This is a genomic window from Mycobacterium sp., from assembly GCF_032159775.1.
Taxonomy (GTDB): domain Bacteria; phylum Actinomycetota; class Actinomycetes; order Mycobacteriales; family Mycobacteriaceae; genus Mycobacterium.
Window position 1 is genome coordinate 57177 of record NZ_JAVHWK010000128.1, and the last position, 56865, is coordinate 114041.

The 56865-nt window shown below is 65.6% G+C and carries 53 protein-coding genes and 1 pseudogene (2 of these 54 running past the window's edge); 32 read left to right on the plus strand and 22 right to left on the minus strand.

The window, feature by feature from the left end:
* On the minus strand, positions 1-83 hold the beginning of the coding sequence (locus QOJ24_RS16275) for an acyl-CoA carboxylase subunit beta (protein WP_526262971.1). The gene continues 1414 nt to the left of window position 1, outside the view; the window shows 83 of its 1497 coding nt (coding positions 1-83); the start codon lies at positions 81-83; its stop codon lies off the left edge, out of view.
* 86 nt (positions 84-169) lie between these two features.
* On the opposite strand from QOJ24_RS16275, the gene QOJ24_RS16280 reads away from it, so the two are divergent.
* Positions 170-1201, plus strand: a complete 1032-nt coding sequence (locus tag QOJ24_RS16280) for an LLM class F420-dependent oxidoreductase (RefSeq protein WP_526262973.1) — start codon at positions 170-172, stop codon at positions 1199-1201.
* 11 nt (positions 1202-1212) lie between these two features.
* Positions 1213-2433 carry a cytochrome P450 gene (locus QOJ24_RS16285; protein ID WP_526263075.1) on the plus strand — a complete coding sequence of 407 codons (1221 nt, stop codon included), beginning with the start codon at positions 1213-1215 and terminating at the stop codon, positions 2431-2433.
* Between the two features lie 57 nt (positions 2434-2490).
* Here the strand turns inward: QOJ24_RS16285 and QOJ24_RS16290 are convergent, their stop codons facing one another.
* The 6 genes from QOJ24_RS16290 to QOJ24_RS16315 all read right to left on the minus strand — a co-directional run bounded on the left by QOJ24_RS16290 (position 2491) and on the right by QOJ24_RS16315 (position 9448).
* On the minus strand, positions 2491-3129 hold the full coding sequence (locus QOJ24_RS16290; protein WP_526262975.1) for a chitin-binding protein: 639 nt from the start codon (positions 3127-3129) through the stop codon (positions 2491-2493).
* Between the two features lie 162 nt (positions 3130-3291).
* On the minus strand, positions 3292-3429 hold the full coding sequence (locus QOJ24_RS16295) for a CstA-like transporter-associated (seleno)protein (RefSeq protein WP_526262977.1): 138 nt from the start codon (positions 3427-3429) through the stop codon (positions 3292-3294).
* Positions 3429-5723, minus strand: coding sequence for a carbon starvation CstA family protein (locus QOJ24_RS16300; protein WP_526262979.1), 2295 nt, complete (start codon positions 5721-5723; stop codon positions 3429-3431). The genes QOJ24_RS16295 and QOJ24_RS16300 overlap by 1 nt, the downstream gene beginning before the upstream one ends.
* 101 nt (positions 5724-5824) lie before the next feature.
* Positions 5825-7396, minus strand: coding sequence for an ATP-dependent DNA ligase (locus QOJ24_RS16305; protein WP_526262981.1), 1572 nt, complete (start codon positions 7394-7396; stop codon positions 5825-5827).
* 21 nt (positions 7397-7417) lie between these two features.
* Complete coding sequence (locus QOJ24_RS16310) at positions 7418-7792, minus strand: glutamyl-tRNA amidotransferase (protein ID WP_526262983.1); 375 nt, start codon at positions 7790-7792, stop codon at positions 7418-7420.
* Positions 7793-7894: 102 nt separating this feature from the next.
* Positions 7895-9448 carry a molybdopterin-dependent oxidoreductase gene (locus QOJ24_RS16315; RefSeq protein WP_526262985.1) on the minus strand — a complete coding sequence of 518 codons (1554 nt, stop codon included), beginning with the start codon at positions 9446-9448 and terminating at the stop codon, positions 7895-7897.
* Between the two features lie 99 nt (positions 9449-9547).
* On the opposite strand from QOJ24_RS16315, the gene QOJ24_RS16320 reads away from it, so the two are divergent.
* The 4 genes from QOJ24_RS16320 to QOJ24_RS16335 are packed head-to-tail and all read left to right on the plus strand — an operon-like array spanning position 9548 to position 13721.
* A complete protein-coding gene (locus QOJ24_RS16320) occupies positions 9548-10315 on the plus strand; it encodes an SDR family NAD(P)-dependent oxidoreductase (RefSeq protein WP_526262987.1) in 768 nt (255 codons plus the stop codon).
* Between the two features lie 25 nt (positions 10316-10340).
* On the plus strand, positions 10341-12077 hold the full coding sequence (gene poxB / locus QOJ24_RS16325) for a ubiquinone-dependent pyruvate dehydrogenase (RefSeq protein WP_526262989.1): 1737 nt from the start codon (positions 10341-10343) through the stop codon (positions 12075-12077).
* Positions 12078-12135: 58 nt separating this feature from the next.
* On the plus strand, positions 12136-12687 hold the full coding sequence (locus QOJ24_RS16330) for a hypothetical protein (protein ID WP_526262991.1): 552 nt from the start codon (positions 12136-12138) through the stop codon (positions 12685-12687).
* Positions 12654-13721, plus strand: a complete 1068-nt coding sequence (locus QOJ24_RS16335; protein WP_526262993.1) for a phosphotransferase family protein — start codon at positions 12654-12656, stop codon at positions 13719-13721. Before QOJ24_RS16330 ends, QOJ24_RS16335 begins: the two co-directional genes overlap by 34 nt.
* Here QOJ24_RS16335 and QOJ24_RS16340 read toward each other — a convergent pair.
* The gene (locus QOJ24_RS16340) at positions 13718-14482 is read right to left on the minus strand and encodes a sulfite exporter TauE/SafE family protein (RefSeq protein ID WP_526262995.1); all 765 of its coding nucleotides are present in this window, start codon (positions 14480-14482) and stop codon (positions 13718-13720) included. The two genes, QOJ24_RS16335 and QOJ24_RS16340, sit on opposite strands and share 4 nt — an antisense overlap.
* Before the next feature lie 35 nt (positions 14483-14517).
* Here QOJ24_RS16340 and QOJ24_RS16345 point away from each other — a divergent pair, with 35 nt between their 5' ends.
* On the plus strand, positions 14518-15330 hold the full coding sequence (locus QOJ24_RS16345) for a Fic/DOC family protein (protein ID WP_526262996.1): 813 nt from the start codon (positions 14518-14520) through the stop codon (positions 15328-15330).
* Positions 15331-15506: 176 nt separating this feature from the next.
* Positions 15507-16004 carry a homocitrate synthase gene (locus QOJ24_RS16350; RefSeq protein WP_526262998.1) on the plus strand — a complete coding sequence of 166 codons (498 nt, stop codon included), beginning with the start codon at positions 15507-15509 and terminating at the stop codon, positions 16002-16004.
* Between the two features lie 72 nt (positions 16005-16076).
* On the opposite strand, the gene QOJ24_RS16355 is transcribed toward QOJ24_RS16350, so the two are convergent.
* Complete coding sequence (locus QOJ24_RS16355) at positions 16077-17561, minus strand: cytochrome P450 (RefSeq protein WP_526263000.1); 1485 nt, start codon at positions 17559-17561, stop codon at positions 16077-16079.
* A 119-nt stretch (positions 17562-17680) separates the two neighbouring features.
* On the opposite strand from QOJ24_RS16355, the gene QOJ24_RS16360 reads away from it, so the two are divergent.
* Together QOJ24_RS16360 and QOJ24_RS16365 are read left to right on the plus strand one after the other, a co-directional pair.
* On the plus strand, positions 17681-18316 hold the full coding sequence (locus QOJ24_RS16360; RefSeq protein ID WP_526263002.1) for a TetR/AcrR family transcriptional regulator: 636 nt from the start codon (positions 17681-17683) through the stop codon (positions 18314-18316).
* Between the two features lie 18 nt (positions 18317-18334).
* Positions 18335-19189, plus strand: a complete 855-nt coding sequence (locus tag QOJ24_RS16365; RefSeq protein ID WP_526263004.1) for an SDR family oxidoreductase — start codon at positions 18335-18337, stop codon at positions 19187-19189.
* Between the two features lie 12 nt (positions 19190-19201).
* Here the strand turns inward: QOJ24_RS16365 and QOJ24_RS16370 are convergent, their stop codons facing one another.
* From QOJ24_RS16370 to QOJ24_RS16380, 3 genes are read right to left on the minus strand one after another with little or no spacing between them, the layout of a single operon-like run.
* Positions 19202-20389, minus strand: coding sequence for an AAA family ATPase (locus QOJ24_RS16370; protein WP_526263006.1), 1188 nt, complete (start codon positions 20387-20389; stop codon positions 19202-19204).
* Between the two features lie 27 nt (positions 20390-20416).
* On the minus strand, positions 20417-21493 hold the full coding sequence (locus QOJ24_RS16375) for a DNA polymerase IV (protein ID WP_526263008.1): 1077 nt from the start codon (positions 21491-21493) through the stop codon (positions 20417-20419).
* Positions 21490-22089 (minus strand): TetR/AcrR family transcriptional regulator, encoded by a 600-nt coding sequence (locus QOJ24_RS16380; RefSeq protein ID WP_526263010.1) that lies wholly within the window; start codon positions 22087-22089, stop codon positions 21490-21492. Before QOJ24_RS16380 ends, QOJ24_RS16375 begins: the two co-directional genes overlap by 4 nt.
* A gap of 92 nt (positions 22090-22181) precedes the next feature.
* Here QOJ24_RS16380 and QOJ24_RS16385 point away from each other — a divergent pair, with 92 nt between their 5' ends.
* The 4 genes from QOJ24_RS16385 to nrdE all read left to right on the plus strand — a co-directional run bounded on the left by QOJ24_RS16385 (position 22182) and on the right by nrdE (position 26058).
* Positions 22182-22724: an NADPH-dependent FMN reductase gene (locus tag QOJ24_RS16385; RefSeq protein WP_526263012.1), complete on the plus strand. Its 543-nt coding sequence runs from the start codon at positions 22182-22184 to the stop codon at positions 22722-22724.
* A 457-nt stretch (positions 22725-23181) separates the two neighbouring features.
* A complete protein-coding gene (locus tag QOJ24_RS16390; RefSeq protein ID WP_526263014.1) occupies positions 23182-23424 on the plus strand; it encodes a redoxin NrdH in 243 nt (80 codons plus the stop codon).
* A gap of 37 nt (positions 23425-23461) precedes the next feature.
* Positions 23462-23911 (plus strand): class Ib ribonucleoside-diphosphate reductase assembly flavoprotein NrdI, encoded by a 450-nt coding sequence (gene nrdI / locus QOJ24_RS16395; RefSeq protein WP_526263016.1) that lies wholly within the window; start codon positions 23462-23464, stop codon positions 23909-23911.
* 65 nt (positions 23912-23976) lie between these two features.
* Positions 23977-26058 carry a class 1b ribonucleoside-diphosphate reductase subunit alpha gene (nrdE, locus tag QOJ24_RS16400; protein WP_526263018.1) on the plus strand — a complete coding sequence of 694 codons (2082 nt, stop codon included), beginning with the start codon at positions 23977-23979 and terminating at the stop codon, positions 26056-26058.
* A 3-nt stretch (positions 26059-26061) separates the two neighbouring features.
* Here the strand turns inward: nrdE and QOJ24_RS16405 are convergent, their stop codons facing one another.
* Both QOJ24_RS16405 and QOJ24_RS16410 read right to left on the minus strand, forming a co-directional pair.
* Positions 26062-26358, minus strand: coding sequence for a DUF1330 domain-containing protein (locus tag QOJ24_RS16405; RefSeq protein ID WP_526263020.1), 297 nt, complete (start codon positions 26356-26358; stop codon positions 26062-26064).
* Positions 26359-26393: 35 nt separating this feature from the next.
* Positions 26394-27578 (minus strand): NAD(P)/FAD-dependent oxidoreductase, encoded by a 1185-nt coding sequence (locus QOJ24_RS16410; protein WP_526263022.1) that lies wholly within the window; start codon positions 27576-27578, stop codon positions 26394-26396.
* Positions 27579-27731: 153 nt separating this feature from the next.
* On the opposite strand from QOJ24_RS16410, the gene QOJ24_RS16415 reads away from it, so the two are divergent.
* On the plus strand, positions 27732-28472 hold the full coding sequence (locus tag QOJ24_RS16415; protein WP_526263024.1) for a TetR/AcrR family transcriptional regulator: 741 nt from the start codon (positions 27732-27734) through the stop codon (positions 28470-28472).
* A 6-nt stretch (positions 28473-28478) separates the two neighbouring features.
* On the opposite strand, the gene QOJ24_RS16420 is transcribed toward QOJ24_RS16415, so the two are convergent.
* Positions 28479-29126: an adenylate/guanylate cyclase domain-containing protein gene (locus QOJ24_RS16420; protein WP_526263026.1), complete on the minus strand. Its 648-nt coding sequence runs from the start codon at positions 29124-29126 to the stop codon at positions 28479-28481.
* Positions 29127-29403: 277 nt separating this feature from the next.
* Here QOJ24_RS16420 and QOJ24_RS16425 point away from each other — a divergent pair, with 277 nt between their 5' ends.
* The 5 genes from QOJ24_RS16425 (at position 29404) to QOJ24_RS16445 (ending at position 36552) form a co-directional block, all read left to right on the plus strand.
* Complete coding sequence (locus QOJ24_RS16425; RefSeq protein ID WP_526263028.1) at positions 29404-30990, plus strand: HD domain-containing phosphohydrolase; 1587 nt, start codon at positions 29404-29406, stop codon at positions 30988-30990.
* Between the two features lie 130 nt (positions 30991-31120).
* Positions 31121-32857, plus strand: a complete 1737-nt coding sequence (locus QOJ24_RS16430) for an ATP-binding cassette domain-containing protein (RefSeq protein ID WP_526263030.1) — start codon at positions 31121-31123, stop codon at positions 32855-32857.
* A gap of 140 nt (positions 32858-32997) precedes the next feature.
* Positions 32998-34530, plus strand: a complete 1533-nt coding sequence (locus QOJ24_RS16435; RefSeq protein ID WP_526263032.1) for a flavin-containing monooxygenase — start codon at positions 32998-33000, stop codon at positions 34528-34530.
* A 121-nt stretch (positions 34531-34651) separates the two neighbouring features.
* Positions 34652-35623: a class 1b ribonucleoside-diphosphate reductase subunit beta gene (gene nrdF, locus QOJ24_RS16440; RefSeq protein WP_526263034.1), complete on the plus strand. Its 972-nt coding sequence runs from the start codon at positions 34652-34654 to the stop codon at positions 35621-35623.
* 32 nt (positions 35624-35655) lie between these two features.
* Positions 35656-36552, plus strand: coding sequence for an LLM class flavin-dependent oxidoreductase (locus QOJ24_RS16445; RefSeq protein ID WP_526263036.1), 897 nt, complete (start codon positions 35656-35658; stop codon positions 36550-36552).
* Positions 36553-36563: 11 nt separating this feature from the next.
* On the opposite strand, the gene QOJ24_RS16450 is transcribed toward QOJ24_RS16445, so the two are convergent.
* Both QOJ24_RS16450 and QOJ24_RS16455 read right to left on the minus strand, forming a co-directional pair.
* A complete protein-coding gene (locus QOJ24_RS16450; RefSeq protein WP_526263038.1) occupies positions 36564-38177 on the minus strand; it encodes an amino acid permease in 1614 nt (537 codons plus the stop codon).
* Positions 38178-38357: 180 nt separating this feature from the next.
* Positions 38358-40961 (minus strand): MMPL family transporter, encoded by a 2604-nt coding sequence (locus QOJ24_RS16455; protein WP_526263077.1) that lies wholly within the window; start codon positions 40959-40961, stop codon positions 38358-38360.
* 265 nt (positions 40962-41226) lie between these two features.
* Between QOJ24_RS16455 and QOJ24_RS16460 the strand changes: the two genes are divergently transcribed.
* A complete protein-coding gene (locus tag QOJ24_RS16460) occupies positions 41227-41547 on the plus strand; it encodes a DUF3349 domain-containing protein (protein WP_526263040.1) in 321 nt (106 codons plus the stop codon).
* Positions 41548-41553: 6 nt separating this feature from the next.
* Here the strand turns inward: QOJ24_RS16460 and QOJ24_RS16465 are convergent, their stop codons facing one another.
* The 3 genes from QOJ24_RS16465 to QOJ24_RS16475 all read right to left on the minus strand — a co-directional run bounded on the left by QOJ24_RS16465 (position 41554) and on the right by QOJ24_RS16475 (position 44096).
* Positions 41554-42603: an NAD(P)-dependent alcohol dehydrogenase gene (locus tag QOJ24_RS16465; RefSeq protein ID WP_526263042.1), complete on the minus strand. Its 1050-nt coding sequence runs from the start codon at positions 42601-42603 to the stop codon at positions 41554-41556.
* 130 nt (positions 42604-42733) lie between these two features.
* A complete protein-coding gene (locus QOJ24_RS16470; RefSeq protein ID WP_526263044.1) occupies positions 42734-43009 on the minus strand; it encodes a YciI family protein in 276 nt (91 codons plus the stop codon).
* A gap of 10 nt (positions 43010-43019) precedes the next feature.
* Entirely contained in the window at positions 43020-44096 is a 1077-nt protein-coding gene (locus tag QOJ24_RS16475) for an iron-siderophore ABC transporter substrate-binding protein (RefSeq protein WP_526263079.1), read from the minus strand.
* Positions 44097-44313: 217 nt separating this feature from the next.
* Between QOJ24_RS16475 and ctaD the strand changes: the two genes are divergently transcribed.
* Positions 44314-46059 carry an aa3-type cytochrome oxidase subunit I gene (ctaD, locus tag QOJ24_RS16480; protein ID WP_526263081.1) on the plus strand — a complete coding sequence of 582 codons (1746 nt, stop codon included), beginning with the start codon at positions 44314-44316 and terminating at the stop codon, positions 46057-46059.
* The gene (gene serB / locus QOJ24_RS16485) at positions 46059-47354 is read left to right on the plus strand and encodes a phosphoserine phosphatase SerB (RefSeq protein WP_526263045.1); all 1296 of its coding nucleotides are present in this window, start codon (positions 46059-46061) and stop codon (positions 47352-47354) included. Before ctaD ends, serB begins: the two co-directional genes overlap by 1 nt.
* Here the strand turns inward: serB and yczR are convergent.
* Entirely contained in the window at positions 47351-48799 is a 1449-nt protein-coding gene (gene yczR / locus QOJ24_RS16490) for a MocR-like transcription factor YczR (protein ID WP_526263047.1), read from the minus strand. The two genes, serB and yczR, sit on opposite strands and share 4 nt — an antisense overlap.
* A gap of 63 nt (positions 48800-48862) precedes the next feature.
* On the opposite strand from yczR, the gene QOJ24_RS16495 reads away from it, so the two are divergent.
* From QOJ24_RS16495 to QOJ24_RS16535, 9 genes and pseudogenes are all read left to right on the plus strand, one after another.
* Complete coding sequence (locus tag QOJ24_RS16495; protein ID WP_526263049.1) at positions 48863-49015, plus strand: hypothetical protein; 153 nt, start codon at positions 48863-48865, stop codon at positions 49013-49015.
* Positions 49008-49754 (plus strand): membrane protein YczE, encoded by a 747-nt coding sequence (gene yczE / locus QOJ24_RS16500; RefSeq protein WP_526263051.1) that lies wholly within the window; start codon positions 49008-49010, stop codon positions 49752-49754. The genes QOJ24_RS16495 and yczE overlap by 8 nt, the downstream gene beginning before the upstream one ends.
* Entirely contained in the window at positions 49720-50394 is a 675-nt protein-coding gene (locus QOJ24_RS16505; protein ID WP_526263053.1) for a nucleoside/nucleotide kinase family protein, read from the plus strand. The genes yczE and QOJ24_RS16505 overlap by 35 nt, the downstream gene beginning before the upstream one ends.
* A 75-nt stretch (positions 50395-50469) precedes the next feature.
* A complete protein-coding gene (locus tag QOJ24_RS16510; RefSeq protein ID WP_526263055.1) occupies positions 50470-51309 on the plus strand; it encodes an ABC transporter ATP-binding protein in 840 nt (279 codons plus the stop codon).
* On the plus strand, positions 51309-52103 hold the full coding sequence (locus QOJ24_RS16515; protein ID WP_526263057.1) for an NUDIX hydrolase: 795 nt from the start codon (positions 51309-51311) through the stop codon (positions 52101-52103). The genes QOJ24_RS16510 and QOJ24_RS16515 overlap by 1 nt, the downstream gene beginning before the upstream one ends.
* On the plus strand, positions 52100-52750 hold the full coding sequence (locus QOJ24_RS16520; RefSeq protein ID WP_526263059.1) for an enoyl-CoA hydratase: 651 nt from the start codon (positions 52100-52102) through the stop codon (positions 52748-52750). Before QOJ24_RS16515 ends, QOJ24_RS16520 begins: the two co-directional genes overlap by 4 nt.
* Before the next feature lie 10 nt (positions 52751-52760).
* Positions 52761-53759 carry a class I SAM-dependent methyltransferase gene (locus QOJ24_RS16525; RefSeq protein ID WP_526263061.1) on the plus strand — a complete coding sequence of 333 codons (999 nt, stop codon included), beginning with the start codon at positions 52761-52763 and terminating at the stop codon, positions 53757-53759.
* 2 nt (positions 53760-53761) lie between these two features.
* Positions 53762-54919, plus strand: a pseudogene (locus QOJ24_RS16530) (THUMP-like domain-containing protein); the annotation flags it as partial.
* A 74-nt stretch (positions 54920-54993) separates the two neighbouring features.
* Complete coding sequence (locus tag QOJ24_RS16535; protein WP_526263063.1) at positions 54994-55719, plus strand: esterase; 726 nt, start codon at positions 54994-54996, stop codon at positions 55717-55719.
* On the opposite strand, the gene QOJ24_RS16540 is transcribed toward QOJ24_RS16535, so the two are convergent.
* Positions 55716-56865, minus strand: the 3' portion of a protein-coding gene (locus QOJ24_RS16540; RefSeq protein ID WP_526263083.1) for a BamB-related PQQ repeat family beta-propellar protein. It continues 137 nt past the right edge of the window; the window shows 1150 of its 1287 coding nt (coding positions 138-1287); its start codon lies beyond the right edge, outside the window; its stop codon occupies positions 55716-55718. The genes QOJ24_RS16535 and QOJ24_RS16540 overlap by 4 nt on opposite strands.

A 56865-nucleotide genomic window follows, 5' to 3' on the forward strand; every position in this document is an offset into this window, starting at 1 on the left:
TCGTCGCCGCCCATCGACCGCGAGCGTTGACGCCGAAGACCGAGATCCTCGAGCGTTTCCTCCCAGCCCTGCCCGTTCGTCATGCGCAATTCCCGTCGTGAGAAGGCGATCGTCGCACCGGCGTGCTCACGTTGACCATACTGAATTGCTTACTGTAGCGTCCACGTGTATGCGTGACCACGGCGGTCTCAAGGTCGACGGGGCCGTCTCCAGCCAACTCGCGAACGTCGCCGACGCGGCGAAACGCCTGGAAAACCGGGGCTACGACTGCTGCTGGACCGCAGAGATCAACCACGACCCATTCCTGCCGCTGGTGCTGGCCGCCGAACACACCGCGACCATTGAGTTGGGCACCAGCATCGCGGTGGCATTCGCGCGCAATCCGATGACGGTCGCCAACGTCGGCTGGGATCTGCAGGCGTACTCCGATGGCCGTTTCATCCTCGGTCTCGGCTCGCAGATCAAGCCGCACATCGAGAACCGGTTCAGCATGCCGTGGAGCCGGCCGGTCCAACGGATGCGGGAGTTCGTTCTGGCGATGCGCGAAATCTGGTCGTGCTGGCAGTCGGGGTCGAGGCTTGCATTCGAAGGCGACTTCTACACCCACAAGCTGATGACGCCGATGTTCACACCAGAACCGCTCGCGCACGACTTCCCGAAGGTGTTCGTGGCCGCGGTCGGTGAGGCTATGACCGAGATGTGCGGGGAGGTCGCCGACGGCGTTCTCGCACACGCGTTCACGACGAAACGGTACTTCGAAGAGGTGACGACGCCTGCCCTGCTCCGTGGCATGGAGCGGTCCGGCCGCAAGCGCAGTGAATTCCAACTGTCCTGCCCGCTGTTCGTGGTGACGGGAAACGACGAAGCCGAATTGGCGACAAACGCAATCGGCACGCGCAAGCAGATCGCCTTCTACGCCTCCACGCCCGCCTACCGCAAGGTCCTCGAACTGCACGGCTGGGGCGACCTGCAAACCGACCTGCACCGGATGTCGAAGGAGGGGCACTGGGACGCGATGGGTTCGCTCATCGACGACGAGATCCTCAACGAATTCGCGGTGGTGGCGCCGTTGAGCGAGGTCGCCCGTGCGGTTCGTGACCGTTGCGACGGCGTCATCGACCGGGTCATGGTGGGCTTTCCAGCCTCGGTCGACGATGCCACCGTCACCGCCGTACTGGATGAGATGAGGAGTGGCGATTGAGTACGCCGATCATGGACGACGCAGCCAGGGTGTTCGCCACGCCGAAGGCGTACGCCGATGAGCCGAAACTGCATGCCGCGCTGACGCATCTGCGGGCCAACGCGCCGGTGTCATGGGTCGAAGTGCCTACCTACGAACCCTTTTGGGCGATCACCAAGCACGCCGACATCATGGACGTCGAACGGGCTAACGACGTGTTCACCAACTACCCTCGGCCGGTCCTCGTCACCGCCGAAAACGACGCGCGACAGGCCGCGGTGGGCGTCCGCACCCTGATCCACATGGACGACCCCCAGCATCGCGGCGTGCGGGCGATCGGCGCCGACTGGTTCCGTCCGAAGGCCATGCGGGCGTTGAGAAACCGTGCGGACGAACTTGCCAAGGTCTACGTGGACAAGATGGCGACGATCGGACCGGAATGCGACTTCGCCCAGCAGGTCGCCGTGAACTACCCGCTGTACATGATCATGTCGCTTCTTGGCGTGCCCGAGTCGGACTTCGGACTGATGCTCAAGCTCACCCAGGAGCTGTTCGGCAGCGACGACGACGAATTCAAGCGCGGCGCCGACGGGGCAGACCAGATGTCGGCGCTGCTGGAGATGTTCGAGTACTTCACCGCGTTGATTGCGTCGCGTCGGGAAAACCCAACGGAGGACCTGGCTTCCGCTATTGCCAATGCCACAATCGATGGCGAGCCGCTGTCCGATATCGACACCATCTCCTACTACGCGATCATCGCTGCGGCGGGCCACGACACCACCAGCGCGACCATCTCGGGCGGCATGCTCGCGCTCGTCGAGAATCCCGATCAGCATCGACGGCTGTCCGCCGATCTGGACCTGATGCCGCTTGCGACCGAGGAGATGATCCGCTGGGTCACCCCCGTCAAGGCGTTCATGCGGACCGCCACCCGGGACTCCATTGTTCGCGGTGTGCCGATCTGCGCAGGCGAATCGGTTCTGCTGTCCTATGTCTCCGGAAACCGCGACGAGGACGTCTTCGAGGACCCGTTCCGCTTCGACGTCACCCGAGATCCCAACAAGCACATCGCCTTCGGCTACGGTGTGCACTTCTGTCTCGGCGCGGCGCTGGCCCGCATGGAGGTGAACAGCTTCTTCTCCGAACTTCTACCGCGCCTCGAGTCCGTGGAACTTGCAGGCGACCCGCAGCATGTCGCGACCACGTTCGTCGGTGGCCTCAAGCACCTGCCGATCCGTTATTCGCTGCGCTGAAGCGCTGACGACCGCCCCGGAGATCTATCCGAGGCGGCCGTCTCGCCGGATGGTCTGTCAGACCGGTAGTGGAATCCAGATCCCGAAGAAATAGAAACCCCACTGGTTGTAGCCGGGGTCCCACACCGGTTGCTCGTTGAAGCCGAAGTAGTTGATTGGCGGCGGCGGCGGCCCCCATGCCTCCGACAACGGCCCATCCCAGATCGGCGGCGGCGGCGCGCCCCAGCCCCATGGCGGCAGCCCGTCGCCCCACGGCGCGCCGCGGAAACGTCCTCGCCAGTCGTTGTCCTGAGGACTGAACGGCGGTCGCCAATCGTGACCACCGGGGCGATTGAAGTCGCCGGGCGGTGGGCCGCCTGGACCACCGCCGGGTCCGTGGAAGTCACCGGGCGGACCGCCGGGAGGGCCACCCCGGAAGTCGCCGGGCGCACCGCCCCGGTCACCAGGAGGGCCGCCCCTGTCGCCGGGACGAGGTCCGTCAGGACCCCGATCCCCAGGCGTCCCGCCGCCGGGTCCACGTTCCCCAGGAGGCGGTCCGCCGCCGGGAGGACCGCCGGGTCCGCCACCCCCACCCGGGCACTGCACCCCCGGAGGGCATTGCGGCGCAGCGTTGGCGACGCCCGATCCCAAACTGATGCCTGCCGAGGCAAGCACGCAACCGATGGCCGCTCCCGCTAATAGCTGATTGAATTTCATTGCAAGGCCTTTCCGCGTCGATAGACGCCCCAACCCGATTGCGACGGTAGGAAGGCTTCGTAAGAGCGAGCTATGTCGCCGCTTTGAAAGCGTTAGCAGGCCGAAAAGGCCGATCGCCGTTGCCGGTTTGCGGCCAGGCGATCGGCAGGGTTCACGCAGGCGTCAACAGCAGCGGGGGTTGGGGCTGGTCTCCGTTGCGGCGTGGCGCATCCGCCAGTACTCGCGTTCGGAAACGACCGGTTCGTCGGGGTGCATGCGCCCGCGATGCTCGACGTAGCGCCGGTAGTGGTTGTCGCCCATCAATGTGCCCCAGTACCAACGGATTTGGTGTGCGAATTCGGTAACGCGTCCCATTGCTTCTGCACCTCCCGTTCCGCCTTGGTGGTGATGAGCCCGGACGGTGCGAATAGCCGCGACGGCACGGGCTCGTCCTCGGAGAGAGGCGACCCCGCACCGCGTATCGCTCTGAGCGCCACGATCACTCCAGCCGCGAAGACAATGATGGTCAGAACCGCGAAGACGATCGACAGCGTGCCCTGAATGAAGGTGTTGCGGATGACGGCATCGAGCTGACCGGCGTTCTTGGCGGCCTGAAACGCCGTCTTGCCGGCTTCCTTGGCGGCCACGTACTGCGAGTGCTGGCTCCAATAACCCACCTTGGGATCGCCCGAGAAGATCTTCTGCCACGACGCCGTCATCGTGACCGTGAGATCCCACAACAGCGGGGCAGCTGGAATCCAGGCCCATTTCACCAAGCCGCGTTTGATCACCACGACCGTCACGACTGTCAGCGCGATGGCGGCGAGCAGCTGGTTGGCGATTCCGAACAGTGGGAACAGCGTGTTGATGCCGCCGAGCGGGTCGGTGACACCCATCAGCAGAATGCCGCCCCAGGCGGCGACGACGATGACGCTGCAGATCCAGGCGCCGACACGCCAGCTCGGGTCCTTCAGCTTGCGCAGCGGACCGCCGAGGTTGCTCAGCCCATCCGACAGCATGAAGCGCGCTACCCGGGTCCCGGCATCGACCGTCGTCAGGATGAACAGTGCCTCGAACATGATCGCGAAGTGGTACCAGAAGGCTTTCAGGCTCTCGCCGCCGAATACCTGATGCAGCACCTCCGAGATACCGATCGCCAGGGTCGGTGCGCCGCCGGTGCGGGACACGATGGATTCCTCGCCGACGTCCTCTGCAGCCTTGGTGATCTGCTCCGGTGTGATCGGCGCGCCCGACAGCCCGAGCCCGTTGACGTACTCCGCCGCCGTCTGCGCCGTGCCCCCGGTCTGAGCGGTCGGCGCATTGAGGGTGAAGTACAGGTGTTGATTGAGGATCGCAGCGGTGATCAGCGCCATGATTCCCACGAATGACTCGGTCAGCATGCCGCCGTAACCGATCAGCCGCATCTGGCTTTCCTTCTCGAGCAGCTTGGGCGTGGTCCCCGATGAGATCAGCGCGTGAAAGCCCGACAGCGCGCCGCATGCGATCGTGATGAACAGGAACGGGAACAGCGAACCTGCGAAGACCGGACCTGTGCCGCTGCTGGCGAAGGACGAGATGGCAGGCGCCTCCATGATCGGCCGGGCCAGCATGATGCCGAGCGCCAGCAGGGCGATGGTGCCGACTTTCATGAAGGTCGACAGGTAGTCGCGAGGGGCGAGCAACAACCAGACGGGCAGCACCGACGCCGAGAAGCCGTAGACGATGATGCACCACGACAACGTCACTTTGGACAGAGTGAACCAGTCAGTGCCCCAGGCTGTTTCGGCGACCCAGCCGCCCGATATCACTGCGAGCAACAGCAAAGCGACGCCGATCAGCGACACTTCCGACACGCGCCCGGGTCGCAGGAAACGCAGATATAGACCCATGAAGATGGCGATCGGGATCGTCATCGCGATCGAGAAGACGCCCCACGGGCTTTCGGCGAGCGCGCCAACCACGACCAGCGCCAGCACCGCCAACAGGATGACCATGATGACGAGCACGCCGACGATCGCGGCAACGCCGCCGATCGCGCCGAGTTCGTCGCGGGCCATCTGCCCCAGTGAGCGCCCGCGTCGGCGAGTAGAGATCGACAGGACGAGATAGTCCTGCACACAGCCGGCGAACACCGCGCCGACGATAATCCAGATGGTTCCTGGCAGGTAACCCATCTGCATCGCCAACACCGGGCCGACCAGCGGCCCCGCGCCCGCGATCGCCGCGAAGTGGTGCCCGAACAACACTCGCCGGTCGGTCGGCATGTAGTCGGTTGCGTTCTCGAAAAGCTCGGCGGGCGTGGCGTTGTCGTCACGCGGGCGGACGATTTTCATCTCGATGAGTCGGGCGTAGAACCGGTACCCGATCACGTAGGTGCAGACAGCGGCGATGACGAACCAGACCGCGTTGATCGTCTCCCCGCGAAAGAACGCGATGATCGCCCATGCGACCGCGCCGAGCACCGCGATGATCCCGAAGATGATCTTGTGGCGGGTGGTGATCGGCGATCGATCGATGATCGCGACAGGCGGCAGATCCTTTTCGGTACGGATGTAGGTGATGTCGCCGTCGTGCTCTTCGAAGCGGTCCGTCGACTCTGCGGTGGGTGAAGCCACTGGTTCCTCCCTCGGTCACGTGGAGTTCTCGTGCCTGAGACGATCCTGTCAAAGGCGGTGCCGGGCCTGAAGAGGATTGCCGAAGATGGTCGAAATACTTGCTATTCGCGCTCGTAGAACGCCCGGACCGTATCGACGGTGTCGGCTTCGGCGGGGCTTTTGTCGTCCCGATACCGCAACACCCGAGCGAACCGCAGTGCCATCCCGCCTGGATAGCGCGACGACGTCTGCACCCCGTCGAACGCGATTTCCACCACCTGTTCGGGCCGGACCCTGACCACCCAGCCGTCGGTCGGCCCGTCGGCCAACTCGGTGAACCGGGCGGTCTGCCAGTCGAGCATCGCGTCGGTCATGCCCTTGAAGGTCTTGCCCAGCATGACGAAATTTCCCGACCCGGGGTCGCGGGCGCCGAGATGGATGTTGGACAGCTTGCCCGTGCGCCTGCCGGAGCCCCACTCGACGGCCAGCACGACCAGGTCGAGGGTGTGTACCGGCTTGACCTTGAGCCAGCCCGCGCCGCGGCGGCCCGCCTCATACGAGGCGGATGGCGATTTCGCCATCAGGCCTTCGTGCCCGGCGGTCAATGTGGTGTCCAGGAACTGTTGTGCCGCATGGATATCCGAGGTGACCAATCTGTCGACGCGCTGACCGGACGGCACGATCGCGTCGAGCGCCGCCAATCTGTCTCGCGTGGGTTCGTCGAGCAGGTCGACACCGTCCAGATGCAGGATGTCGAAGAAGAACACGGACAGCGGCTGGGCGGCGCGTGCGGCCGCGATGTCGACGCTGCGGTCCTTGACACCGCGGCCCCCACCGCGACCGAATCGCGACGCGGTGACCTGAAATCGGTGCGGCCGTCCGTCGGGACGCAGCGCGATGGCCTCGCCGTCGGCGATCAGATCCGTCACCGGTAGCGCAAGCGTCGCCTCGACGACCTCGGGCAGCCGGGCGGTGACGTCGTCGAGGCTGCGGGTGTAGATCGATACGTCGTTGCCTGCACGGTGGATCTGAACGCGGGCTCCGTCCAGCTTGGCTTCGAAAACCGCTTCGCCACCGAGTCGTTCGAGAGCCTCACCGACGCCGGTCGCGGTCTGGGCCAGCATCGGCCCGACGGGCTGACCGACGCGCAGTGTGAATCCCGACAACGCCGCCTCACCGCCGGTCAGCGCGGCGGCTGCGACCGCAGGCAGATCACCGCCCAGCATCGCCGCCCTGCGGACAGTCGGGCCGGGCACACCCGCGGCCTTCGCGACGGCGTCGGCCATCACCCCGGCAAGCGCCCCTTGGCGCAACTCGCCGCCGAGAAGCCGGCGAAGGAACGTCTGCTCGACGTCCGTTGCCGCGGAGAACAGATCGGCGACGAGTCCCGCTCTGATCGACTGTGATCCCTTGCCGGCAACGGCGCCGATCTCGGTGAACGCGGCATCGACCGTGTCGACCGCCAGCGTCGGCTCCTGCGCAGGCGGCGGGAGCGAGCGCAACGCGGCCCACCCGACGCCGATCTGGCGCTGCGGCAGGTCGCCCGACAACCACGACACGATGACGGCGACCTGCCGGGCGTCACCGTCCTCGCCGGCCCTGGTCAGCAGGTCGGCGATGCGGGCGATCTTGACCAGGCGCGCAGACGACGCGCCGACCTCGGCCGATGCGGTGGCGACGTCGATCAGCTGCACACCCCCACCCTGGCACGGGAGTCAGACATCTCCCAGTAGGTCGCTGAGGATAGCCACCTCAGCATGCATTGCCTCGGCCCGCGCGAAGTGGCCGCCCGCGATGAACTGGTCCGCGGCGCTGAGTCGCTCGTCGATCTCGGAACGCACCAGCGCGCGGATCTGCTCATCCGATAGGTCTCGCCGCGCCACCTCGGTGCTACCCACGCCCGCGACGGCGCCTGCGACGGCGCCGTTCGTCCGCCCCGTTACGACAACCGTGTCGGGGGTCTCGGCGTTGTCGATCGCGCTCAGAACCGAGCGCAGGGCGGTGACACGCGTCGGGTCGCGCTTCTTGCGGGCGGCAAGAAGCGATGCGCGCAGAACTGTGCGCCAAACCTCGGCGGGCTGGGTGACCATGGCTCGCCAAGGTACTCACGAGCGTGCGCTCTTGCATCTGATTTTGCGGCGTGTCGATGTGCAGACACGCCCGCTCGCGGAAGGTTGTCCAAGCTCGCGGGCTTAATGGACGGCGAAGTCGACCGAGTGCCAGCCCGACGCCCCGTCGGGCACCGGGTCGGCCCACTGCTCGGTCTGCGTTGCGCCGGTGTTGTCGGTGGCCCGCACCGAAATCGTATGCGAGCCAACGTCTTCTGCCCGCCAGGGGAAGCTCCACAGCCGCCATGCGTCGTTGGAGTAGCTCGCGCCCAGCTGCGCCTGCTGCCAGGTGCCCTGCTTATTCGGGCTGTCGATGCGCACCTCGACGGCCTTCACGCCACGGTTCTGTGCCCACGCGACCCCACCGAACGTCACCGGCCCGCGGGCGACCTCCTGGCCGCTGCGTGGCACATCGATGCGCGATTCGGTCTTGATGGGTCCGCGCGGCGACCAGCCCAGCCGCGTCCAGTACGCCTCCGCCTTGTCGAACTGCGTGATCTCCAGGTCCACAACCCATTTGGTGGCCGACACATAGCCATACAGGCCGGGCACGACGAGACGTGCGGGGTAGCCGTGCTTGGTGGGCAGCGGCTGGCCGTTCATCCCGACGGCCAGCAGCGCGTCCCGGCGATCGGTGAGCGCCTCGACGGGAGTTCCGGCCGTGAACCCGTCGCTCGACTTCGACAACACCATGTCGGCATCGGGGTGCACGCCCGCGTCGGCCAGCAGGTCCCGCACCAGGTAGCCCGTCCACCTCGCATTCGAGATGAGGTTCCCGCCAACGGGATTGGATACACAGGCCAGCGTCACGACCTTCTCGACGACCTCGAACCGGTCCAGATCTTCGAACCGGTAGGTGACCTCGTGGTCGACCATGCCGTGGATCTTCAGCCGCCACTCGGCGCGGCTCAGCTGTGGGACGGTCAACGCGGTGTCGATCCGGTAGAAGTCGTCGTTGCTGGTGACGAACGAAGGCAGCGCAACACCTTTGGGCTGCACCGTCGGCGGGATCGGCGGTGCGGCGACATCCACCGCGGGCAGTGCGAACGCATCGCGATCACCGGCCACCGATGTCCTCGCCCGCGACAGCACCACGCCCACCACACCGCTGGCCGCACCAGCGGTGAGCAGTCCCAGGGTTATCAGGGACAGCCGCCTACCGTGGTCGGGCTCCTCGGAAGTATCGTGCTCGGCCGGTTCGGCGGGCGTGTCGGTGAAACGTCCCGAGGTCAGCAACCGCAGCACGACGACTCCGCACACCGTGCCGACGACGGTCGGGACGACGTCCATCGGCAGTTCGCCCCCGCGGGACAGCACCGCCGCGCATCCGGCCACCCCGGCAGCGACGATCACCGCGCTGCCGATCGGGAACCGCGGTCGTTCCATCGAACCGGCGACCGCGGCGATGACGGCGATGACCGCCAGCACGAGAATCGACAGCGCGAGCTTGTCCGCGGTGCCGAACGTCGTGATCGCCCATTCCTTCACCGGGCCGGGCGTCAGGTCGATGACCGACGACCCGACGGCGGTGCGAGAATCCGATTGCGGGCCGACGAACGCGGCCACCAGCGAAGTGATGCCGAGCGACACCGCGGCAGCGGCGATGCCCGCCATCGCCCGTGACCCGCTCGACGCCATGCAGGCCAAGGTACCGATCTGCCCACCCGAAAGCCTTACCGATAAGTGACGTCAGTTAGGTTGCTTTACGAATCGAGCACTTTTTGGAAAGGGAGCCAGATGGAGATCGCTGGGAAAAAGGCCGTCGTCGTCGGCGGGGCGTCGGGGTTCGGCAAGGCGACGGCCGAGGCGCTGGCCAAGCGAGGCGCAAGCGTAGCGATCCTGGATCGGCCACAGTCGAAGGGCAAGGACGTGGCAGATGCCCTCGGCGGAACCTTTCACGAAGTGGACGTCACCGACTTCGAGGGCACAGAGAAAGTCCTGAATGAGGCCATCGAAGCACTCGGCGGCCTGCACATCGTCGTGACCACAGCGGGCGGCGGCATCGGCCAGCGCACTATCACCAAGGAGGGCCCGCACAGCCTCGACGACTTCCGTCGCTCCGTGGACCTCAACCTCATCGGCACCTTCAACATCAGCCGGTTGGCCGCATGGCAGATGAGCAAGAACGATCCGGTCGACGATGAGGCCGAGGAGCGCGGCGTCATCATCAACACCGCGTCGATCGCTGCGTTCGAGGGCCAGATCGGGCAGGTGGCTTACACGGCGTCCAAGGCCGCCATCGCGGGGATGTGCCTGACGATGGCCCGCGATTTGGGCAGCATGGGAATCCGGGTGCTCGCGATCGCGCCGAGCCTGTTCGCGACGGGGCTGACCGAAGGCATCCCCGACGAGTTCGCCAAGGTGCTCACCAAGGATGCCGCCTTCCCCAAGCGCCTTGGCCGTCCCGATGAGTACGCGAAGCTGGCGGTCGCGATCGTCGAGAACGCGATGCTCAACGGGCAGTGCCTGCGACTGGACGGCGGCCAGCGTTTCGCACCCAAGTAGGGGCCAAACGCCATAGGGTGACCGGGTGGCGACCGTTGCCGATCATGTCATCTCCGCCCTTGCGCGCAGCGGTGTCTCCCGCGTCTACGGGTTGCCCGGCGACAGCCTCAACGGTTTCACCGACGCGATCCGGCGTGCTCCCGAAATGTCTTGGGAGCACGTGCGTCACGAGGAGACCGCCGCCTTCGCAGCGGCCGCCGACGCTGCGCTGAGCGGGCAGCTCGCCGTCTGCGCGGGCAGCTGCGGGCCCGGCAACCTGCATCTGATCAACGGGCTTTTCGACGCGCAGCGCAGCCGCGTACCTGTGCTGGCGATCGCAGCGCACATCCCGCGGTCCGAGATCGGCTCCGACTACTTCCAGGAGACACATCCGCAGGACCTGTTCCGAGAGTGCAGCGTCTACTGCGAACTCGTCAGCACCCCGGAGATGACGCCGCGGATCCTGGAGATGGCGATGCGTGCAGCCGTCGAAGAGCGTGGCGTCGCCGTCGTGGTGATTCCCGGTGAGGTGTTCCTGCAGCGCGCCGACGACTCCGCCTGGACGAGCAGGCCGATCGTCGCTGCCCGTTCGGTGGTGCGTCCCGACGACGAGTCGCTGCAGCAAGCGGCGGCGATCCTCAACGACGCCTCGGCCGTCACCATTCTTGCGGGTGCCGGTGTCGAGGGCAGTCATGACGCGGTGATCGCCGCGGCGGCGACGTTGAACGCTCCTATCGTGCATGCGTTGCGCGGCAAGGAGTTCATCGAATACGACAACCCGCACGACGTCGGGATGACCGGGCTGCTCGGCTTCGCCTCCGGCTACAAGGCCATTAAGGAAGCCGATGCGCTGCTGATGCTGGGCACCGACTTTCCTTACCAGCAGTTCTATCCCGAGAACGCGAAGATCATCCAGGTCGACATCCGTGGCCGACACCTCGGCCGCCGCACGCCGATCGATCTGGGTCTGGTCGGAAGCGTGGGCGACACATTGGCCGCCTTGGCGCCTTCACTTCTCCAGAAGCAGCAGCGCGACCATCTCGACAGGTCGCTCAACCACTACCGCAAGACCCGTAAGCGGCTCAACGAGTTGGCGGTCAACGACCGCGACCGCACCCCCATTCGACCCGAATACGTTGCGGGGCTTGTGAACCGGCTGGCTGCCGAGGACGCGGTATTCACCGTGGACGTCGGATCACCTGTCGTATGGGCAGCCCGCTATGTGGGAATGAACGGTAGGCGCCGGCTGGTCGGATCGTTCAACCACGGCACCATGGCGTGTGCACTGCCGCATGCGATCGGCGCGCAGACCGCTCACCGCGACCGGCAGGTGGTCGCGCTGGCCGGCGACGGCGGGTTGACGATGCTCTTCGGCGAGTTGATCACGCTGACCCAGAATCGGTTGCCGGTCAAGGTGATTGTGTTCAACAACTCGTCGCTGAACTTCGTCGAGTTGGAGATGAAGGCGGCGGGCATCGTCAACTTCGGCACCGACCTGCACAACCCGAACTTCGCGGATATCGCCAAGGCGATGGGCATCTTCGGCCGCCGCGTCGAGGAGCCAGCCGAGTTGGAGCAGGGCATCGTCGAAGCGTTCGCCTACGACGGCCCGGCCGTCATCGACGTGGTGACGGCCCGCCAGGAGCTTTCCATTCCGCCCGCGATCACCGTCGAGCAGGCAAAAGGCTTTTCGCTGTACGCGATCCGGACGATCCTCGCCGGCCGCGGGGAGGAACTGCTCGACCTCGTCACTACGAACGTCGCCCGTCGACTGCTGGACTGACGGCAACTCGCTAGGCGCTTTCCGAGCCCTTTTTGATCTTGACCGCTAAAGTTTGCCCATGCGCATCCGAGTGTGGTCAGCGGTGGCTCTTGTTTTGCTCCTCGCGGCCTGCGGGGGCCCGAAGCCGGAGATTCCCGACGCGAAAACCGATAACAAGCCCGACACCAGCGACATCGAGATCAACGGGGACGCCTCGGATCCGGTGAACAAGCTGGCCATCGAGGCGATAGCGGACCTGCAGCACTGGTGGTCCGAGCAGTATCTGGCCACCCAGTACGGCCTCGCGGCGCTGACGCGCCTTGGTGACGGGTCCGACGAGAAGACGTCCACCCTGAGGGGCGACTGCCTCGCCGGTGGATATACCGCGAGCGTCATCATCTACAACCGCCCGGACACCAGCACCTATCACATCTCGCCGGGTGACCTCGACGAAGGCATCATGGCGCTGCTGGTGTTCCGCGGCGAGGGCGATACCGAGCGCCAAGGCAACGGCTTCGACCGCGTGCGCGCGTTCTGCGAAGGGTCATCGACGGCGCCCAGGCTTGCCTGGACTACAGCGCCTGACACGATGTCCGCATGTCCGATGACGCGTATCTGCTCCCGACTCTGAGCGAGGCCGACCAAGCCGCCCTGCAGGTGTGGGTACGGCAGCAGGGTCTCGGCTCGACCGTGACCGACGTGGCGCCGCTGTTCGGCGGCACCCAGAACATCGTGCTCCGGGTGCACGTCGACGGCCGTCCCATGGTGCTGCGACGCCCGCCCTTGCACCCACGACCGACCAGCGACAAAACGATGCTGCGCGAGATCGCGGCGCTGCGCACGCTCGCGGGCACGACCGTTCCGCACCCGGGCTTCATCGCCGGCTGCGAAGACCTCGACGTGCTCGGCGTGGTCTTCTACCTGATGGAGGAGATCGACGGCTTCAACCCGGGCAGCGACATGTCCGAGGCGTATGTCCGCGATGCGGGTATGCGCCACGACGTCGGGCTGTCCTACGCCGCGAGCCTCGCACAGCTGGGCAACGTCGAATGGGAGGGCAAGCCGCTCGCGGAGCTCAAACGACCGGGATCGTTTCTGGAGCGCCAGGTTCCGCAGTTCCTCCGGCTGCTCGAGAGCTATCGGCACGAGCACTACGATCCCGAGTCGCTTGCAGTCACCGACCTCGCCGAGTGGCTGCAGACCAACCGTCCGCCCGACGGTGAGCCGGGAATCCTGCACGGCGACCCCCATCTGAGCAATGTGCTGCTCCGCCGGGACAGGCCGGAGCTGGCGGCGTTCGTCGACTGGGAGATGTGCACGATCGGTGACCCGCTGCTCGATCTCGGGTGGATGCTGATTTGCTGGCCGCTGGACACCAACGCCATCACCGCGGGGGCGCTCCTTGGCGCGCTCGGCGGACTGGCGACGCGCCGTGAGCTTCTCGATGCGTACTGGGCGGCGGGCGGCCGCAAGACCTCGCGGCTGGACTGGTACATGGCGATGGCCTGCTTCAAGCTCGGCGTCGTCATCGAGGGCACCTGGTCGCGCTACTTGATGGGCATGGCGGGCAGGGACGCGGGCGAGGCACTGCATTTCAACGCCCAGAACCTGATCGACATGGGTACCCGGGTCGCTAAGGGCGACAACCCGTTTCAACTGGACTAGCTGTACGTGTCGATCCCGAGCTTGATCGCCAAGGCGATGCCTGCGGCGCTGATCAAGACCTTCAGCGGGCCTGCAGGCGCATGCCGTACCACGATGGGACCCAGCCTGGATCCGATGAGGCAGCCGAGTCCGAGCGCGAACACGGCGGGCCAGTGCACCGGGGCGGTGAACGAAAATATCAGGGCCGCAACGGTGTTCGATACGCCGGTGATCACGTTCTTGGAAGCGTTGGCGTGCGCCAGGGTGGCATGGCCGAGATGCAGCAGCAGCGCGATCAGCAACACGCCTGCCGCGGCGCCGAAATAACCGCCGTATATGCAGATCACGAAGATCGCCGCAGACTCGAACAGGATCGTGGCGGTGTGCCGTCGGTGGCTTGCCGCCCTCGCGTCCCTGTTGCCTCGACGGGGGATGGCGATGGCGAGCGAGGCGCCGCCGAGCAGGATCGGCACGATCTTCTCGAAGCCCTCCGCCGGTGTGGACAGCAGCAGCACCGCACCTATCGCGCCGGCGACCGCAGCGACCGGCAGAATCCGCTTCAGCCAGGGGCCTTGGCCCTTCAGCTCGGGCCGCGAGCCCCACACGGAGCCGATCGCGTTGAATACCATTGCCACCGTGTTCGTCACGTTCGCCGTCACTGGCGGTAAACCCACCACAAGCAGAGCGGGGTAGGTGGCAATCGACGCCAGGCCGGCGATGCTGCCGGTCAGCCCTCCTATGACACCGGCCGCGGCGAGGAAGGCGGCGTCCCACCAAGACATTGACCGCAATGGTGCCTGCTCGCACAATCAACGCCGTGCCCGCCCCCGATCGGCTGCCGCAGCCGCTGCGCCACTGCGTCGACCAGACGATCGCCGCTGAAGCACTGGAGGGCTGGCGGCCGACCGACGAGCAGGTTGACGCGTTGGTCGCACTGGTCAGCGGCGAGGCCGCCTTCGACGACTATCTGGCGTCGTATCGATCCCGCTATCCGGTGAAGGCGACGCGGGATGCGCATCGCCGGACCCGCCGCGGCAGTCCGCCCTACTTCGTGCCGGGAACAACGTTGCTGCGCAACAACTTCGGCGCCGACGACCAGACAGTGCTGACCGATCTCGAATACGTCGCGACCGCGGGCCGCATCGCGGGCTGGCATTGTCGGCTCGCAAACGGCGACGTCGGTGCCGATGATCTCGACATCCGGGCGATTCACCGGCATGTGTTCGCCGACGTCTACGGGTGGGCCGGCGACTTCCGGGTCACAGAACTGCGGCTCGGCGACGACGTTTTCGCCAGGCGAGCGTCGGTACAGCGGGAAGCGGCCCGCATCGTGGCGACCGCGCGCTCACTGACGGCCGACACAGCCTCAATTGACGACGACGCGCTGGCCTCTCAACTCGCCCGCCTCTACGCGGACTACAACTACCTTCACCCGTTCCGGGAAGGCAACGGGCGAACGGGCACGTTGCTGCTGCACACGGTGACCACGCTGCGCGGCCGCACGCTCGACCTCAGCGCGATCTCGCGCCGGCAGTGGTACGCGGCGTCGCATGACAGCATGCCGCTGCGCAGGGGCGAAAGCCCCGACCATGCGCCGTTCGTCGCGTTGTTGGTCCGTGCGCTCGACTAGGTGCCGGAAAAATCTTCGAAAGTGTTTGCACCCGCTCGTCGGGCAGGACTAGCATTCCTGACGTGCTGAGACGACTTGAAGTAGCAGTCCCCAGCGGGGTCTGATCCTGGCCGACCCCTCGCTGTGGGTCGTTGCTACGTCGTCGGTCAATCCTTCTAGCCAGAGAAGACCGGCACATGACTTCTCCACCACAATCCGCAACCAGCGCTGCACCGCGCATGGCGGCCGACACATTTACCGCATGGGTGCCCAGCGGCCTGCGCAAGGAGGCCGATCGAATGGACTGGAACCTCTTCCGCAGCACGTATGCACCAACCACCGGCCCGCTCCGGCTTGGGCAGTGGACCTGCACTGACGACGAGTGCCCGGCCACCAGGCTCGGCCCTCAGCCGCGCAACTACCAGGCCACCCTGGCGATCGGCGACAGGATCAGCGTCGCCTCGGCGGCCGCTTCCGGCCCGGTCGGGGCGCTGACGGAGATGCTTTACGCGCAGGGCATCCCCGTCGAGTTGACCGCGTTCCATCAGCTGCCGAGCGGCGATGAGACGGCGACCTTCATCCGGGGCAGCGACGGCTCACACGCCGAGTGGGCGATGGGCCTGGACGCCGACGCGACGCAATCGGCGCTGAGCGCCGTCATCGCGTGTGCGAATCGCCTGCTGGCCGCGAGCTAACGCGCGAAACGGAATTCCAGCACCCCTGCACTCGCACTTTCGGTGCTGGAATTCCGTTTCGCGGAGGCGGTGCTAGCGCAAGGGGCGCAACACGATCGGCATGCCGTCCATCGGCACCGGCATGCCGCCGTAGTCATAGCGCGGCTCGTAGCCCGGCCGGGACAGTTCGAGTCGGTAGCGGCGCAGTAGCCGGTGCATGATCGTCTTGATCTCGAGCTGGCCGAACACCATGCCGATGCATTTGTGCGCGCCACCGCCGAACGGCGTGAAGCCGTAGCGATGCTTCTTGTGCTCGTTGCGGGGCTCGGCGAAGCGGTCCGGGTCGAACTTGTACGGGTCGGGGTAGATCTCCTCCAGCCGGTGATTCATCCCCGGGTAGCCGATGACGTTCGTGCCCTTGGGTAGGTAGTAGCCGAGCAACTCGGTGTCGCGCACGGTCTGGCGCATTGCCCACTGCACCGGCGACACCAAGCGGATCGACTCGTTCATCACCAGGTCGAGCGTTTCCAGCTTCTCGAGTGCCTCGATGTCCAGCGGGCCGTCGCCGAGCCGGTCTGACTCGTCGCGGCAGCGCTCCTGCCATTCCGGGTTGGCGGCCAGATAGTGCGACATCGTCGTCGCGGTAGAAGTGGAGGTGTCGTGGGCGGCCATCATCAGGAAGATCATGTGGTTGACGATGTCCTCGTCGGAGAACCTGTTGCCCTCCTCGTCCTCGGAGTGGCACAGCACGGTCAGCAGGTCGTTGCCGTCCTTGCCGCGCCGCTCCTTGACGCGCGCATCGAAGTAGTTCTCCAGGTACTCACGTGCTTTGAGCCCTCGCCACCAGGTGAACGGCGGCACGCTGGTGCGGATGATGGCGTTGCCCGCCCTTGTGGTGACGGTGAACGCCCTGTTCACCTTCGTCACCAGTTCCTTGTCGGTGCCCGGCTCGTGGCCCATGAACACCATCGAGGCGATGTCGAGCGTGAGCTCCTTCATAGCGGGATACAGCAGGAACCGTGCGTCGTTGGTGACCCAGTCGTTCGAGATGACCTGAGAGACGACCTTGTCGACGTGCTCGGTGTAGCCGGCCAGTCTGGTCCGGACGAACGCCTCCTGCATGATCCGCCGGTGGTACATGTGTTCGTCGAAGTCAAGGAGCATGAGGCCGCGCTTGAAGAATGGGCCGATGGCAGGCACCCAACCCTGCTGCGAGAAGTCCTTGTTGCGGTTCGTGTACAAGGCCTGAATGGCGTCGGGTCCCAGCGCCACCACGGATGGAAGGATCGGCGAATCGAGCAGCGACAGCGGTCCCTTCGTGCGATAGAGATGCAGCCAGTAGTCAGGGCCGCCCCGGAACATCTCGATCATGTGACCGAGGATCGGCAGCCCGTTGTCCCCCATCACGGGCTTCAGCTCGCTGCACGCCGGTGGGTCGGCCCATGAATGCTGGGGCCAGTCGCGGGCCAGCAGGCGCTTCTCGACGGCGCCCATGCCCGGCACGGTGAGGAAGGGCGACGTGGTGATCCGTCGCTTGGCCTTGTCGAGCACATAATCCGTGGTGCTGATCGTCGGCATTCGATTGCTCCTGAGGCAGAAAGACTGTGGCCGTTGTCACTCCCATCCTCATCCTGAATGGCAGACTTGACGCATGTCAAGTTTTGACGCGGCGGACAGTAATGCAAAGGTCTACTGCGATGACAGCTGAATCGGCTCCGCAGGAGGCCCGTCGCAGCCGCGGTGATCGTCAGCGCGACGCCATCGTCGCCGCGGTCCGCGAGCTGCTCCACGAGCGCTCATTCGCCGACCTGTCCGTCAGCACCATCAGCGAGCGGGCCGGCGTCGCGCGGTCGGGCTTCTACTTCTACTTCGACTCGAAATACGCCGTGCTCGCGGTGATTCTGGCCGACGCCAGCGAGCTGCTCGACAGCCTCACCCACCATTTCGCACCGCGTGAACCGGGGGAGACGCCCGCGGCGTTCGCCAAACGGATGGTCGGCAGCGCTGCGGCCGTGTACGCCAACGACGACCCCGTCCTGACGGCCTGCGCGGTCGCCCGCAACACCGACGCCCAGATCCGCGAGATGATGGACGATTTCTACGACGGGATCATCGACAAGTTGATCGCGCTGCTCGAGCAGGATTCCGAGGCGAGACCGATCTCCGACGACCTACCCGCGCTGGTGCGCACGCTGGCGGCCACGACCACGATGACGCTGACGCAGGACAGCGCGTTCGTCGGTCGCGGCGGCGATCCCAAACGCGCCATCGCCGCCCTTGAAAAGCTGTGGGTGGCCGGTATCTGGGGTGGCACCAACTCCCGCAACGCCTAGGTCAGTAAGGTCACCGCAATGGCGCAGAACGGCTTTGACGGCAAACGCTGCTTCTTGACGGGGGCCGCCAGCGGCATCGGCCGTGCGACTGCGCTGAAGCTGGCCGCACAGGGCGCCGAGCTGTATCTCACCGACCGCGACGCCGAGGGCTTGGCGACGACGGTCGCCGACGCGCTGGCGCTTGGCGCGAAAGTGCCCGAGCACCGCGCGCTCGACATCTCCGACTATGACGCCGTGACGCAGTTCGCCGCCGACATCCACGCCAACCATCCCGCGATGGACGTGGTGATGAACATCGCGGGCGTCTCGGCGTGGGGCACGGTCGACCGGCTCACCCACGACCACTGGCGCTCGATGATCGACATCAACCTGATGGGGCCCATCCACGTCATCGAGGCGTTCGTGCCGCCGATGGTTGCGGCGCGCCGCGGCGGTCACCTGGTCAATGTGTCCTCGGCCGCCGGGCTGGTGGCACTGCCGTGGCACGCCGCGTACAGCGCCAGCAAGTACGGTCTGCGCGGTCTTTCCGAGGTGCTGCGCTTCGATCTGGCGCGTCAACGCATCGGTGTGTCGGTGGTGGTGCCCGGCGCGGTGAAAACCCCGCTGGTGCAGACGGTTCAGATCGCAGGCGTAGACCGCGAGAATCCCGCCGTGCAGAAGTGGACCGACCGGTTCGCAGGCCACGCGGTATCGCCCGAGCACGTCGCCGACAAAATCCTGCGTGGGGTCACCAGGAACAGGTTCCTCATCTACACCTCACCCGATATCCGCGCGCTCTACATGTTCAAGCGCGCCGCGTGGTGGCCGTACAGCGTCGCGATGCGGCAGGCCAACGTGGTGTTCAGCCGCGCGCTGCGGCCCGGCCTGAAGTGATCGCGACCCGCGTCAGCGCTTGCCCCAGTCCCACGGCGGCGCCGTGAGCATGCCCAGGCCTTCGATGCGCGTTTCGCCGAGCTCCTTGTACAGCGGGATTTCCACCACCGCAGTGTCGTCGTCCGCATCGCTCACGGGTGTGCTGCCAAGGGATGCGAGCATCGCCTTCGAGTGAGTGACGACGACGACCTGTGTCAGGTTCGCCGCCGCATCGATCAGAGATGCCAACGGCCGCAGCAGATCTGGGTGCAGCGAGGTCTCCGGCTCGTTGAGCACCATCAATGATGGCGGCTGCGGACTCAGCAGCGCCGCTGCCCACAGCAGGAAACGAAGGGTGCCGTCGGACAGCTCGGCGGCACGCAGCGGCCGCAGCATTCCGCGCTGGTGCAGCTGAAGGTCGAAGAGCCCGTCGTGCACGGCCACCGACACCGACGCGCCGTCGAACGCCTCCGCGACGGCCCGTGAGAGGTCGTCGAACCCTGCCTCGATGACCGTCTGGACCGCCGCCGCAACGTCGCGGCCGTCGTCCGACAACACGGGTGTGCGGGTGCCGACCTGGGGCAGCCTCGACGGTGCGGTCGCGTCGACGCGGAATCCGTCGTAAAACCGCCAGGTGCGAAGCCGGTGCCGAACCGCCGCCAGCTCCGGATGCGCACCGGGATGGGCGTATTCGGCGAGTACGCTGCGGTGCGGAGGCAATGACCGCGACACCTGCTCGAAGCCGTGCCCGGAGTCCGCGGCCACCTCTACGTAATCCCGGGTGCGGCGCATCAACGTCGAGCCGGTGCGCATCACCGCGCCCGCGAACACCACCTCGCGCTTGATCTCGGGATCGAGGGCGAACAACGATCCGTGACCGGCCATCTGAGGCAGCCCGAGATCGACGAGATAGCCGAAATCATCTGAGGCGAAACCGAGTTCGAGCGCGACAGGCCCGATGCGGGTGGTGCCCTCGACCCGCCCCGTCCTGCGCGCTCCGCCCAGCTGTTCGGGACCGGCCCACAGCACCGACTCCAGCCCGCCCTCGCGTGCGAGCGACCCGATCACCTCGCCACGCCCGCAGTCGGCCAGCAGTCGCATCGCTCGATACAGCGAGGACTTGCCGGTGCCGTTGGCGCCGGTGACCACGGTGAGGCGACGAAGTGGCAGCACGATCTCGCGCAGCGAGCGGTATCCGCGGATGGCGATCGTGTGCAACATGTGCCGAGGGTATTGCCCGGGTCTGACTCAGTAGCCACCCGCCGGCGGTGCAAGCTCGAGTCGCACACCGAGCAGTCTGACCGGTCGGTCGAGCTCGAACTGGTCGAGCAGTTGCAGGGCCGTCTCGGTGATGAGGTCACCGTCGTTGCCTGCCGTCGGGAGCTTGCGGATCTTCGTCCTGGTGAAGAACGTCTTGGTGCGCACGGTCACAGCCACCCGGCTGACGACACGACCCTGGGTCACGACCTCGGCCAAGGTCTGCCGGGCCAGATCGACCACCGCCGCGTCTATCTCGGCGCGCTCGGTCAGGTCCTCGGGAAAGGTGACGACGTGGCTTCGCGAGCGGGCCACCCACGGTTCGGCGCTGACGTTCGTGTCGCCGCCGCCCTTGGCCAGCAAGAGGATCCATAGGCCGGTGGTCGGCCCGAACGTTGACGTCAGCAGCGTCGCATCGGTTGCCGCCAGGTCGGCGACGGTGGTAACGCCCAGCCCGGCAAGCTTTTTGGCGGTCTTCGGGCCGACCCCCCACAATGCGTCGACCGAGCGGTCGCCCATCACCGCCATCCAGTTGGAATCGGTCAGCGCATAGATGCCTGCAGCTTCATCTGCTCCACGCGCGCGCCCCGGCTTGCCGAACCCGGTGGCGACCTTCGCGCGCTGCTTGTTGTCGCTGATGCCGACCGAACACGACAGGCCGGTACCGGCCGTCACCACCTCGCGGATCTGTTCGGCCAGCTTGATCGGGTCGTCGGAATCGTTGAGTTCGGCGCCGACAAAGGCCTCGTCCCAGCCCCAGACCTCGACCGGGTGGCCGAAATCGCGCAGCAGGGTCATCACCTCTTCTGAGGCCTCGTCGTATGCCTGCGTGTCGAGCGGCAGGAATACCGCATCGGGGCATTTGCGCGCCGCCGTGCGCAGCGGCATCCCGGCGTGCACACCGAACTCGCGCGCCGGATACGACGCGCAGGTGACGACCTTTCGCGGCTCCGTCGGATCACCGTTGCCGCCGACAATCACGGGCACGTCCGCGAGGTTGGGGTTGCGGCGTACTTCGACCGAGGCCTGGAACTGGTCGAGGTCGACGTGCAGGATCCAGTTGCTCACTTGCCGCAGAGCTTGCGCGCCAAGCTCTCCCACTTGTCACCCAGAGACTCCAGCGTCTCGCCCCGGTCGCGGAGTTGGTGATGGACGTAGTCGGCGTCCAGCAGTGCCAGCAGCGCATCGCTCTGCGCGTCGAGGTCTCCCGTGCTGCCTGCGGTGTCGAGCAGCAGGCGGACGTGGGTGTGCTGCAGCAGCGCCGGAGCGCCGTAGCGGCTCTGCGGATCCCGGTTGGCCGCCGAGAGCAGTGCGCGATGGGTGTCGGCGAAGCACAGCCGCGCACGGCCGAACGCGAGCAAGCGCTCCAGCGGCGGCGCGTCGGGCCCGAGCGGCGGGGGACCGAACAGGAATGCCTCCTGGATGGCCCGCTCGTCCTCGTCGAGCAACACCAGCATCAGCCCGGCCCGGCTGCCGAAGCGCCGGAACACCGTGCCCTTGCCGACTCCTGCCGCCGCGGCGATCTCGTCCATCGAAACCGCATCCGCGCCACGCTCGGCGATGAGCCGACGGGCCGCGTCGAGCAGCAGTGCGCGGTTGCGCGCGGCATCGCCCCGCTCCTGCGGAGCGGATACCGGCAGGTCGCCGAGCGGTTGGACGCTCATGGCTGCACTTTAACGCAACCGGAACAAAACGGACCATGGTCCGGTTGACTCATGCGAGGATGGCAACGAACACTTCGAAGGGATTCGCGAACATGGCGGACGTCAAGATATTGGCATTGGTAGGTAGCCTGCGTGCCGCATCGATCAACCGGCAGCTGGCCGAGCTGGCTGCAGAGACGGCGCCCGAAGGCGTCGCGGTGACGGTCTTCGACGGGCTGGGCGACCTGCCTTTCTACAACGAGGACATTGACAACGAGAACGTTCCTGCGTCCGTTGTCGCGCTGCGCGAAGCGGCGGGCGAGGTCGACGCCGCGCTCGTCGTCACGCCGGAATACAACGGCAGCATCCCGGGTGTGCTGAAGAACGCGATCGACTGGCTGTCACGGCCGTTCGGCAACAGCGCGCTGAAGGGCAAGCCGGCCGCTGTCATCGGTGGGTCGTTCGGCCAGTACGGCGGTGTGTGGGCGCACGACGAAACCCGCAAATCGTTCGGGATCGCGGGACCGCGCATCGTCGAGGACCTCACATTGTCGGTCCCCTTCAAATCCCTGGACGGGAAGCATCCGCGGGAGAACGCCGAGGTCGTCGCGAGCCTGCGCGACATTGTCGGAAAGCTGGCCGCCGAAGTCGGCTGACCTCAGCCAGTCGCTGAGCCGTCGGCAGGTTTTCATAACCCTCCGGCGGCTTTGCTGTTACGTCACCGTGACGATCCGGCCCGGTGTGCTGTCGGTGCCTGATGGTAAACCGATACGCGACAGCCGACACACCCAAGATGTGATGTGCGACACGCCGGGAGTCCTGCCGCCCATGTGCTTACGACCAGGGAATTCCATAAATGTTGTTTAGAAGATGTGGTATCCGTCCGGATTGTCTGACACTAGGTGTAGTGTTTGGCGCACCGACAGACCCCCATGGTTCGGAGGCCGGCCGGAGTGCAGAATCCGGCGGAATCGGTCGTCCCGACAAGTCGGCTGAGCAGCTCGGACGACCGGAATTTTGAGGGCCCGCGGATCGCTGAACTTCAGCGAGAGGCTTTACCCGATCAGTTGCCAGTCAGTGTCTAGTTCCGTCCGCAGAGGAGTCGTACCGCAGATGAACATCACCGTCTACACCAAGCCGGCATGCGTGCAGTGCAACGCCACCTATAAGGCGCTGGATAAGCAGGGCATCGCCTTCGAGACGGTGGACATCACCGTCGACTCCGAGGCCCGCGACTATGTCATGGCGCTCGGCTACCTGCAGGCACCCGTCGTGGTGGCGGGCAACGAGCACTGGTCGGGCTTCCGCCCCGATCGCATCAAGGCATTGAACGGTGCCGGGGTACTCACCGCATAAATCGCAATCCGACATCGAGGGAGGGAGGGCCGCCGAAATGGCCGGATGCCACGTCGTCTACTTCTCCAGCGTGTCGGAAAACACCCATCGATTCGTCGGCAAGCTTGGTGTGCCCGCCGTCCGGATCCCGCTGCACGGGCGCATCGAGGTCGACGAGCCCTACGTACTGGTGCTGCCCACCTACGGCGGTGGACACGCCACACCGGACATCAACGACGGGGGATACGTCCCGAAGCAGGTCATCGCCTTCCTCAACAACGAGCACAACCGCTCGCTTATCCGCGGCGTGATCGCGGCAGGCAACAACAACTTCGGTGCGGAGTTCGCCTATGCCGGAGACGTGGTCTCCGGCAAGTGCGGCGTGCCGTACCTGTACCGATTCGAACTGATGGGAACCCCGGAAGACGTGCAAGCCGTCCGCGAGGGTTTTGAAGAATTCTGGAAGGACCAGACGTGTCACCAACCGTCACAGCTGCAGAGCCTGTAACCATTTCGCCGGGTGCTCACTCTGCCTCGGGCGCCGGCGAGAACGACTACCACGCGCTCAACGCGATGCTGAATCTGTATGACGCCGACGGCAAGATTCAGTTCGAGAAGGACCGCGAGGCCGCACACCAGTACTTCCGCGAGCACGTCAACCAGAACACCGTGTTCTTCCACGACGTCGACGAGAAGCTCGACTACCTGATCAAAGAGGACTACTACGAGCGCGAGGTGCTCGACCAGTACTCGCGCAACTTCGTCAAGACGCTGCTGGACCGCGCCTATGCCAAGAAGTTCCGGTTCCCGACGTTCCTCGGCGCGTTCAAGTACTACACGTCTTACACGCTGAAGACGTTCGACGGGAAGCGCTATCTCGAGCGGTTCGAGGACCGTGTCGTCATGGTGTCGCTCACGCTGGCCGCGGGCGACACCATGCTGGCCGAGAAGCTGGTCGACGAGATCATCGACGGCCGCTTCCAGCCGGCCACCCCGACGTTCTTGAACTCGGGCAAGAAGCAACGCGGCGAACCCGTGAGCTGCTTCCTGCTGCGCATCGAGGACAACATGGAGTCCATCGGGCGCTCCATCAACTCGGCACTGCAGCTGTCCAAGCGCGGCGGCGGAGTTGCGTTACTGCTCAGCAACATCCGTGAGCATGGCGCACCGATCAAGAACATCGAGAACCAGAGCTCGGGTGTCATCCCGATCATGAAGCTGCTCGAGGATTCGTTCTCCTATGCCAACCAGCTGGGGGCGCGTCAAGGCGCGGGAGCGGTGTACCTGCACGCACACCATCCCGACATCTACCGGTTCCTCGACACCAAGCGCGAGAACGCCGATGAGAAGATCCGCATCAAGACACTGTCGCTCGGCGTGGTGATCCCGGACATCACCTTCGAGCTGGCGAAGCGCAACGACGACATGTACCTCTTCTCGCCGTATGACGTCGAACGCGTCTACGGTCTGCCGTTCGCCGACATCTCGGTGACCGAGAAGTACTACGAGATGGTCGACGACGCGCGGATCCGCAAGACCAAGATCAAGGCGCGGGAGTTTTTCCAGACGCTGGCCGAGTTGCAGTTCGAGTCGGGCTACCCGTACGTCATGTTCGAGGACACGGTGAACCGGGCCAACCCGATCGAGGGCAAGATCACGCACAGCAACCTGTGCTCGGAGATCCTGCAGGTGTCGACGCCGTCGGTGTTCAACGACGATCTGTCCTACGCCAAGGTCGGCAAGGACATCTCGTGCAACCTGGGCTCGATGAACATCGCCAAGACCATGGACTCGCCCGACTTCGCGCAGTCCATCGAGGTGGCGATCCGGGGCCTGACCGCGGTGAGCGACCAGACCCACATCTGGTCGGTGCCGTCGATCGAGCAGGGCAACAACGACTCCCACGCGATCGGCCTTGGGCAGATGAACCTGCACGGTTACCTGGCAAGAGAGCGGATCTTCTACGGCTCGCAAGAGGGCATCGACTTCACCAACATCTACTTCTATACGGTGCTGTATCACGCGATTCGGGCATCGAACCGCATCGCGATAGAGCGGGGCACCACCTTCAAGGGCTTCGAGAACTCGAAGTACGCGTCGGGTGAGTTCTTCGACAAGTACACCGAGCAGGTGTGGGAACCCAAGACCGACAAGGTGCGGGAGTTGTTCGCCGAGGCGGACATTCGTATTCCGACGCAGGAGGATTGGGTCAAGCTCAAGGAGTCGGTGCAAAAGCACGGCATCTACAACCAGAACCTGCAGGCCGTACCGCCGACCGGGTCGATCTCCTACATCAACCACTCGACGTCGTCGATTCACCCGATCGCGTCGAAGGTGGAGATCCGTAAGGAAGGCAAGATCGGTCGGGTGTACTACCCGGCGCCGTACATGACCAACGAGAACCTCGAGTACTACGAGGACGCCTACGAGATCGGCTACGAGAAGGTCATCGACACGTACGCCGCGGCCACCCAGCATGTGGATCAGGGCCTCTCGCTGACGCTGTTCTTCAAGGACACCGCCTCAACGCGCGACGTGAACAAGGCGCAGATCTACGCGTGGCGCAAGGGAATCAAGACCCTGTACTACATCCGGCTGCGCCAGATGGCGCTGGAAGGAACCGAGGTCGAGGGCTGCGTCTCCTGCATGCTGTAGGAGTCAGTCGTCGAGCCCCGGCACAAAGAGCAGGCGGCGCTCGAGCGCTGTCTTGCTGATCGCGAGCGCCTCCGCGTAGTCGTCGGAGGTGTGCCACTCCTTCAGCTTCGCCATGGTGGGGAACTCCACGATGACGACACGCCTGCCTTCATCCCAATCGCCTTCGGGCACGTCGGGGACCGCAGCGCGGGCCACATACCGGCCGCCGTGTCGTGCGATCGATGCTTCCGCCAGGGCCATATAGCGCTTGGCCGCCTGCGTATCGACGATGCGTACTTCCGAGATCACGAATGCACTCATTGCGACAAGGTACCCAGCGGCTCGACGCCGGCGACCTACTTGTACTTGTGTTGCGGGCCTTGTTCCTTCTTGTACAGCGACTTGAGCATCCGGTCCCGGAAGAACGCGTTGTCGATGAGCTTGATGCCGGTGTTCGCAACAGCCGGAATCCCAGCCAGCTTGTGGAAGTAGCGCCCGCGCTTGTACTCCCGGCCCCAGGCCGCTTCCATTCGCTGCGCGTAGTTGGTGAAGTCGTCAGGTCCGCCGTTCTGCAGGGCGGCAATCGCGCACTCGCCCGCGGCCAGGCCCGACTCCAGCGCCTTCGAGATACCCGCGCCCGACGCCGGCTTTCCTGCGCCGAGCGAGTCACCCGTGAACAGCACGCCGGGCCGCCACGGCGGCCATGCGGTGAAGCCCATCGGCAACCGCCACGCTCGCACGCTCTTGTTCTTCTTCAGCTCCTCGATCGGCGGCAACTCCCAGTCAACGGGCAGCGTCCGAAGAAAATCGCCGAGGAACTGGGTCGCGTTGATCGACTGCCAGTTCTTGTAGCTGTTCACGTAGCCGAGCCCGATGTTGAACACGCCGTTGCCCATTGGGAACACCCAGCCGTAGCCGGGAAGCTGATCGCCCTGGAACGCCAGCTTGAGATAGATGTCCAACGAATCGGTGTCGGGACGGTTGGCGTGCATCTCCGAGCGGATCGCGATCGCCGAGTAGCCGTTGTACTCCGAGTCGATCTTCAGGGCCCGCTTGATGGGGGAGTAGGCGCCGTCGGCGGCGATGACCGCGTCGCCGAAGACCTTCTCGCCGCCCTTCAGCGTCACACCGATGACGCGGCCGTTGGCGTCCAGCTCGGGCCCGGTCACCTCTGCGGACTGTCGCACCTCCGCGCCTGCCGATTCAGCATGTTTGAGCAGCACCGTGTCCAGGTGGGTGCGGCTGACGGTGTGACCGTGATCGGGCATGCCGGGCCGCTTCGGGAACGACAGCTCCCACTGGCTCGGGCTGAACACCGTCACCCGGTTGACCCGGTGAAAAGTCGCCACCTCGTCGGCCAGACCCATCTTCTGCAGGTAGCTGACCGCGCGGGCGGTCAGCCCGTCGCCGCACGGTTTGTCGCGCGGAAAGTCGGCCTTGTCCAGGACGACAACCTTGGCGCCGGTCTGTGCGGCCTGCCACGCCGCAGCCGAGCCCGACGGGCCGCCGCCTGCGATGACCAGGTCGTATCGCTGAGTCATAACTCTCGTCTCATTGTCTTGACTGTCGCAGAGATAGTACCCAAGTCGGTGCAGGTCATCCTCCTGGCCAAAGCACCCCGTTGGACCCGGCGATGGCGTGTTGCGGAACGGTCTGAGCAGGTCAGAGACCTCCGGGCGGGTACAGTGATCGGAATGCGCGGAAGGTCGAGGTCACGCTCTGGTCATGAACCGGGCGTCAAGGTCGACGCCCGCAGTGAACGCTGGCGTGAACATCGCAAGAAGGTGCGGGCCGAAATAGTCGACGCCGCCTTCCGGGCCATCGATCGTCTCGGGCCGGAGTTGTCGCTGCGGGAGATCGCCGAAGAGGCGGGCACGGCCAAGCCCAAGATCTATCGGCACTTCACCGACAAGTCCGACCTGTTCGGGGCGATCGGCGAACGGATGAGGGACGAGTTGTGGGCCGCGATCATCCCGTCGGTCAACGTGGAAAAGGATTCCACCCGCGAAATCGTCGGTCAAGGCGTCGAGCACTACGTCGACTTGGTCGATCAACATCCCAATGTCGTGAGATTCCTCCTGCAAGGCCGGTTCGCCGATCAATCTGCGGCTGCGATGACGACGGTGAACAAGGGCCGCGACATCACGCTCGCAATCGCCGCAATGGTCAGCAGCGAGCTGGAGGACATGGAGCTCGACCCGGCCGCGTTCGAACTGGCGGCGTTTGCGATCTTCGGCACGGCGGCCTCGGCGACGGACTGGTGGTTGGGTGCCAACGACGAAAGCCCACGCCGGATGGCCGCCGATCGATTCGTGGCGCACCTGACGACGATCATGGTGGGCGCCATCTACGGCACAGGTGAGCTTCTCGGCATCAAGATCGATGCCGACCAGCCGATCCACACCGCGGTGCGCATGCAACAACCCGTCGCCTGAGCTGCCTCATGTTCCGAGCACGAAGGTGTCGACGGGTTGTTCGTGCCCCCGCAGTGTCAAAGTGCGCCGCGGCGTGTTCGCCATCAGCTCATCGGCGACTCCGGCTGCGACGAGCAACTCTCCACCGGCTGCGTGTTGTTGCATCCGCGCGGTGATGTTGACCGGATCACCGAGGGCGGTGAAGTCCACGACGGGGCCGCCAACGTTGCCGACGTATGCGACGCCTGCATTGACCGCCACGCCCAACTCGAGCCAGGGTTCCTCGGCCCTGCCGTAGCCGACTGCGGTGAGCAAGTCCATTCCTGCCTGGACGGCGCGGCGCCGGTACTGGGGACCGCTGATGCCCCGGACGAAGAAAGCCATGACCTCGTCGCCAATGAGTTTGTCGATGACTGCGTCATGCAACAGAAGAGTCTGTGTCGCAGCGGTGTAGAACCGGTTGAGCATTGAGGCGAAGTCCGTCGCAGCGCTGCCCATGCTCAGCGCGGTTGAGCCACGGACGTCGGCGAACAAGACCGCAACGTCGACTTCAGCGCCGCCTGTGGGCAGTACGTCGCAACAGCGACTGCATAGATTGGGGTTCTTGCGCGAGGGTGTGAAGCCGGCAGCGGCGAGCACACGCCCGGCGGGGCCGCCGAACGGGTTGCTACACATTTTGCATCGTGGCGCAGACGGCAGATACCGAAACAGCCGTCGTGCCCTCACCAACGGGGCATGACCATGTGTTAGCACCTTCTGCCACGGGTTATCCGGGTTCGCCGAAGCGGTCTGAGGTGCGATGTTGATGATAGCCATGCGGAAAGGATGACCCGGCAGCCGTTCCGGCGCGTGAGGCATCGGCCTCAAAGTCATCGCTGCTCAACAGGAGGATGACCGGAAGCGACGCGTCGGTTCGTGCCGAATTCGTCGTGATCAGTTGCAGAATGAGGTCGTGCATCCCACCCGGACGCCGCACGAGCCTGGCAAGGGCCTGCGCAGAGCCGAGTTGCTGGCTGCGATATCGCTGGCGATCGATCTCGGTCTGGGTCAGCCAATGGAACACATGCTGCGGTCGTCATTGATCGCGACCCGCATCGCCGAGCGGATGGGACTCGACGCGCAACAGAGGGCGACGGTGTACTACGCCAATCTGGTCGGTTGGATCGGTTGTCATGCCGACTCCCATGAGCTTTCAGCGCTCTTCGGCGACGACATCGCCTTCCGGGCCGACACCTACGGCGTGGACATGGCCGGTCTGCCTTTTCTGCGGTTGATGCTCAATCACGTGGGACGTGGAATGCCGACGTGGGAACGGGGTGTCCGATCGGCCGCCTTCCTGCTCACCGCTCGCAATCAAGTCGCCGAGCTGATCAACTCGCATTGTTCCTCGGCAGGAGTGCTCTCCGACAGAATGGGTCTGGACCCGCAGGTCAGTGAGGCGCTCTCGTACATATTCGAGCGTTGGGACGGCAGAGGTATGCCCAACGGCGTTCGTGGGGAAGATATCCCGCTCGAAATCCGGATCGTCCGGCTGGCCGATGTCGTTGAGGTTCACCTGCGTACGGGGGGCCTCGAACGGGCGGTCGACGTCGTGCGCTCACGGCGTGGCACCCAGTTCAGCCCGGAGGTGGCGGATGCCTTCGAGCAGAATCTCACCGACATCGTCGACGGATTGCTCGAAATCGACGTCTGGACCGCCACGTTGGAACAGGCGCCGGATCGGGGCCGCACGCTGATCGGCGACGAGATCGATGAATTGCTCAGGGCGATGGCTGATTTCGTTGATCTCAAGTGTCCTAGTTCGCCGGGCTATTCCCGTGGAGTCGCCGACCTGGCCGCGGCTGCCGCCCGAATCCGACGGATGCCCGAGGCTGACATAGTCCGGCTTTACCGGGCAGGTCTGGTGCACGGCCTGGGCAAACTCGGTGTGTCGAACCACATCTGGGAGAAGACGGCGACCCTCACGACCGCTGAAACCGAGCGGATGCGGATGTACCCGTATCTGACCGGGCGGATACTGAGCCGGGTCGAGGGGTTGGAGTCGGTGGTGTCCCTCGCGACCAAGCACGAGGAGCGGATCGACGGATCGGGATTCCCCAGAGGCCTTGCCGGTGCGGAGTTGACCGCCCAGGACCGAGTGCTCGCCGCGGCAGTGGCCTACCAGCAGCTCAGCGAAACACGTTGCGGCCGCGCCGCTCTGGACCCCGGTGATGCCGCAAGCGAACTGCGCCGGGAAGCGCGCGCCGGACACCATGATGGCGAGTCTGTGGAGGCTGTGTTGGCGGCTGCCGGTCATCGGTCTGTGAAGCGGGCACCATTTTCTGCGGGCCTCACCGCCCGGGAGGTCGAGGTCTTGCGTCTGGTCGCGCAGGGCAGGTCGAATCGTGAGATTGCCGACGAGCTGTTCATTGCGCAGAAGACGGCGCGCAACCACGTCGAGCGGGTCTACGCCAAGCTGGGGGTCAACAACCGCACGCAGGCGACGCTAGCCGCAATCGACCGCGGTCTGGCGGGATCCTCGATCGACGTCACGACGTGAAGGCCCTTTCGATCAACTGCTGAGGCCCGAGGAACGACTCTTTTGAGGCAGACGCCTCATGCGACTGGGGAGCGGCGCGTCGATGATCGGGTCCGACAGAGCAGTTCAGCGATCACGGAGGCCACCGATCATGACCGAAACGGCAATCAAGCCACCAACCACAGAGCGGTTGAAGACACCCCATCAGACCGCGCCAGAAGCGCAGCGCGGCGGGCGAATCGACGCGATCAACGTGAGCCGGCATGCCGGCACGCGACAACTACTGCAAGACCTGTCGCTGACGGTCAAGCCGGGCGAGTTGGTCGCCATCGCGGGCGGGAGTGGCGCAGGAAAGACCACCTTGTTGGAGACGCTCGCAGGACTTCAACCGCCGTCTGCCGGGCAGGTTTGGCATGACGGCGTCATTCGCGGTGCCAGGCCGAGCATGGATGCCCGTATCGGTTACGTGCCGCAGGACGACATCATCCACCTGGAGATGCCTCTTCGCCGCACTCTGCGCTACGCGGCCCGGTTGAGGATGCCCGCAGGTACTTCGGCGGCCGAGGCGGACCGGGTGGTCGAGGAAACCATGCGAGACCTCGACCTGGCGGATCGGGCTGACGTGCCGATCCGAGCGCTTTCGGGTGGGCAGCGCAAACGGGCCAGCATCGCGGTGGAGCTACTGACTCGGCCGAGTCTGTTTTTCCTCGACGAACCCACCTCCGGGCTCGACCCGTCGACGGCGGCCGACGTGATGCGGCTGCTGCGTACGCTCAGCAGGCGAGGAGTCACCGTCGTCCTCACGACTCACGAGCCCGCGGGTATCGACAAATGTGATCGGGTGATATTCCTGGCCCGCGACGGCCACCTGGCTTTCAGCGGCAGTCCCACTGATGCTCGGAGCTACTTCGGAGTCCGGGATCTCGCAGAGGTATACGAACGGCTCGCGCAGCACGACACCCCGGAACTCTGGGCAGAGCGCTTCGCGCAGAGCGTCGGCACGACCGAACCCCAACGCGGCGAGGACTTATCGCCCATTCCTGCCCGTCGTTCGCCGGCTAGGCACACGGGCGCAGTCCGGCAATGGTGGCTTCTGACGCGGCGCAATGTCGACGTCCTCTTTCGCAACCGGCTGACTCTCGCGATCCTGCTTGGCTCACCGGTGCTCGTCACGGTGATGATGGCGACGCTCTTCAAGCGTGGTGCATTCGACCCCGGCAATGCAGCCGATGTCGGGCCGGCCCAGATCGTATTCTGGATCGCGTTCGACGGCTTCTTCTTCGGCCTGACGTACGGCCTTCTGCAAATCGTCGGCGAGATGCCGGTGTTCAGACGCGAACGGTTGGCAGGGCTCAGCGTCGGGGCCTACGTCGCATCCAAAATCACGGCCCTGCTTCCGGTACTGGCGGGAGTGAGCGCGGTGCTCCTTGGTGTGCTGCGGTTGCTCGGACGCCTTCCCGCTATGAGCTGGCACGTCTACGTACTGCTGTTCGTGACGATTGTGATCGAGGCGACGTCGGCGCTTGCGCTGGGACTGCTGGCGTCGGCCGCGGTCTCCAACGCGGCGCAGGCTGCCCTGGCGCTGCCGATGCTGTGCTTCCCGCAGGTTCTGTTCGGTGGCGCCATCGTCCCGGTCGACGACATGGCAGCTCCTGGGCGTTGGATGAGCTTTGGCTTGGCCAACCGCCACGCTTTCGAGGCTCTCGGCCGAGACCTCGGCCTCGACCGGTTCACCACCACGCTGCCTGCGATGTCCGCCTACCGCGACACCTTCAGCGGGGGCACGACAGGCAGCCTCATCGCACTCGGAGGGTTTGCCGCGGCCCTGACGGTGGCGACCGTGTGGGTGCTGCGCCGCAGGTCCACCCCGGGCGCATCCTGGCGGTGACGACGTAGCGAGGTCTTGCCCGCGAGATGACCAACATGTCGTCTCGCGGGCATAGGCATAAGAACGCACCGGCAGGTGGGACGGTGCGCGGTACCCTGGTCGGCGATTACCCGGTACCGCTGATCCCAGGAAGGTCCATCATGACCGTTGCCGAACAGGCGCCGGAGGGTACGAGTCAAAAGGCCGTCCGCACCCGCGCACTCATCATCGGAACCGGCTTCTCCGGACTCGGCATGGCCATCGCACTGCAGAAGCAGGGTGTCGACTTCCTGATCCTGGAGAAGGCAGGCGATGTCGGCGGCACATGGCGGGACAATTCCTATCCAGGATGCGCGTGTGACGTCCCGTCGCATCTGTACTCCTTTTCCTTCGAGCCGAAGGCGACGTGGAGCAAGCTGTTCTCGCCGCAGCCCGAGATTTGGGATTACCTCAAGGGCGTGACCGAGAAGTACGGACTACGCCGCCACATCAGGTTCGACTCGCTTGTCGACCGCGCGCACTGGGACGACTCCGAGTACCGCTGGCATGTGTTCACCACAGACGGGCAGGAGTACGTCACCCAGTTTTTGATCTCCGGAGCGGGCGCGCTGCACATCCCGCTGATCCCGGACATCGAGGGTAAGGACGAATTTCGCGGCGCCTCTTTCCATTCCGCGGAATGGGACCACGGGGTCGACCTCACCGGCAAGCGGGTGGCGGTCATCGGAACTGGCGCAAGCGCCATTCAGATCGTGCCGTCAATCGTCAACGAAGTCGGCGAACTACAGCTCTACCAGCGCACGCCGCCGTGGGTTGTGCCGCGGCCCAACAAGCCGTTCCCTGACGGCGTCAAGAACGCGTTCGCCCACGTTCCCGGTCTGCGTCTCGCGGTGCGCAGCGGCATCTACTGGTTCCTCGAGGGACTCGGATTCGCCATGACGCGTCGGCCCGCGCTGCTGCGTGGTGTGGAACTCGTCGGCAAGCTCAACATCAGGCGCTCGGTGAAGGACAAGGAACTACGGCGCAGGCTGACGCCGACCTACACGGCTGGATGTAAGCGAATCCTGTACTCGCCCAACTACTATCAGGGCGTTGCGAATGCAAAGTGCCGGCTCATCACTGACCGGATCACCCGCATCACCCCCGACGCGATCGTCACCGACGACGGCGTCGAGCACAAGGTGGACGTCATCGCCTTCGCCACCGGATTCCACGTCACGGACTCTTATACCTACGTCGACATCAAGGGCGCGGGTGGGGAGGACCTGGTCGACCGGTGGAACCGCGAAGGCGTGGCGGCGCACCGCGGCGTCGCCGTCGCTGACATGCCCAACCTGTTCTTCTTGCTTGGCCCCAACACCGGGCTGGGGCACACGTCCGTCGTCTTCATGATCGAGGCTCAGGTCCGCTACGTGGCCCAGGCGATCGCCGAAGTGGACCGCTACGACGCGCAGGCACTCGCCCCGACGCGCAGCGCGCAGGACCGGGACAACGCCGAACTGCAGGCCGAGCTCGGCCACACCGTATGGAACACCGGCGGTTGCCGTAGCTGGTATATGGACGAGCACGGCGTCAACCGGGCGCTGTGGAGCGGCATGACCTGGGAGTACTGGCGCGACATGCGCAAGCTCAAGCCGTCCGAGTACCAGTTCTTCGGGGTCGGCCGGCAAGCGGCGGTTGCTTCGCGGGGATAGCCCGCGACACGCCAACACACGATGTTGTGTTGCCGATGGTTGTCCCACCCCAGGGGTAGTGTCTGTGTCGGGCTATAGAACCGCTATAGGCATACAAAGATCGTGGTGAAGTGGGGTTCCAGTGGGCGACATCAAACTTATCGACCGCGTCTCGGCGATCAACTGGAACCGCGTTCAGGATGAGAAGGACGCCGAGGTGTGGGATCGGCTGACCGGCAATTTCTGGTTGCCGGAGAAGGTCCCGGTGTCCAACGACATCCCGTCGTGGGGGACGCTGACCGCCCACGAGAAGGAAATGACGATGCGGGTGTTCACCGGCCTGACGCTGCTGGACACCATTCAGGGCACGGTCGGCGCCGTCAGCCTGATCCCCGATGCGCTGACCCCACATGAGGAAGCCGTCTACACCAACATCGCCTTCATGGAGTCGGTGCACGCCCGCAGCTACAGCAACATCTTCTCCACACTGTGCTCGACGGCCGACATCGACGACGCTTTCCGCTGGTCGGAGGAGAACCCGAACCTTCAGCGCAAGGCCGAGATCGTCATGCAGTACTACAAAGGAGACGAGCCGCTGAAGCGCAAGGTCGCCTCCACGCTGTTGGAGAGCTTCCTGTTCTACTCCGGCTTCTATCTGCCGATGTACTGGTCGAGCCGGGCCAAGTTGACCAACACCGCCGACATGATCCGGCTGATCATCCGCGACGAGGCCGTGCACGGCTACTACATCGGCTACAAGTACCAACGCGGGCTGGCCATGCAGGACGCCGCCACGCAGCAGGAGCTCAAGGACTACACCTACGAGCTGCTGTTCGAGCTGTACGACAACGAAGTTGAGTACACCCAGGATCTTTACGACGAGGTCGGGCTCACCGAGGACGTCAAGAAGTTCCTGCGCTACAACGCGAACAAGGCGTTGATGAACCTCGGCTACGAGGCGTTGTTCCCGCGCGACGAAACGGACGTTAACCCGGCGATCCTGTCGGCACTCTCACCCAACGCCGACGAGAACCACGACTTCTTCTCCGGGTCAGGGTCGAGCTACGTGATCGGCAAGGCGATCAACACCGAAGACGAGGACTGGGACTTTTAGAACCGCTTCGCGTCGCTGAGAAACCGACGCCGATGACCCCCGAAACGTCGAATGTCAGTGTGGGCTGCGTATTTCGACCGCAGTGCGCTCCCGAACGTCTAGCCGACGCCGCGAAGGCGGCCGACGCGGCCGGGCTTGACGAGTTGTGGCTGTGGGAGGACTGCTTTCTCGCAGGCGGTATCTCTGCAGCCGCCATCGCGCTTGCCAACAGCCAACGGTTGACGATCGGCGTCGGCGTCCTTCCCGTGCCGATGCGCAACGTCGCGGTGACCGCGATGGAGATCGCCACCCTGGCCCGCGCGTACCCCGGCCGCATCCGGATCGGCGTCGGTCACGGCGTGCAGGACTGGATGGCACAGATCGGCGAGAAAGTCGCCTCGCCGATGACGCTGCTTCGCGAGTACGTCACGGCGCTGACAGCCTTGCTGCGCGGCGAACGCGTCACCGTCGACGGTCGATATGTGAAGCTCACCGACGTGGGTCTCGACTGGCCGCCCGACTCGACGATCGAAGTTCTGATCGGAGCCGAGAGGCCGCGGACGCTGGCCCTCAGTGGAGAACTCGCCTCGGGAACAGTGATCACTGGAGGTACCACTCCCGACGGCCTGCGCGACGCACTGCGGCACATTTCCGCGGGCTGCGCCAACGACCTTGCGATCGAACGACATTCGACCGTCGTGTACATCGTCTGCGCCACCGAACCCGATGCGGCACGCAAGGCGCGCGACGAACTCGTCTCCTGGGAGTACAACCCCTCCCAAGATCTCGCCGCCTACGGCACCCCAGAGGAGATCGCGGCGGCAGCGAACCGGTGGATCGACGCAGGAGCCGACACGATCGTGTTTCAGCCAGCCGCCGACGCCGATATCGAAGCGTTCGTCGGCGTCATCGGACAGGTGCAGCCGCTGATCGCACCGCGAAGCGACTGAACGACGCGGGCCTAGGCCTGGGGAGCGCTCGGCGCTTCCTCGGCCCGCTCGTGTGCCTCTTCCAGCACCGTGCGACCGATAGCTGTGAATTCCTCGGGCTTGGCCGACCGCAGCCACAGCGCGTACACGATGCCGACGACGAATATCGCCAAGATCAGGTACGGACCGACTTTGAAGACGTCCGAGTTCGCCGCGTAGCCCGCAGCGAAGGCACGGTTGTCCCACAGCAGCCAGACGACGTAGAACATGGCGAGCCCGCCGATCAACGGACAGATCAGCGTGGTGATCACGTTGCCGTTGTGCGTCTTCTTGCGCCAGAAGTACCAGATCACCGCTATCGAACAGATCGCCTGCACCAACAGGATCGCCGCGGTGCCGATCAGCGCCAGCAGGCCGTAGATGTTGACGAAGGGCACGAGCGTCGGGGTGTCGACGGGCGTGCCGTTGGCGTCTGGCACCTGTACCGCGGTGAAGAACGTGAACAGCAGCACCAGCACGAGCGTGATGATGCTCTGCACCGCCGACGCGATATAGGGCGAGCCGTGCGTCGGATGCGCCGCACCGATGGTCTTCCGCACTGCGGTAGAGGGGATTTCGCGACCGAGCGCGAAGATGTAGCGAGAGGCGGCGTTGTGGAACGCCATCGCGCAGGCGAAGGATCCGATGACGAGCAGGGTCTTGTAGATGTCCAGCAGCACCCCGCCGAGGTTGGCGTCCACCAGCTTGAACAGCAGGTCGGGCGGATTCGCGCTGATCGAGGACTCGACGGATGCCTTCCTGCCGTTACCCGCGATCACCATCGCCGAGATGAACGTGTAGAACAGGCCCAAGCTGATCACCGCGATGAGCGTGGCCCGAGGGACGATCTTCTTCGGGTTGCGCGACTCCTCGCCGTAGACCGCGGTGGTCTCGAAGCCGACCCACGACCAGAACGCGAAGAACAGGCCGATCGCCGCGGAACCGGCCGCTGCGGCGGTGCCGAACGCACTTCCGGGCAGGCTCTCGAACGCGTTCTGCGGCAGCACCGTCTCGTTGAGCAGGAAGCCGTCGGGCCCGCCGCCCTTGGCGATCACCGAGAATGCGAGGGCCAACAGGACGAGCACCTCGCACGTCAGCGTCACGCTGAGGATCGCCGCCGTAAGGCTGATGTGAAAGTGGCACAGCGCCGCGATGACCAGGATCCCGCCGATTGCGAACCACAACCATGGGATGTTCACTCCCACAATGGTATTCAAGGCGTCGTTGGCGAAATAGGCGAAGCCACCGATCAGCGAGCCCTCGAATACGACGTAGGCGAAGGTGGCCAGCGCGCCGCTGGCCATTCCCCACACCTGACCGAGTCCGTGGGAGATGAAGCCGTAGAAGGCGCCGGCCGTGGTGATGTACCTGGCCATCGCGACGTACCCGATCGCGAACAGCGTCAGGATGATCGTGGCGAAGAGAAAGCCTGCGGGTGCGCCGAGACCGTTGCCGAAACCCACCGCTATCGGGGTGTTGCTCGTCATCGCCGTGATCGGCGCGGCGTTGGCGACGGCCATGAAGAGGACGGCGACGATGCCGATCGCGCCCTTCTTCAGACCGGCAGGCGCCGGAGCATCCTTCATCTCTGCGGATTCAGTCGTCATCGCGGCTCTCCCGTTCGGATCGCAGTGCACGGGAGCCGCGACGTTGCAGTTCCCGCAGTGAGCGTGGCACTACCCGGGCTGTCTGACAACTCGAACGGGAAACTTTTCTCCAGACTGCGGGCAGATCGAGATGTTGAGGTGCGGGGCGATCTGTGCGCAGTTTCGGCGATGGGTTGTCTGCTAATCCTTCACGGGCTGGTCTTCGGCCTCTGCCTCGTCGGCTTCCCCGTCCAGGTCCTCGGCAGACTCGTCGACGTTCTCAACGGGTTCATCGACGACGTCGGAGGGCTCATCCGCGGCGGTGGGGGGTTCGTCGTCTCCGGCGCCGTCGCGTTCGGCGTCCTCGATATCGCCGATCGTCAGTTCCCCCTCGAGCGAGGCCTCCTCGGACGCCGCCTCGCCGTCACCTGGCGGGCGTTCGGCCAACGCCACCCCGGTGGCTGCCCCGGCGGGAGCGAGTGCGGCCGCGGCCGGGCGCGACGGATCATGCACCGGCTTCTGCCACGCGGGCACACCCAAAACCGTTCCAAAGGCCAGCGATTCGTCCAGCTGCTCGGGCACCTTCTCCGACGGTTTGCGCTCGTCTTTGAGGGTGATCTCGCCGAGACCGATGCGCTCCTGCACCCGCTTCATCCACTGCGGCGCCCACCAGCAGTCGTTGCCCAGCAGCTTCATCACCGCGGGCACCAGGAACATGCGCACAACGGTCGCGTCCAGCAACAGGGCAGTGATCAGGCCGATCGCCAGGTACTGCATCATCACCAAATCGGAAAAGGCGAACGCCCCGCCCACCACGACGAGTACCAGTGCCGCCGCGCTGATGAGACGGCCGGTACTGGCCGTGCCGGTGCGAATGGCCTCCTCTGTGGTCATGCCGCGCGCGCGGGCCTCCACCATTCGGGACACCAGGAAGACCTCGTAATCCGTTGAAAGCCCGAAGATCACCGCGATGATCAGCCCGATGACCGGAGCCGTCAAAGGCGTCGGTGTGAAGTTGAGCAAGCCCGATAGATGGCCGTCGATGAAGATCCACGTCAGCACACCCAGCGTCGAGCACAGCGTCAGCGCATTCATCAGTGCGGCCTTGATCGGCAACACCAGGGACCCGAACGCCAGGAACATCAGGATCGTCGTCATGGATACCGCGATGAGAATCATCTGCGGCAGCTTCTCCGAAATCGTTGCGACACTGTCCTGTTCAAGTGCGGGCGTGCCCCCCACCATCAGGTTCAGATCGTGTGGTATCGGAATCGCCCTCAGCGCATCGACCTTCGTCTTGGCGTCCAGTCGGTTCTCCAACCCGTTCTGAATGACCCGCACGGACGGATCTTTGGAGGCCCCGTCGAGGAACGGTCGTTCCCTCCACATGTTGGCCGGATCGTTGTTCGGTTCCGCGAATCCCGGGATGCCAAGCGCCTCACTGCGGACCTGGGCGACCTCGGCGTCGGTGACCGGCCTGCCGTCGGTGCTCTGCATCACCAGCGTGATCGGTTCGACGCGGAATCCGGGGAAGGTGCGGTCGAACTCCTCCTGGGCCTGGCGCACCGAGTTCGTCGGCGGCAAATACTTCTCGCTGATGCCGCCGAGGGCCAGATTGCCCAGCGGAAGAATCAACACGATCAGCCCGATGATGATCGGAACCGCGAACAGCAGCGGTCGTTTCATCACGCGGTCGGCCAGCTTGCCCCAGAACCCGTTCTCGACCTCTGCGCTGGTTTTCGTCTTCTCCAGCTTGGCGCCCAGCCAGGTGATGATCCGGTTGCTGAACCGCCAGTCGCGCAGGAACGGCACCTTGAGCAAAGTGGTCACGCTGAGCGCGTCGACCTTGGGGCCCAGCATCCCGAGGATGGCGGGCAGCACCGTGATCGACAGCAGGGCGGCCAACGTGACCGAGGCGATCATGGCGTAGGTGAGAGATTTGAGGAAGCCCTGCGGGAAGAGCAACAGCCCGCCGACGGACGCCGAAATGAGCACCGACGAGAACGCGATGGTGCGCCCGGCCGTCACCACGGTGCGGCGCACGGCGGTTTCGGTGTCGTAGCCCTCGGCGATCTCCTCACGGAACCGGCTGACCACGAACAATCCATAGTCGATCGCGATGCCGAGACCGATCAGCGTGACCACCGGCTGCGCGAAGTAGTGCACCGGCACCGACAGCGCCGTCAAGCGCATGATGCCGAGCGCGCCTGCGATGGTCAGCCCGCCGATGATGCCGGGCAGAAACGCGGCGACCACGCCGCCGAACACAAAGAACAGCAAGACCACCACCAACGGCATGGCGAGCACCTCTGCCCGCTGCTGGTCTGTTGCGATGGTCCCGGTCAGTTCGTTGGCCAACGGCAACAGTCCGGCCAACTGCACGTCGACACCCGGATCCGACAGATCCGCCTGAACCGCTTTGAAGTTCTTCAGGATGAGGTCGTCGTTGTCACCCTTGAGCTGGATGGACATGAACGCGCGCTGCCGCGACGGGTCGGCCATGTTCTTCAGCAGGTCGGGGGTTTTGAAATAGCCGATGGACCGGATGATCTGATCCGGGTGGTCCTTTTCTACCTGTGCGAGGTTGTCCAGAACCTTTTTGCGGAATGCCGGATCGTCGACGGACTTGCCGTCCGGGGCGGTGTAGATCGCCACCACGTGGCCGGAGGTGTCCCTGCCGTAGTGCTCGTCGCCGAGGCGTGACGCCTGTGCCGACTCGCTGTTGTCGTCGAAGAAGCCACTCTGGGTCACATGCTCGCCCAGGCTGCTGCCGTAGATGCCACTACCGAGACACAGCGCCACCATCACAGCGACCACGGCAATTCGGTAGCGGTATACCGTTCGACCCCACCAGGCGAAAACGATTAGCCCCTAACTCGTATGGCTCCGTGGCCGGCGCATCAACCCGAGCACTCAGCTCGCCAGGGTGAGATTACAAGCAGTGCACCGGTAGGCGACCGTCGATCCGATGTGGAACCAGCAAATCGTGGAGTGAACGGTCGGTGAATGCGTCCGAAACTGTACAGACTGATGGTGGCGTCGGCGCCCCTCAGGCAGGAAACTTCACGTAATGACCACCACGTCGATGTTCGCGTCGATCCTGCGATGGCTGCGGGCCGGTTATCCCGAGGGCGTACCCGGCCCCGACCGGGTACCGCTGCTTGCGCTGCTGCGCGCCACACCTTTGACCGAAGATCAGGTCAAGGAAGTGGTGCGGAAGCTGACCGACGCGGGCGCCGGGGCGTCGGCCGACGGCGAGATCACCCGCGACGAGATCGCCGAGTTCATCTCCGATGTCACCCAGCACGACGCCGGCCCGGAGAACGTCGCGCGGGTGGCGGCCAAACTCGCGGCCGCCGGCTGGCCGCTCGCGGGCATGCACGACGGGTAGCTCGCGCTAACGCAGCGACGCGGTATCGATGACGAAGCGGTAGCGCACGTCGCTTGCCACCGTCCGCTCGTAGGCCTCGTTGATGTATGTCGGCTGGATGACCTCGATCTCGGGAGCGACGTCGTGCTCGGCGCAGAAGTCCAGCATCTCCTGGGTCTCTGCGATACCGCCGATCAACGAACCGGCGATGCTGCGGCGACCGAGGATCAGTGCGCCCGCTGGGACCGCCATCGGATTCTCGGGCATGCCGAGTTCCACCAGGGTGCCGTCGAGCGTGAGCAGGCCGAGGTAGTCGGCCATATCGAGGTTCGCCGAGACGGTGTTGAGGATCAGGTCGAACGTGCCCGACAGCTTCTTGAAGGTGTCGGGGTCGCTGGTCGCGTAGTACTCGGTGGCGCCGAGCCGAAGCCCGTCCTCCATCTTCTTGAGCGTCTGGCTGAGCACAGTGACCTCGGCGCCGAGCGCAACCGCCAGTTTCACGGCGAGGTGGCCGAGACCGCCGAGGCCGATGACCGCGACTTTGGTGCCCTCGCCTGCGCCCCAGTGCCGAAGCGGTGAGTAGGTGGTGATGCCCGCGCACAAAAGCGGTGCGGCGGCCTGCAGCGAGATCGCGTCGGGAATGCGCAGCACGTAGTTCTCGTCGACGACGATCGAGCCGCTGTAGCCACCCTGCGTCGGCTGCCCGTCGCGCCCTACGCCGTTGTACGTGCCGACCATCCCCGGGTTGTCGCAGTACTGCTCTTCACCCGCGAGGCAAAACTCGCATTCCCGGCAGGAGTCGACGAAACAGCCGACGCCGACGCGGTCGCCGACCTTGTACCTGGTGACGTCCGAGCCGACCTCGCTGACGATCCCGGCGATCTCGTGGCCAGGGACCATGGGGTACACCACCTGACCCCACTCGCCGCGAACGGTGTGGATGTCGGAGTGACAGATGCCCGCGAAGTGAATGTCGATCGCCACGTCGCCCGGTCCGACGTCGCGGCGGGTGATCGTGGTCGGAGCCAACGGCTCGGTGGCAGATGTCGCGGCGTAGGCGGACACGGCGGTTGTCATGTAATCCCTCTTCAATGCATGCGAGAACACGCTCGGCGATGATCAGCTGAGAAGGCCGCGACAGTGCGGCTATTACCGTGTAACCCGTTGGGGCGCGGCCGTAATCCCCGGCGTTGCTGTGAGGTATCTCCTAGAGCCCTGCGGCTCGGAAGGCGCCGTTGAACGTGGTTCGCTCGTAGTTCGCGACGCCTGCGCGCGTGTAGGGATCGCGCGCGACGAGGTCCTGTGCGTCTTCGGTGCTGATGTCGCCGGTGACGAGTACTCCTCCGGAGCCGTCCTCCTGCCTGCCCGCGAGCAGGAGGCGGCCTGCCGCGATCTCCTCGTTCAGGAATTCGAGATGTGCTGGGCGGGTCTTCTCGACGACGTCGGGCGGTTGCGTGTACGTCGATTTCAGGACGTGGATCACGACGACGACGTTAGTTGATCGGCGCGTTGACCAAGCGCAGATCGGACAGCATCCCGCGGGCGGCGACGATGCCCTCGCCGGTCTGCCACACCTCGTTGTTGACGACGAAGACGCGGTTGTCCTTGTTGGCGGACAACTTCTTCCAGGCGTCGCTGCCCATCACTTCGCCTGCACGGTCCTTGGCCGTCGGTGAGGCGAATGAGACGTACACGATGTCGCCGTCGGCGATCGACAAGTCGGGGGAGTTACCGAGATCCTCGTCGGTGATGCCGACCTCGTCGTACGGCTTATCCGTGAAACGTTGCGCCGCAGGGCGATCCACGCCGACATCTGCCAGCACACTGCCGGGGAAACTATCCGGTCCGAAGACCCGCATCGTGGTGTCGGTGAGCTGAACGACCGATGCCTGAAAGTGCGTGGCGTCGTTGTCCGCACCCTCCTTGTCGGCGGCCGCGTTGAACTCGTCGACCAACCCATTCGCGGCGCCGGCCCGCCATGTCGCAGCGCCGACTGTCCGGAGGTTGTCCTCCCACGCGGCACCCGGCGCACCCGTGAACACCGTCGGGGCAATGGCCGACAGCTGCGAATGCAGATCCGGAGTCAGCGCGTCAGACCCCAGGATCAGATCGGGCTGCGCAGCGCGGATCGCCGCAAGATCCGGCGAGCTTCGGGTGCCCACCGGAGGCAGATCGTGCACGACGGCGCCGAGGTAGGACGGCTGATTCTCAGAGCCACCGGGCAACGCGGCGGCGGCGATGCGGGACTGCAGGCCCAGCGCACACAAGGCGTCCAGCTGGTCGCCGGAGAGCACGACGATCTTCTGCGGTTCCGCCCGCACCACCGTGCTGCCCGCGGCGTGGCGGACCTCCCGGTCACCCTCGCCCGGATCGACCGGTGCCGGGCTGGGTGCGCACGACTCGTCTGGCCTGCGCTGATTTCCCAGGACACCGGCTCCCGCGATCCGCGTGGTGCTGGTGACGACCGACGGCTCATCGGCAGGGGAGGCCTGGCCGCCGCCCGATTGGCCGCAGCCGCCGAGCGCGGTCACCACGACGGCGGTCAGCACGGCCGCCGCGGCTGCGATCAGACGTGGCGCCCGAGCCGCTCGGCGGTTGAGATCAAAGCGCGGGCGGCGGCGGATCAGCACGTCGCCGACGGTAACAGCTAATCGGGTTCGTCCCAGTTCAAGACGTCACCAAATCAATTACGACCGTTTGTAGGACCCATGCCGACATCGGCAGCTTCGCGAGATAGGATTTGGTAGAACATCGCGGGCTTGCTCGCAGAGACGTTTGGAGGACGTGTTGGTTGCCGAAGCGCCCCCGGTCGGAGAACTCGAGGTCCGTCGTCCCTTCCCGGCGCGGCTCGGCCCCAAGGGCAGCCTGATCTACAAGCTGATCACCACCACCGATCACAAGCTGATCGGCATCATGTACTGCGTCGCTTGCTTCGTCTTCTTCTTCATCGGCGGGCTGATGGCGCTGTTCATGCGCACCGAGCTCGCCCTGCCCGGCCTGCAGTTCCTGTCCAACGAGCAGTACAACCAGCTGTTCACCATGCACGGCACGGTGATGTTGCTGTTCTACGCGACGCCGATCGTGTTCGGGTTCGCCAACCTTGTGCTTCCGCTTCAAATCGGCGCGCCCGACGTGGCGTTTCCGCGGCTGAACGCCTTCTCCTTCTGGCTGTTCCTTTTCGGCGCGACGATCGCGATCGCCGGCTTCATCACCCCGGGCGGCGCCGCCGACTTCGGCTGGACCGCCTACACGCCGTTGACCGACGCCATCCATTCCCCGGGAGCCGGTGGCGACCTGTGGATCATGGGCCTGGCCGTCGGTGGTCTCGGCACCATCCTCGGCGGCGTCAACATGATCACCACGGTGGTCTGCATGCGCGCTCCGGGCATGACCATGTTCCGGATGCCGATCTTCACGTGGAACATCCTGGTGACGTCCATCCTGGTGCTTCTGGCTTTCCCGCTGCTGACCGCGGCGCTGTTCGGGCTGGCGGCCGACCGCCACCTGGGCGCGCACGTCTACGACCCCGCCAACGGCGGTGTGCTGCTGTGGCAGCACCTGTTCTGGTTCTTCGGCCACCCCGAGGTGTACATCATCGCGTTGCCGTTCTTCGGGATCGTCACCGAGATCTTCCCGGTGTTCTCCCGCAAGCCGATTTTCGGCTACACGACGCTGATCTACGCAACGCTGTCCATCGCGGCGCTCTCGGTCGCGGTATGGGCGCACCACATGTACGCCACCGGCGCGGTGCTGCTGCCGTTCTTCAGCTTCATGACGTTTTTGATCGCGGTGCCCACCGGTATCAAGTTCTTCAACTGGATAGGCACAATGTGGAAAGGCCAGTTGACGTTCGAGACGCCGATGTTGTTCTCGGTGGGCTTCCTGGTCACCTTCCTGCTCGGCGGCCTGTCCGGCGTGCTGCTGGCCAGCCCGCCGATCGACTTTCACGTCACCGACAGCTATTTCGTCGTGGCGCACTTCCACTACGTGCTGTTCGGCACGATCGTGTTCGCGACCTACGCGGGCATCTACTTCTGGTTCCCGAAGATGACGGGGCGGCTGCTCGACGAGCGTCTGGGCAAGCTGCACTTCTGGTTGACGTTCATCGGCTTCCACACCACGTTCCTGGTGCAGCACTGGGTCGGCGACGAGGGCATGCCCCGCCGGTACGCCGACTACCTGAGCACCGACGGGTTCACCACGCTGAACGTCATCTCGACGATCGGCGCATTCATTCTCGGCATCTCGACGATTCCGTTCGCGTGGAACGTATTCAAGAGCTGGCGCTACGGCGAGCCCGTCACCGTCGACGACCCCTGGGGTTACGGCAACTCGCTGGAGTGGGCCACCAGCTGCCCTCCGCCGCGGCACAACTTCACCGAGCTGCCCCGGATCCGTTCGGAGCGGCCGGCGTTCGAGCTGCACTACCCACACATGGTGGATCGAATGCGCGCCGAGGCGCACATCGGGCGTAGCCACGGACCGGAGGACGGGGACGTCACCCGTCTAGAAGGCGAGAACGTCCGAACCTGATGTCAGCGCCGGGGGGCCAGCAAGGCGTGAACAGTCGCAAGGTGGCTCCACCTGTCCGGTCGTCGCGCGAGCGCTCATCGCTGCTGATCACCGTTACCGGAGTCGATCAACCTGGCGTGACTTCCGCGCTGTTCGAAGTGCTTTCGCGGCACAAGGTGGAACTGCTCAATGTCGAACAGGTCGTCATCCGCGGGCGTCTGACGCTGGGTGTGCTGGTGTCGGGCACGGCCGAAGCGCTTGGCGGTCCCGAGTTGCGGAACGAAGTCGAGAACGCCATCCACGGGGTCGGACTCGACGTGACGATCGAGCGCAGCGACGAGATGCCGGTGATGCGCCAGCCCTCCACGCACACCATCGTCGTGCTTGGCAGGCCAATCACCGCCGAAGCGTTCGGGGTGGTGGCCCGTGAAGTGGCCGCGCTCGGCGTCAACATCGATTTCATCCGCGGGGTGTCCGACTACCCGGTAACGGGATTGGAGCTGCGGGTCTCAGTGCCGCCGGGCGGCGTCTACACCCAACTGCAGACCGCGATGGCCCGGGTCGCAGGCGACGAAGGCGTCGACATCGCGCTGGAGGACTACAGCCTGGCCCGACGGGGCAAGCGGCTCATCGTATTCGACGTCGACTCCACACTGATCCAGGGTGAGGTCATCGAGATGCTGGCCGAGAAGGTCGGTGCGCACGCGGCCGTTGCCGAGATCACCGAGGCCGCCATGCGCGGCGAACTGGACTTCGCCGAGTCACTGAACCGCCGCGTCGCGACGCTCGCGGGCCTTCCGGCCGAAGTGCTGGAGGAGGTCGGCGAGCAGATCGAGCTGACGCCGGGGGCGCGCACCACGATCAGGACGTTGCGGCGCTTGGGGTTTCACTGCGGGATCGTCTCCGGCGGTTTCCGTCAGGTCATCGAACCGCTGGCCCACGAGCTCGAGATGGACTTCGTGGCCGCCAATCAGCTCGAGATCGTCGGCGGCAAGCTGACTGGTCGAGTCATCGGACAGATCATCGACCGGCCGGGAAAAGCCAAGGCACTCAGGGATTTCGCGCAGCAGGCGGGCGTCCCCATGGATCAGACGGTCGCCGTCGGCGACGGCGCCAACGACATCGACATGCTGGCCGCGGCAGGTCTTGGGGTGGCATTCAACGCCAAACCCGCCCTGCGCGAGGTGGCCGACGCATCGCTGAGCAATCCCTACCTGGACACCGTGCTGTTCATTCTCGGGATCACCCGCGGCGAAATCGAGGCCGCCGACTCCATCGACGGCACGTTCCGCAGGGTCGAGATCCCCGACGACTAGACGACGACCGCGGTCGGCTCCGGTGCGGTGGAACCGGTGACACTGTGCCACGCGCGCGCCAGCAGCTCGACGGCCGCCGACAGCTCGTCCTCGGGCAGCGCATAGGGCACCCGCACGAAGCGTTCGAGCGTTCCGTCGACGCCGAATCGCGGCCCGGCAGGCAGTTCCAGCCCCATCCTGGACGCGGCCGCCGACAGCGCCGTGCTCATCGGCGCAGGCAACCGGACCCATAGCGACATGCCGCCGTAACCGCCGCCGGGTTCCCAGTCGGGCAGATGCTGATCGAGCAGTGACAGCAGGAGCGCCCGACGAGCCCGCAGAATTTCGCGTCGCTCGGGCAGGAGGTCGTCGCGCTGCGCCAGAAGCCTTGCGGCGGCGAACTGTTCGAGGACGGGGGTGCCCATGTCGATCGAGGGACGCAGCGCGGCGATGGTGGCGACGGTGGAGCGCTCGGCGCGGACCCAGCCCACCCGCAGGCCGCCCCAGAACGATTTCGACATCGAGCCGACGGTCAGCACAAGGTCGCGTCGCGTCGTCATCGCGGCGGCCATCGGCTCCGGCACCGCTTCGTCGAGCCACATGTCCAGGATCGTTTCGTCAATCAGGGTGCGCGTTCTGGTCTCGGCGATGATGCCCGCCAACCGCTTTCGGTCCCGTGCAGGCATCGTCAGGCCGGTGGGATTCTGGTTGTCCGGGATCAGATACGCCAGGCTCGGCGACAACTGCTGCACCGCCGCCGCAATTGCATCCAGCTCCCAGCCGGCCTCGGTCATCGCCACGGGAACCGGCCGCGCCCCTGCGGTGGCGATGGACGTCAGCGCGCCGTGATAGGTGGGCTGTTCCACCAGGACGCGGTCGCCGGGCTGCACATACGTGGTCAGCACGAGGTTGATGGCATGCAGCGCACCGGTGGTCACCAGGACCTGGTCGGGATCGGTGGGAAGGCCTCGCTCGCAATATCTTTCGGCAATGGCTTCCCGTAGCACATCGACGCCGACGAGTTCGTGGCCCACTTTGTGCAGATATGGGGTGACGTCATGGACGGCGTCGACGAACGCCTCGCTCACCGCGGCGGCCGGGGCGGACAGCGCTGCGGCGGCCAGGCTGATCGTTGGGCTGGCGATCTGCGGGCGTGCGGCGGCGGCCGGTGCGACCGGGAGCGCCGTGGTGCTGCGTGCGCCGCGGCGGGCGTTGAGGTAGCCGTCCTCACGGAGCTGCGCGTACGCCGCGGTCACGGTCGTGCGGGAAACCCGGAGCGCATCGGCCATCGCGCGTTCGCTCGGTAGCCGCGCGCCGACGGGAATGCGCCCGTCGACGATCAGCAGCCGGATGGCGTCGGCCAGCCCGTAGTAGGCCGGTCCGCTGCGACTGGATGTACGCCAGTTGCCGAGTTCGCGGGCCAGAAGGTCCACATCGAGCGCTCTGGCGTGCATTTCTACTGTCATCGTGAAGCCAGTATGCGTCAACTGGCTATGGAATAACAAGCCAGTTGGCCGCATTATTTGGACATGAGCATGAACTGGACATCAAAACTGGCCCGCCCGTTAGGCAGGATCTTCCGGCCGGCGCAACGCATCCCGGCCGAATTTCTCGACCGCGACGCCGAACGGGTGCGCAACGAGATCGACCTGATACGGATCCGTTTCCCCCACCATGCGTAGCGCGGCGGTCCGCGGCAGCGCACTGCTGCTCGGGCTGATCGGCTACGGCTTCTCGATGGCGATGATGGTGCGCGCCGAACTCGGACTCGACCCGTGGGACGTGTTCCATCAGGGGCTGGCGTTGCGGACACCGATGTCGATCGGTGTCGCGTCGGCCGTCGTCGGCGTCGCGGTCCTACTAGCGTGGATCCCGCTCCGCAACCGCCCGGGCGTCGGCACCGTGGCCAACGTCATCGTCATCGCCGTGACCGTGGATGCCGGCATGGCCATATTGCATGTGCCGACGTCGCTTCCGGCTCGCATCGCGATGATGGTCGGCGCGATCGTGCTCAACGCGATCAGCACCGTGCTCTACATCGGCGCCGGCCTCGGCCCAGGCCCGCGCGACGGGTTGATGACCGGGCTGGTCGTCCGCACCGGTCTTTCGGTGCGGCTGGTCCGCACCTCGATCGAGGCCACGGTGTTGACCGTCGGGTGGCTGCTCGGCGGTACCGTCGGCGTCGGCACCGTCTTGTACGCATTCGGGATCGGACCACTCGTCCAGTTCTTCGTCCGGATCACCCCGAAAAGCGTTCTGGCACACAGCGGCTGGGCCTCTGCCGCAGCCGCGAGCGAATTGGGTGTGAAGTCCAGAGCAGGCCTGCGCACGAACGCCCGCCCCGATCGGCCACCCGAGCGCCGAGCCGGCGCGGCGGATGTCGAAGATGTACAGGGTGGCTGCCCAATCGGACATTCTTGACCGACTGGCCGACGAGGCCATCGGTCTAGCTGAAGACCGGCGTGCCGTCCTCGGCATTGCCGGCAGCCCGGGCGCGGGCAAGTCCATGTTGGTCGAGCAACTACTCGCCCGCATCGGCGAGCGCAAGGGTCGCGGTTGGGTTGCGCACGTCCCAATGGACGGCTTCCACCTCGCCGACGAGCAACTCCGCCGCATCGGCGCTCTGCGCCGCAAGGGCGCACCCGACACGTTCGATCCAGTCGGCTACGCGCATCTGCTGAAGCGGGCCGCGGTGGAAACCGATGCGCCGGTCTACGCACCGGGATTCGACCGCACACTCGAGCAACCGCTGGCCGCAGCACTGGTGGTGCTGCCGACCGCGCGGCTGGTGATCACCGAGGGCAACTACCTGCTGCTGGAGCACCCGGCGTGGCTGCAGGCACGCCGCGCCATGGATCGGGTGTGGTTCGTCGACAGCGAGGAGGCCCTGCGGGTCGAGCGGCTGGTGGCCCGCCATGTCGAGTTCGGCAAGAGCCGCGATGCCGCGCAGGCCTGGGTCGCCGACACCGACCAACCCAACGCCGATCTGGTGTCGCCGACGGCGGACGCCGCCGACCTGGTGATCATGAACAGCACAGACGGCTGGCACATTTCGCCGTGACGCCCGCGATTTGGGCGTGATTCGTCGCGCGAGGCGCAACCGAACACGCCGAAATCACCACACTACGATGGGTAAGTGCCCGACTCCGAAACCGACAGCGTCGAGGAAGACCTGCTGATCGACTTCGCCAGGGTCACGCTGCGACGCGGCGGACAAAATCTTGTCGGGCCGATCACCTGGTCTGTCGAGCTCGACGAACGCTGGGTGGTCATCGGGCCGAACGGTGCGGGCAAGACGTCGCTGCTGCGTATCTCCGCCGCGCTGGAGCATCCGTCGGCAGGCACGGCATACGTACTCGGCGAACGCCTCGGCCGCACCGACATGTCCGAGCTGCGCTCGCGCGTCGGGCTGAGCAGTTCAGCGCTGTCGCAACGGGTGCCCGAAGGGGAGTTGGTCCGCGATCTCGTCGTGTCGGCCGGATATGCCGTGCTCGGCCGCTGGCGCGAGAAATACGACGAGGTCGACTATGAGCAGGCGATCGACATGCTGGAAAGCGTCGGCGCCGAACACCTGGCCGAACGCACCTACGAGACGCTGTCGGAAGGGGAGCGCAAGCGGGTGCTGATCGCCCGTTCCCTGATGACCGACCCGGAGCTGCTGTTGCTCGACGAGCCTGCGGCCGGACTGGATCTTGGCGGCCGTGAAGAACTGGTGGCGCGGCTCGAAGACCTGGCCGCCGACCCGGACGCCCCGGCGATCGTGCTCGTCACCCACCACGTCGAGGAGATTCCGCGCGGGTTCAGCCACGCCCTGATCCTGTCGGAGGGACGCGCCGTTGACGCCGGGCTGCTGACGGACGTGCTGACTGCAGAGAATCTGTCGAAGGCGTTCGGCCAGTCCATCGCACTCGAAATCATCGACGGCCGCTATTTCGCCCGGCGCACCAGAAGCCGGGCAGCGCACAGGAGGCGTTGATGGAAGATCCTCTGGTTCCGCGGCCTGCCGCAACCGTGATGCTGATCCGGGACACATCCGATGGCATCAAGGTCTTCCTGATGCGGCGCCACCGCGGGATGGACTTCGTCGGCGGAGTGATGGTATTTCCCGGCGGCGGGGTCGACGACCGCGACCGTAACGCCGACATCGCCTGGCATGGACCGGACAAGTTCTGGTGGGGCGAGCGGCTGGGGACCGACGCCGACCTCGCCGAGGCCCTCGTCTGCGCTGCGGCGCGGGAGACGTTCGAGGAGTGCGGTGTGCTGTTCGCCGGCGCGGCAGACGACCCGGACCTGCTCGTCGACGATGCGTCGAGCTACCGCGACTCCCGGGCCGCACTGGTGAGCAAGGAGCTGTCCTTCGCCAAGTTCCTGCGCGGCGAGAAGCTGATGCTGCGCGCCGACCTGTTGCGGCCGTGGGCGAACTGGGTGACCCCCAAGGAGGAGCGCACCCGCCGCTACGACACCTACTTCTTCGTCGGCGCGCTTCCCGACGGGCAACGCGCCGACGGCGACAACACCGAATCCGATCAGGCCGACTGGGTCACGCCGGAGTCGGCGCTGGAGGACTTCTCGGCGCACCGCAGCTTCCTGCTGCCCCCGACATGGACTCAGCTCGACGCGCTGGCAGGCCGCACAGTGGCCGAGGTGCTCGCCGTCGAACGCCGGATCATCCCCATCTCGCCGAACATGAGCATGATCGACGGCAATTTGGAGTTCGAGTTCTTCGACGGGCAGCGCTACAACCAGGCGCTGGGGGGCCGCACCCCGTGAGGGAGTTCGTCAGCGTTCACACTCTCGACGAGCATCCCGGCATCGCCACCCTGCTGCTGTCCCGGCCGCCGACCAATGCACTGACACGCCAGGTGTGCCGCGAAATCATCTCCGCCGCAGCCGAATTGGGTGCGCGCGACGATATCGCGGCAGCGATCCTGTTCGGTGGGCACGAGATCTTCTGCGCAGGCGACGACGTGACGGTGCGCCAGACCCTCAACGCAGAGGAGGCCGCAGGCGCCGCCGAGGTCGGTCGGGAGGCCGTCGACGCCGTGGCCGCGATTCCCAAGCCGACGGTCGCCGCGATCACCGGTTACGCACTCGGCAGCGGGCTGACACTGGCCCTTGCCGCGGACTGGCGGGTGGCCGGCGACAACATCAAAGTCGGTGCCACCGAAATCTTGTCGGGTTTTCCGCCCGGCGAGACGCTCCGGTTGGCCCGCACCATCGGTGAGAGCAAGGCCAAGGACCTGGTGTTCACCGGTCGGTTCGTCGACGCGAAGGAGGCCATGGCGCTCGGCTTGGTCGACGAGTTGGTGGCCCCGGATGCTGTCTACGACTCGGCGATGGCCTGGGCGAAGCGCCTGGTCGACCATCCGCCGCAGTTGCTCGCCGCCGCCAAGGCCCGATTTGGCGAGGGCCGTTAGGCTGCCCTGCATGACGTATGAGGAATCCAACGCTGGACTCGATGTCGACGGCGGACCGGCTCCGAACCCCCATGCCACGGCCGAGGAAGTGGAGGCCGCCCGGCACGACAGCAAGCTTGCGCAGGTGCTGTACCACGACTGGGAGGCGGAGTCTTACGACGAGAAGTGGTCGATCTCCTACGACAAGCGCTGCATCGACTACGCGCGCGGCCGCTTCGACGCCATCGTTCCCGCCGACGAGCAGCGCAAGCTGCCCTACGACCGCGCCCTGGAGCTAGGCTGCGGCAGCGGGTTCTTCCTGCTCAACCTGATTCAGTCCGGTGTTGCCCGACGCGGCTCGGTGACCGACCTGTCGCCGGGGATGGTCAAGGTGGCGACCCGCAACGGCCAGAATCTCGGTCTCGACGTCGACGGACGGGTCGCCGATGCGGAGGGCATTCCGTACGACGACGACACCTTCGACCTGGTGGTGGGGCACGCCGTGCTGCACCACATTCCCGATGTCGAGCTGTCGCTGCGAGAAGTGGTGCGCGTGCTCAAGCCGGGCGGCCGGTTCGTGTTCGCCGGTGAGCCCACCACCGTGGGCAATGGCTATGCGCGGACTCTGGCGAACTTGACCTGGAACGTCACCATCCGCGCCATGAAGCTGCCCGGACTCGGCAGCTGGCGGCGCCCTCAGGCCGAGCTCGACGAGAACTCGCGGGCCGCGGCGCTGGAGTGGATCGTGGACCTGCACACCTTCGACCCGGCCGACCTCGAGAAGATGGCAAACCGCGCGGGCGCAGTGCAGGTCAGCACCGCCACCGATGAGTTCACCGCGGCGATGTTGGGATGGCCGGTACGCACCTTCGAGTCGACGGTGCCGCCCGGCAAGCTCGGCTGGGGCTGGGCCAAGTTCGCGTTCGGCAGTTGGACGACGTTGTCGTGGGTGGATGAGAACGTCTGGCGCCACCTCGTACCCAAGGGCTGGTTCTACAACGTCATGGTGACCGGGGTTAAGCCGTCGTAGAGTTCGACCTCGACGCGGTCGGCTTTCTGGGTAGCGAGACCGGGGCCACAGCGCTCCGCGATGTTGCGGGTCATGAATTGACGGATGCGACGCGCATCGCCGACATTTCCTCTATCCGAACGCGATTCGGTGACCGGGCAGCGGTACTTGTCGAGACCACGCTGTTGCGCCGCCGCGCGGCCGCGAAATTCGATGACCCGTCGCGATGGTTGTTCACCGATGACGCGCTGCAACAAGCCACCGCGCAGGCCGTCGCAACCCATCGGGCGCGGCGGCTGGCGGGCGCGACCGTGCACGACGTCACGTGTTCGGTCGGCACCGAACTCGCATCGCTGCGCACGACGGCTGGTTTCGTGGTGGGCAGCGATATCGACGAGGTCCGGCTGGCCATGGCCCGGTACAACGTCGGCGACGTGCCGCTGTGTCGCGCCGACGCGCTGCGTCCCATCACCCGCGACGCCGTCGTGCTCGCCGACCCGGCGCGCAGGGGATCCGGTCGGCGACGGTTCGACCCGCACGACTACATCCCACCGCTCGACTCGCTGCTCGACGTTTACCGCGGTCGCGATTTCGTCGTAAAGTGCGCGCCTGGAATCGATTTCGCTGAAATCGAGCGACTCGGCTTTACCGGTGAAGTCGAGGTGATATCGCTGGACGGCAGCGTGCGCGAGGCCTGTCTGTGGTCGTCGGGCCTTGCCGAGGTCGGCGTACACCGTCGCGCCACCGTGCTGAGCGGTCCCGAGCAGATCACCGACGCCGAACCCGACGATTGCCCGGTGGCGCCCGCGGGCCGGTGGATCGTGGACCCTGATGGCGCGGTCGTCCGCGCCGGACTGGTCCGCCACTACGCGGCCAGACACGGGCTGTGGCAGCTCGACCCCGACATCGCCTACCTGTCCGGCGACCGGCTGCCCGAAGGCGTCCGTGGCTTCGAGGTGCTCGACGAGCTCGGCTTCAGCGAAAAGCGGCTACGACAGGCCCTGGCGGCGCACGACGCGGGCGCCGTCGAGATTCTGGTCCGAGGCGTCGACATCGACCCGGACGCACTCCGTAAGCGGCTGAAGCTGCGGGGGTCCGCCGCGGTATCGGTGGTGGTCACCCGCATAGGCTCCGGCACGGCAAGTCGTGCAACGGCATTCATCTGTCGACCCTCGCGTTAGAGGTAGGTTTGCTGCCGCCTGTATTGTGTCGTCGGCGGCTACCGGGCCGCTCTCGGTCGAAGAGGATTTCATCGATGCGCATTCCCACGTCGGTTCTCGCTGCCACGTCAGCCGTCCTGCTTGGTTTTTCCAGTGTTGTCACCCCGGTACCGGCTTCGGCCGCACCGCCGAAGTGCTCGGATCTCAAGGGTGGCCTCGTCGGGCAGAACTGCGTGATCCAAGAAGCCGACGCCGGATACAACCTGAGCATCACCTACCCGGCCAACTATCCCGACGTGCAGGCCGTGTTCGACTGGGTCAAGCAGACCAGGGACGGATTCGTCAATGTGGCGAAGTCGCCCGACGCGCGCACCATGCCCTACCAGCTCGAGGTCACCCCAACCGAGTACAACTCGGCGGTCCCGCCACGTGGCACGCAGTCGGTGGTGTTCAAGATCTACCAGGACGTCGGCGGGACCAAGCCGCAGACCTTCTACAAGGCGTTCAACTGGGATCAGACCCTTCGCTGGCCCATCGTGCTCGACACCGGCGGCCGTGAGAAGACCCAGCCGCTGTTCCAGCCGGGCGCCAACCCGTGGCCGACCATCTTCCCGCTGGTGGAGGCGGACCTGGAGAAGCAGATGGGCACCAAGCCGGCGATCGCGCCGCAGGTGGGCCTGAACCCGGCGACCTACGAGAACTTCGCGATCCAGAACGACACGTTGATGTTCTTCTTCGGCCAGGGCACCATCCTGCCTGAGTCGGCAGGCGCCCTTTCGGTGACGATTCCGCGAGCACCGGTCGACAGGATGATCGCCTAACTCGGCGCGAAGCCGTAGACCTGGCCTGCGCTGGTCGAGACGACGACGCGGCGGTCGTGGCCGATCGACACTCCGACCGGCCAGCCCCCCGCGTCGGGCAGCGGATAGCTGTTCACGGTGTGCCCGTTGGCGGGATCGAACACGAGCAGCGCCTGGCCGTTGTCTCCGTCGGTGACCACGGTGTAGGCGACGTGTTCGCCTGCCCGGCTCGACGTCGTCAAGGGGGAGACGTCATCGCGGGTCCAGATCACGTCGGCGTGGTCGCCGCGGTCCCTGATCGCGATCAGCCGGCTGTCGGGTCCACCGCCTGCGATGACGTCTTCGCTCGGCGCTACCGAGGGCGGAGTCTGCGACAGGAACTTCACCGGAGTCGACCATTTCGGCTTGCCATTGTCGGCGTTGATGGCCCATAGCTTGTCGTCCCGACCGTTGACGTAGATCGTCGACCCGTCGGCGGAGGCCACCGGGCTGGCCAGCGTGCCCGCCTTGACCGCATCGCTGGTCCAGGCCACTGCCAACCTGGGGTTTCGGTCCGGGTTGTACTTCAGCCCGACGAGCACCGAGGCGGCAGCGCCGGGCTGCCACACCGGCACCACCACCATTCCCGCCTTGGCGGCATAGGCCGGCGCGGCGGCGACCGGGCAACGCGGCCGTGCGGGCGCGCAGTCGGTCAGACCACGTTGGGCGTCAGTCGGGTTGACCCCCTCCACCAAGTCCAGCGGGTTGCCCATCACCGTGCCGCGGTGGGCGTCGAACAGAAGCACCTGGCCCAGATGGGTCACCACCAGAAGCTGTCCCGGCGCCAAAATCCTTGCCGTCGTTGGCATTCCGATCACGGGCTGTCGCCACCGGATCCACTGCGTCGGCGGGAACGACAGCATGGCGCCTGGTTGGCCGACGTAGAGGTTGTCGAATCCGTCCCACAACGGGCTCGAGGACTCGCCGCCCTGCCACAGCCGCGTGCACCAGCGTTGGCGCGCGTTGTTGTCGGCTTCCCACACCATCAGCGAGCAGCCGGCCGGGGTTTGCGCGTTGACCGACAGATACTGTCCGGACCCCATCGCCGCCCCGGCGCCGAGGTCGCCCTTGACCGAGCGGCTCCACTCCAATTCGAGTTCCTCGGCCCCCGCGACATCGGCATAGCTG

Coding starts and splice junctions, on each gene's coding strand:
- QOJ24_RS16280 (WP_526262973.1), top strand. CDS start 170: ATGCGTGACCACGGCGGTCTCAAGGTCGACGGGGCCGTCTCCAGCCAA.
- QOJ24_RS16285 (WP_526263075.1), top strand. CDS start 1,213: ATGGACGACGCAGCCAGGGTGTTCGCCACGCCGAAGGCGTACGCCGAT.
- QOJ24_RS16290 (WP_526262975.1), bottom strand. CDS start 3,129: ATGAAATTCAATCAGCTATTAGCGGGAGCGGCCATCGGTTGCGTGCTT.
- QOJ24_RS16295 (WP_526262977.1), bottom strand. CDS start 3,429: ATGGGCGACAACCACTACCGGCGCTACGTCGAGCATCGCGGGCGCATG.
- QOJ24_RS16310 (WP_526262983.1), bottom strand. CDS start 7,792: ATGGTCACCCAGCCCGCCGAGGTTTGGCGCACAGTTCTGCGCGCATCG.
- QOJ24_RS16315 (WP_526262985.1), bottom strand. CDS start 9,448: ATGGCGTCGAGCGGGTCACGGGCGATGGCGGGCATCGCCGCTGCCGCG.
- QOJ24_RS16320 (WP_526262987.1), top strand. CDS start 9,548: ATGGAGATCGCTGGGAAAAAGGCCGTCGTCGTCGGCGGGGCGTCGGGG.
- QOJ24_RS16330 (WP_526262991.1), top strand. CDS start 12,136: ATGCGCATCCGAGTGTGGTCAGCGGTGGCTCTTGTTTTGCTCCTCGCG.
- QOJ24_RS16335 (WP_526262993.1), top strand. CDS start 12,654: ATGTCCGATGACGCGTATCTGCTCCCGACTCTGAGCGAGGCCGACCAA.
- QOJ24_RS16340 (WP_526262995.1), bottom strand. CDS start 14,482: ATGTCTTGGTGGGACGCCGCCTTCCTCGCCGCGGCCGGTGTCATAGGA.
- QOJ24_RS16350 (WP_526262998.1), top strand. CDS start 15,507: ATGACTTCTCCACCACAATCCGCAACCAGCGCTGCACCGCGCATGGCG.
- QOJ24_RS16355 (WP_526263000.1), bottom strand. CDS start 17,561: ATGCCGACGATCAGCACCACGGATTATGTGCTCGACAAGGCCAAGCGA.
- QOJ24_RS16360 (WP_526263002.1), top strand. CDS start 17,681: ATGACAGCTGAATCGGCTCCGCAGGAGGCCCGTCGCAGCCGCGGTGAT.
- QOJ24_RS16365 (WP_526263004.1), top strand. CDS start 18,335: ATGGCGCAGAACGGCTTTGACGGCAAACGCTGCTTCTTGACGGGGGCC.
- QOJ24_RS16370 (WP_526263006.1), bottom strand. CDS start 20,389: ATGTTGCACACGATCGCCATCCGCGGATACCGCTCGCTGCGCGAGATC.
- QOJ24_RS16380 (WP_526263010.1), bottom strand. CDS start 22,089: ATGAGCGTCCAACCGCTCGGCGACCTGCCGGTATCCGCTCCGCAGGAG.
- QOJ24_RS16385 (WP_526263012.1), top strand. CDS start 22,182: ATGGCGGACGTCAAGATATTGGCATTGGTAGGTAGCCTGCGTGCCGCA.
- QOJ24_RS16390 (WP_526263014.1), top strand. CDS start 23,182: ATGAACATCACCGTCTACACCAAGCCGGCATGCGTGCAGTGCAACGCC.
- nrdI (WP_526263016.1), top strand. CDS start 23,462: ATGGCCGGATGCCACGTCGTCTACTTCTCCAGCGTGTCGGAAAACACC.
- nrdE (WP_526263018.1), top strand. CDS start 23,977: ATGCTGAATCTGTATGACGCCGACGGCAAGATTCAGTTCGAGAAGGAC.
- QOJ24_RS16405 (WP_526263020.1), bottom strand. CDS start 26,358: ATGAGTGCATTCGTGATCTCGGAAGTACGCATCGTCGATACGCAGGCG.
- QOJ24_RS16410 (WP_526263022.1), bottom strand. CDS start 27,578: ATGACTCAGCGATACGACCTGGTCATCGCAGGCGGCGGCCCGTCGGGC.
- QOJ24_RS16415 (WP_526263024.1), top strand. CDS start 27,732: ATGCGCGGAAGGTCGAGGTCACGCTCTGGTCATGAACCGGGCGTCAAG.
- QOJ24_RS16420 (WP_526263026.1), bottom strand. CDS start 29,126: ATGTGTAGCAACCCGTTCGGCGGCCCCGCCGGGCGTGTGCTCGCCGCT.
- QOJ24_RS16430 (WP_526263030.1), top strand. CDS start 31,121: ATGACCGAAACGGCAATCAAGCCACCAACCACAGAGCGGTTGAAGACA.
- QOJ24_RS16435 (WP_526263032.1), top strand. CDS start 32,998: ATGACCGTTGCCGAACAGGCGCCGGAGGGTACGAGTCAAAAGGCCGTC.
- QOJ24_RS16445 (WP_526263036.1), top strand. CDS start 35,656: ATGACCCCCGAAACGTCGAATGTCAGTGTGGGCTGCGTATTTCGACCG.
- QOJ24_RS16450 (WP_526263038.1), bottom strand. CDS start 38,177: ATGACGACTGAATCCGCAGAGATGAAGGATGCTCCGGCGCCTGCCGGT.
- QOJ24_RS16455 (WP_526263077.1), bottom strand. CDS start 40,961: ATGGTGGCGCTGTGTCTCGGTAGTGGCATCTACGGCAGCAGCCTGGGC.
- QOJ24_RS16460 (WP_526263040.1), top strand. CDS start 41,227: ATGACCACCACGTCGATGTTCGCGTCGATCCTGCGATGGCTGCGGGCC.
- QOJ24_RS16465 (WP_526263042.1), bottom strand. CDS start 42,603: ATGACAACCGCCGTGTCCGCCTACGCCGCGACATCTGCCACCGAGCCG.
- serB (WP_526263045.1), top strand. CDS start 46,059: ATGTCAGCGCCGGGGGGCCAGCAAGGCGTGAACAGTCGCAAGGTGGCT.
- yczR (WP_526263047.1), bottom strand. CDS start 48,799: ATGACAGTAGAAATGCACGCCAGAGCGCTCGATGTGGACCTTCTGGCC.
- QOJ24_RS16495 (WP_526263049.1), top strand. CDS start 48,863: ATGAGCATGAACTGGACATCAAAACTGGCCCGCCCGTTAGGCAGGATC.
- yczE (WP_526263051.1), top strand. CDS start 49,008: ATGCGTAGCGCGGCGGTCCGCGGCAGCGCACTGCTGCTCGGGCTGATC.
- QOJ24_RS16505 (WP_526263053.1), top strand. CDS start 49,720: ATGTACAGGGTGGCTGCCCAATCGGACATTCTTGACCGACTGGCCGAC.
- QOJ24_RS16515 (WP_526263057.1), top strand. CDS start 51,309: ATGGAAGATCCTCTGGTTCCGCGGCCTGCCGCAACCGTGATGCTGATC.
- QOJ24_RS16525 (WP_526263061.1), top strand. CDS start 52,761: ATGACGTATGAGGAATCCAACGCTGGACTCGATGTCGACGGCGGACCG.
- QOJ24_RS16535 (WP_526263063.1), top strand. CDS start 54,994: ATGCGCATTCCCACGTCGGTTCTCGCTGCCACGTCAGCCGTCCTGCTT.